At 64.1% G+C, this 56,358-nt stretch carries 56 protein-coding genes (1 of these 56 only partly in view); 39 read left to right on the top strand and 17 right to left on the bottom strand.

The features are described 5' to 3' along the window. The 5 genes from FJ957_RS28550 to gndA all read left to right on the top strand — a co-directional run. Positions 1 to 271: the 3' portion of a hypothetical protein gene (locus tag FJ957_RS28550; protein ID WP_140836190.1), read on the top strand. 77 nt of this gene lie to the left of the window's left edge; 271 of the gene's 348 nt are visible here — the last part of the coding sequence; the start codon falls outside the window, past its left edge; it ends in the stop codon at positions 269 to 271. A gap of 89 nt (positions 272 to 360) precedes the next feature. Next, positions 361 to 915: a copper chaperone PCu(A)C gene (locus FJ957_RS28545; protein ID WP_140836151.1), complete on the top strand. Its 555-nt coding sequence runs from the start codon at positions 361 to 363 to the stop codon at positions 913 to 915. Positions 916 to 945: 30 nt separating this feature from the next. Continuing rightward, a complete protein-coding gene (locus FJ957_RS28540; protein ID WP_140836150.1) occupies positions 946 to 1,461 on the top strand; it encodes a YcnI family protein in 516 nt (171 codons plus the stop codon). Positions 1,462 to 1,512: 51 nt separating this feature from the next. After that, a complete protein-coding gene (locus tag FJ957_RS28535) occupies positions 1,513 to 3,150 on the top strand; it encodes a copper resistance CopC/CopD family protein (RefSeq protein ID WP_140836149.1) in 1,638 nt (545 codons plus the stop codon). Positions 3,151 to 3,208: 58 nt separating this feature from the next. Further along, positions 3,209 to 4,699, top strand: a complete 1,491-nt coding sequence (gene gndA / locus FJ957_RS28530) for an NADP-dependent phosphogluconate dehydrogenase (protein ID WP_281407700.1) — start codon at positions 3,209 to 3,211, stop codon at positions 4,697 to 4,699. Here gndA and FJ957_RS28525 read toward each other — a convergent pair. Next, positions 4,696 to 5,739 (bottom strand): LacI family DNA-binding transcriptional regulator, encoded by a 1,044-nt coding sequence (locus tag FJ957_RS28525; RefSeq protein ID WP_140836147.1) that lies wholly within the window; start codon positions 5,737 to 5,739, stop codon positions 4,696 to 4,698. The two genes, gndA and FJ957_RS28525, sit on opposite strands and share 4 nt — an antisense overlap. A gap of 385 nt (positions 5,740 to 6,124) precedes the next feature. On the opposite strand from FJ957_RS28525, the gene FJ957_RS28520 reads away from it, so the two are divergent. The 8 genes from FJ957_RS28520 to FJ957_RS28485 all read left to right on the top strand — a co-directional run bounded on the left by FJ957_RS28520 (position 6,125) and on the right by FJ957_RS28485 (position 14,007). Continuing rightward, a complete protein-coding gene (locus tag FJ957_RS28520; protein WP_140836146.1) occupies positions 6,125 to 7,363 on the top strand; it encodes an ABC transporter substrate-binding protein in 1,239 nt (412 codons plus the stop codon). A 79-nt stretch (positions 7,364 to 7,442) separates the two neighbouring features. Beyond that, a complete protein-coding gene (locus FJ957_RS28515; protein ID WP_140644603.1) occupies positions 7,443 to 8,336 on the top strand; it encodes a sugar ABC transporter permease in 894 nt (297 codons plus the stop codon). Next, complete coding sequence (locus FJ957_RS28510) at positions 8,329 to 9,261, top strand: carbohydrate ABC transporter permease (RefSeq protein ID WP_140836145.1); 933 nt, start codon at positions 8,329 to 8,331, stop codon at positions 9,259 to 9,261. Before FJ957_RS28515 ends, FJ957_RS28510 begins: the two co-directional genes overlap by 8 nt. Before the next feature lie 2 nt (positions 9,262 to 9,263). After that, a complete protein-coding gene (gene ugpC / locus FJ957_RS28505; protein WP_140836189.1) occupies positions 9,264 to 10,364 on the top strand; it encodes a sn-glycerol-3-phosphate ABC transporter ATP-binding protein UgpC in 1,101 nt (366 codons plus the stop codon). A 31-nt stretch (positions 10,365 to 10,395) separates the two neighbouring features. Further along, a complete protein-coding gene (locus FJ957_RS28500) occupies positions 10,396 to 11,148 on the top strand; it encodes a sugar phosphate isomerase/epimerase (protein ID WP_140836144.1) in 753 nt (250 codons plus the stop codon). Between the two features lie 5 nt (positions 11,149 to 11,153). Next, entirely contained in the window at positions 11,154 to 12,296 is a 1,143-nt protein-coding gene (locus tag FJ957_RS28495) for a Gfo/Idh/MocA family oxidoreductase (RefSeq protein ID WP_140836143.1), read from the top strand. Positions 12,297 to 12,407: 111 nt separating this feature from the next. Next, positions 12,408 to 13,454 carry an L-glyceraldehyde 3-phosphate reductase gene (gene mgrA, locus FJ957_RS28490; protein ID WP_140836142.1) on the top strand — a complete coding sequence of 349 codons (1,047 nt, stop codon included), beginning with the start codon at positions 12,408 to 12,410 and terminating at the stop codon, positions 13,452 to 13,454. Between the two features lie 148 nt (positions 13,455 to 13,602). Beyond that, entirely contained in the window at positions 13,603 to 14,007 is a 405-nt protein-coding gene (locus tag FJ957_RS28485) for a Fur family transcriptional regulator (protein ID WP_041003614.1), read from the top strand. Positions 14,008 to 14,164: 157 nt separating this feature from the next. Here FJ957_RS28485 and polA read toward each other — a convergent pair whose 3' ends face one another. Next, positions 14,165 to 17,119: a DNA polymerase I gene (gene polA, locus FJ957_RS28480; RefSeq protein WP_181180750.1), complete on the bottom strand. Its 2,955-nt coding sequence runs from the start codon at positions 17,117 to 17,119 to the stop codon at positions 14,165 to 14,167. Between the two features lie 424 nt (positions 17,120 to 17,543). Here polA and FJ957_RS28475 point away from each other — a divergent pair, with 424 nt between their 5' ends. The 8 genes from FJ957_RS28475 (at position 17,544) to FJ957_RS28440 (ending at position 26,268) form a co-directional block, all read left to right on the top strand. Beyond that, positions 17,544 to 18,929, top strand: coding sequence for a M20/M25/M40 family metallo-hydrolase (locus tag FJ957_RS28475; RefSeq protein ID WP_140836140.1), 1,386 nt, complete (start codon positions 17,544 to 17,546; stop codon positions 18,927 to 18,929). Positions 18,930 to 19,021: 92 nt separating this feature from the next. Beyond that, positions 19,022 to 19,645 (top strand): ribonuclease D, encoded by a 624-nt coding sequence (locus FJ957_RS28470; RefSeq protein ID WP_140836139.1) that lies wholly within the window; start codon positions 19,022 to 19,024, stop codon positions 19,643 to 19,645. Between the two features lie 82 nt (positions 19,646 to 19,727). Continuing rightward, a complete protein-coding gene (locus FJ957_RS28465) occupies positions 19,728 to 19,928 on the top strand; it encodes a hypothetical protein (RefSeq protein ID WP_140836138.1) in 201 nt (66 codons plus the stop codon). 48 nt (positions 19,929 to 19,976) lie between these two features. Continuing rightward, positions 19,977 to 20,123 (top strand): hypothetical protein, encoded by a 147-nt coding sequence (locus FJ957_RS28460; RefSeq protein WP_140836137.1) that lies wholly within the window; start codon positions 19,977 to 19,979, stop codon positions 20,121 to 20,123. Between the two features lie 50 nt (positions 20,124 to 20,173). After that, the gene (locus FJ957_RS28455) at positions 20,174 to 22,141 is read left to right on the top strand and encodes an acyltransferase family protein (RefSeq protein ID WP_181180749.1); all 1,968 of its coding nucleotides are present in this window, start codon (positions 20,174 to 20,176) and stop codon (positions 22,139 to 22,141) included. A gap of 244 nt (positions 22,142 to 22,385) precedes the next feature. Next, entirely contained in the window at positions 22,386 to 24,647 is a 2,262-nt protein-coding gene (locus tag FJ957_RS28450; RefSeq protein ID WP_140836135.1) for a transglycosylase domain-containing protein, read from the top strand. A gap of 65 nt (positions 24,648 to 24,712) precedes the next feature. Beyond that, on the top strand, positions 24,713 to 25,462 hold the full coding sequence (locus tag FJ957_RS28445; protein WP_140644591.1) for an SDR family oxidoreductase: 750 nt from the start codon (positions 24,713 to 24,715) through the stop codon (positions 25,460 to 25,462). After that, positions 25,459 to 26,268 (top strand): hypothetical protein, encoded by an 810-nt coding sequence (locus tag FJ957_RS28440; protein WP_140836134.1) that lies wholly within the window; start codon positions 25,459 to 25,461, stop codon positions 26,266 to 26,268. Before FJ957_RS28445 ends, FJ957_RS28440 begins: the two co-directional genes overlap by 4 nt. Positions 26,269 to 26,280: 12 nt before the next feature. Here the strand turns inward: FJ957_RS28440 and FJ957_RS28435 are convergent, their stop codons facing one another. After that, on the bottom strand, positions 26,281 to 27,201 hold the full coding sequence (locus tag FJ957_RS28435) for a zinc-binding dehydrogenase (protein WP_140836133.1): 921 nt from the start codon (positions 27,199 to 27,201) through the stop codon (positions 26,281 to 26,283). A 124-nt stretch (positions 27,202 to 27,325) separates the two neighbouring features. Here FJ957_RS28435 and FJ957_RS28430 point away from each other — a divergent pair, with 124 nt between their 5' ends. Further along, a complete protein-coding gene (locus FJ957_RS28430; RefSeq protein ID WP_140836132.1) occupies positions 27,326 to 28,132 on the top strand; it encodes a helix-turn-helix transcriptional regulator in 807 nt (268 codons plus the stop codon). Positions 28,133 to 28,138: 6 nt separating this feature from the next. Here FJ957_RS28430 and ybaL read toward each other — a convergent pair whose 3' ends face one another. Next, positions 28,139 to 29,938, bottom strand: coding sequence for a YbaL family putative K(+) efflux transporter (ybaL, locus tag FJ957_RS28425; protein ID WP_181180748.1), 1,800 nt, complete (start codon positions 29,936 to 29,938; stop codon positions 28,139 to 28,141). Between the two features lie 203 nt (positions 29,939 to 30,141). Continuing rightward, positions 30,142 to 30,582 (bottom strand): host attachment family protein, encoded by a 441-nt coding sequence (locus FJ957_RS28420; protein ID WP_140836131.1) that lies wholly within the window; start codon positions 30,580 to 30,582, stop codon positions 30,142 to 30,144. Positions 30,583 to 30,998: 416 nt separating this feature from the next. On the opposite strand from FJ957_RS28420, the gene cysG reads away from it, so the two are divergent. The 6 genes from cysG to FJ957_RS28390 all read left to right on the top strand — a co-directional run bounded on the left by cysG (position 30,999) and on the right by FJ957_RS28390 (position 36,666). Continuing rightward, positions 30,999 to 32,447 carry a siroheme synthase CysG gene (gene cysG, locus FJ957_RS28415; RefSeq protein ID WP_140836130.1) on the top strand — a complete coding sequence of 483 codons (1,449 nt, stop codon included), beginning with the start codon at positions 30,999 to 31,001 and terminating at the stop codon, positions 32,445 to 32,447. Next, complete coding sequence (locus FJ957_RS28410) at positions 32,444 to 32,746, top strand: DUF2849 domain-containing protein (protein WP_140836129.1); 303 nt, start codon at positions 32,444 to 32,446, stop codon at positions 32,744 to 32,746. Before cysG ends, FJ957_RS28410 begins: the two co-directional genes overlap by 4 nt. Before the next feature lie 43 nt (positions 32,747 to 32,789). Further along, positions 32,790 to 34,460, top strand: a complete 1,671-nt coding sequence (locus FJ957_RS28405; RefSeq protein ID WP_140836128.1) for a nitrite/sulfite reductase — start codon at positions 32,790 to 32,792, stop codon at positions 34,458 to 34,460. Continuing rightward, complete coding sequence (locus FJ957_RS28400) at positions 34,435 to 35,199, top strand: phosphoadenylyl-sulfate reductase (RefSeq protein WP_140836127.1); 765 nt, start codon at positions 34,435 to 34,437, stop codon at positions 35,197 to 35,199. Before FJ957_RS28405 ends, FJ957_RS28400 begins: the two co-directional genes overlap by 26 nt. Before the next feature lie 100 nt (positions 35,200 to 35,299). Further along, positions 35,300 to 35,833: a DUF934 domain-containing protein gene (locus tag FJ957_RS28395; protein WP_140836126.1), complete on the top strand. Its 534-nt coding sequence runs from the start codon at positions 35,300 to 35,302 to the stop codon at positions 35,831 to 35,833. A 212-nt stretch (positions 35,834 to 36,045) separates the two neighbouring features. Further along, positions 36,046 to 36,666 carry a DJ-1/PfpI family protein gene (locus tag FJ957_RS28390; RefSeq protein WP_140644581.1) on the top strand — a complete coding sequence of 207 codons (621 nt, stop codon included), beginning with the start codon at positions 36,046 to 36,048 and terminating at the stop codon, positions 36,664 to 36,666. Positions 36,667 to 36,687: 21 nt separating this feature from the next. Here FJ957_RS28390 and FJ957_RS28385 read toward each other — a convergent pair whose 3' ends face one another. Next, a complete protein-coding gene (locus tag FJ957_RS28385; RefSeq protein ID WP_140836125.1) occupies positions 36,688 to 36,888 on the bottom strand; it encodes a hypothetical protein in 201 nt (66 codons plus the stop codon). A 217-nt stretch (positions 36,889 to 37,105) separates the two neighbouring features. Here FJ957_RS28385 and grpE point away from each other — a divergent pair, with 217 nt between their 5' ends. Continuing rightward, on the top strand, positions 37,106 to 37,738 hold the full coding sequence (gene grpE, locus FJ957_RS28380; protein ID WP_140836124.1) for a nucleotide exchange factor GrpE: 633 nt from the start codon (positions 37,106 to 37,108) through the stop codon (positions 37,736 to 37,738). A 99-nt stretch (positions 37,739 to 37,837) separates the two neighbouring features. Next, positions 37,838 to 38,470 carry a trimeric intracellular cation channel family protein gene (locus FJ957_RS28375; protein WP_140836188.1) on the top strand — a complete coding sequence of 211 codons (633 nt, stop codon included), beginning with the start codon at positions 37,838 to 37,840 and terminating at the stop codon, positions 38,468 to 38,470. A gap of 99 nt (positions 38,471 to 38,569) precedes the next feature. Here the strand turns inward: FJ957_RS28375 and FJ957_RS28370 are convergent, their stop codons facing one another. From FJ957_RS28370 to FJ957_RS28340, 7 genes are all read right to left on the bottom strand, one after another. Beyond that, positions 38,570 to 39,457, bottom strand: a complete 888-nt coding sequence (locus tag FJ957_RS28370; protein ID WP_140644577.1) for a GNAT family N-acetyltransferase — start codon at positions 39,455 to 39,457, stop codon at positions 38,570 to 38,572. A 183-nt stretch (positions 39,458 to 39,640) separates the two neighbouring features. Next, on the bottom strand, positions 39,641 to 41,920 hold the full coding sequence (locus FJ957_RS28365) for a PAS domain-containing hybrid sensor histidine kinase/response regulator (protein WP_140836123.1): 2,280 nt from the start codon (positions 41,918 to 41,920) through the stop codon (positions 39,641 to 39,643). Between the two features lie 110 nt (positions 41,921 to 42,030). After that, positions 42,031 to 43,020: an MDR family oxidoreductase gene (locus FJ957_RS28360; protein WP_140836122.1), complete on the bottom strand. Its 990-nt coding sequence runs from the start codon at positions 43,018 to 43,020 to the stop codon at positions 42,031 to 42,033. Positions 43,021 to 43,074: 54 nt separating this feature from the next. Then, a complete protein-coding gene (lspA, locus tag FJ957_RS28355) occupies positions 43,075 to 43,563 on the bottom strand; it encodes a signal peptidase II (protein ID WP_140836121.1) in 489 nt (162 codons plus the stop codon). Positions 43,564 to 43,573: 10 nt separating this feature from the next. Beyond that, positions 43,574 to 44,434: an RNA methyltransferase gene (locus FJ957_RS28350; protein ID WP_140836120.1), complete on the bottom strand. Its 861-nt coding sequence runs from the start codon at positions 44,432 to 44,434 to the stop codon at positions 43,574 to 43,576. Continuing rightward, positions 44,435 to 45,517 carry a class I SAM-dependent rRNA methyltransferase gene (locus FJ957_RS28345; protein ID WP_140836119.1) on the bottom strand — a complete coding sequence of 361 codons (1,083 nt, stop codon included), beginning with the start codon at positions 45,515 to 45,517 and terminating at the stop codon, positions 44,435 to 44,437. It lies immediately after the preceding gene. 88 nt (positions 45,518 to 45,605) lie between these two features. After that, a complete protein-coding gene (locus FJ957_RS28340) occupies positions 45,606 to 46,091 on the bottom strand; it encodes a DUF1772 domain-containing protein (RefSeq protein ID WP_140836118.1) in 486 nt (161 codons plus the stop codon). Between the two features lie 101 nt (positions 46,092 to 46,192). Between FJ957_RS28340 and FJ957_RS28335 the strand changes: the two genes are divergently transcribed. The 3 genes from FJ957_RS28335 (at position 46,193) to FJ957_RS28325 (ending at position 47,776) form a co-directional block, all read left to right on the top strand. Next, on the top strand, positions 46,193 to 46,903 hold the full coding sequence (locus FJ957_RS28335; RefSeq protein WP_140658047.1) for a YafY family protein: 711 nt from the start codon (positions 46,193 to 46,195) through the stop codon (positions 46,901 to 46,903). A gap of 70 nt (positions 46,904 to 46,973) precedes the next feature. Further along, entirely contained in the window at positions 46,974 to 47,354 is a 381-nt protein-coding gene (locus FJ957_RS28330) for a VOC family protein (RefSeq protein WP_140836117.1), read from the top strand. Further along, complete coding sequence (locus FJ957_RS28325; protein WP_140836116.1) at positions 47,351 to 47,776, top strand: EVE domain-containing protein; 426 nt, start codon at positions 47,351 to 47,353, stop codon at positions 47,774 to 47,776. The genes FJ957_RS28330 and FJ957_RS28325 overlap by 4 nt, the downstream gene beginning before the upstream one ends. 70 nt (positions 47,777 to 47,846) lie before the next feature. Here FJ957_RS28325 and FJ957_RS28320 read toward each other — a convergent pair whose 3' ends face one another. The 4 genes from FJ957_RS28320 to sppA form a co-directional block, all read right to left on the bottom strand. Continuing rightward, positions 47,847 to 48,809: an ornithine cyclodeaminase family protein gene (locus FJ957_RS28320; protein ID WP_140836115.1), complete on the bottom strand. Its 963-nt coding sequence runs from the start codon at positions 48,807 to 48,809 to the stop codon at positions 47,847 to 47,849. A gap of 77 nt (positions 48,810 to 48,886) precedes the next feature. Then, positions 48,887 to 49,219 carry a LapA family protein gene (locus tag FJ957_RS28315; protein WP_140836114.1) on the bottom strand — a complete coding sequence of 111 codons (333 nt, stop codon included), beginning with the start codon at positions 49,217 to 49,219 and terminating at the stop codon, positions 48,887 to 48,889. A gap of 61 nt (positions 49,220 to 49,280) precedes the next feature. After that, positions 49,281 to 49,565, bottom strand: coding sequence for an integration host factor subunit beta (locus FJ957_RS28310; RefSeq protein ID WP_027165368.1), 285 nt, complete (start codon positions 49,563 to 49,565; stop codon positions 49,281 to 49,283). 76 nt (positions 49,566 to 49,641) lie between these two features. Beyond that, a complete protein-coding gene (gene sppA, locus FJ957_RS28305) occupies positions 49,642 to 50,598 on the bottom strand; it encodes a signal peptide peptidase SppA (RefSeq protein ID WP_140836113.1) in 957 nt (318 codons plus the stop codon). 389 nt (positions 50,599 to 50,987) lie between these two features. Here sppA and lptC point away from each other — a divergent pair, with 389 nt between their 5' ends. The 6 genes from lptC (at position 50,988) to ptsN (ending at position 56,212) form a co-directional block, all read left to right on the top strand. Further along, positions 50,988 to 51,701, top strand: a complete 714-nt coding sequence (gene lptC, locus FJ957_RS28300) for an LPS export ABC transporter periplasmic protein LptC (protein ID WP_140644564.1) — start codon at positions 50,988 to 50,990, stop codon at positions 51,699 to 51,701. Then, on the top strand, positions 51,688 to 52,281 hold the full coding sequence (locus FJ957_RS28295; RefSeq protein WP_140836112.1) for an LptA/OstA family protein: 594 nt from the start codon (positions 51,688 to 51,690) through the stop codon (positions 52,279 to 52,281). Before lptC ends, FJ957_RS28295 begins: the two co-directional genes overlap by 14 nt. Continuing rightward, a complete protein-coding gene (lptB, locus tag FJ957_RS28290; RefSeq protein ID WP_140644562.1) occupies positions 52,281 to 53,099 on the top strand; it encodes an LPS export ABC transporter ATP-binding protein in 819 nt (272 codons plus the stop codon). Before FJ957_RS28295 ends, lptB begins: the two co-directional genes overlap by 1 nt. Positions 53,100 to 53,290: 191 nt before the next feature. Continuing rightward, positions 53,291 to 54,820: an RNA polymerase factor sigma-54 gene (rpoN, locus tag FJ957_RS28285; protein ID WP_140836111.1), complete on the top strand. Its 1,530-nt coding sequence runs from the start codon at positions 53,291 to 53,293 to the stop codon at positions 54,818 to 54,820. A 278-nt stretch (positions 54,821 to 55,098) separates the two neighbouring features. Further along, on the top strand, positions 55,099 to 55,686 hold the full coding sequence (gene raiA / locus FJ957_RS28280; protein ID WP_040997480.1) for a ribosome-associated translation inhibitor RaiA: 588 nt from the start codon (positions 55,099 to 55,101) through the stop codon (positions 55,684 to 55,686). Between the two features lie 61 nt (positions 55,687 to 55,747). Next, complete coding sequence (gene ptsN, locus FJ957_RS28275) at positions 55,748 to 56,212, top strand: PTS IIA-like nitrogen regulatory protein PtsN (protein ID WP_140836110.1); 465 nt, start codon at positions 55,748 to 55,750, stop codon at positions 56,210 to 56,212. Positions 56,213 to 56,358 lie beyond the last annotated feature (146 nt).

Raw genomic sequence — 56,358 nt, 5'->3', positions numbered from 1 at the left:
GCAGCTCGATGCCTTCGGCAACGTCATCTGCACCCATGAAGGCACGGTAAAGCTCCCCGGCGGCGATCCCCACCAGCAGAATATGCCGTCCTGCTGCTCGCTCGGCTGCAGCATGGTTTCGCCGGCGCATCTGCCGCCGCCGGAAACCGCCACGCTGGCCGGGACCCGGCTTTTCGAGGCGGTCTCCTTCCAGCTTCCGGCCTTCCGGCACCAGGACTTCGCCCGCGACCGCTCTCCGGCCAATCCGCGCGCGCCGCCGGCAATGGTCTGATCCGCGGAACGTTCCGCGGGCCTATTCATCCAAAGATCAGACTGTTCGCAGCCGCAAAGCGGCGCGATCCTCATATCCATGGAGCAATCATGTCCAATCTTCTTCCCAGGGCTCGGACCTATGCCCTTCGCGGCGCGCCGCCGTTCCACCTCCAGCAGCGCGTTGGCCTTGCCGTGCTCAGCCTTCTTCTTCTCTTGGCCTGCACTCCCGCCACCCTCGCGCATGAATTCAAGGTCGGAGACCTTGAGATCGAGCACCCCTGGTCGCGAGCGACGCCGCCTGGCGCCAAGGTGGCCGGCGGCTACTTCACCGTGGTCAACAAGGGCAGCGCGCCGGACCGGCTGTTGTCGATTTCCTCCGACATCTCCGACAAGGCCGAACTGCATGAGATGGGCGTCAAGGACGGCGTCATGACCATGCGGCCGGTCGAGGGCGGGCTGGAGATCCCGGCCGGCGGCAAGGTCGCGTTGAAGCCGGGCGCCTATCACCTGATGTTCACCGGGCTGAAGCGGCAGCCAAAGCAGGGCGAGAAATTCCCAGCGACGCTGACCTTCGAGAAGGCCGGCAGCGTGAAAGTCGAGTTTGCCGTCGAAGGCATGGGCGAGACGGGCAGTGGCGATATGGACATGGACCACGCTGAGTAATCCGCCAATTCGAAATCAGAGGGACAATTCATGAAGACATATCTTTTTGCCGGCGCGCTGTTCGCGCTCGGGACCAATGCCGCGCTCGCCCACATCACGCTCGAAACGCAGGAAGCGGCTGTCGGCTCCACCTACAAGGCGGTCTTGCGGGTGCCGCATGGCTGCGAGGGCAAGGCGACGACCGCCGTGCGCGTGCAGATCCCCGAAGGCGTCATTGCGGTGAAGCCGATGCCCAAGCCCGGCTGGACGCTGCAGACCAAGAAGGGCAAGTACGAGAAATCCTACCAGCTCTATGGCGAGACGCTGACCACCGGCGTCAAGGAAGTGGACTGGAGCGGCGGCAATTTGCCAGACGAGTTCTATGACGAGTTCGTTTTCCGCGCCGCGCTGGCGGCCGACCTGCCGGCCGGCCAGATGCTCTATTTCCCGGTGGTGCAGGAATGCGGCGACGCCACCGACCGCTGGATCGAGATCCCCGCGGCGGGCCAGGATGAGGACGCCTTGGAAACTCCGGCGCCCGGCATCAAATTGCTGCCCAAGAAATAATCTCCTGGTGGCGCGCCCGATCGGGCGTGCCACCATTTCCTGTAAGACGGCATGAACGCAGCACAGCCTTCCTCGACGAACCGGACCGCGGGCCGACATATCGGCCCGCTTGCCTGGTTGTTCGTTTCGCTCGTGGCTATATCGGTGTTGGCGCTGCCCAGTCGTGCCTTCGCGCATGCGGCGCTGGTCGCAACCGATCCGGCCGACGGCGTGGTGCTGTCGCAAAGCCCCGCGCGATTTTCGCTGACCTTCAGCGAGCCCGTCTCGCCGCTGGTTCTGACGCTTGTGCGGCCGGACGGCTCGCAGCTTGCGCTCACATCCTTCCGTCTCAACGACCAGACGATCGAGATCGACAATCCCGAAACGCTCAAACCCGGCACGCATGTGCTGAGTTGGCGGGTGGTGTCGGTCGACGGTCATCCTGTCGGTGGCTCGGCGCTGTTTTCCATCGGCGCGCCAAGCGCCGCGCCTGTGGCGGGCGAAGCCATCGACTGGACGCTGCGCGCGGCGATCTGGGCGGCCAGGCTGTTTGTCTATGCCGGCCTCTTCCTCGGCGTCGGCGGCGCGTTCGCGCTCGCCTGGCTGGCCGAGGACCGGCGCTGCGGCCAGCGCTTTGTCGCCGCGGCACTGCTTTTCGGCCTCGCCGGCGCGCCGTTATCGCTCGGCCTGCAGGGATTGGATGGGCTTGGCGTCCCACTCGCCCGGTTTGCGACACCGGCCGTCTGGAAGACCGCGCTGGAAACGAGCTTCGTCTGGACGGTGCTGATCGGCTTGATCGCGCTTGGTCTCGCTTTGCTTTCGCTTTCCGGACCTTCGGCTCTTCGCAAGCTGTCGGCAAGCGCGGCTCTGCTCTGCGTCGGCGGCGCCCTTGCCGCGAGCGGCCACGCCAGTGCGGCCGAACCGCAATGGCTGACGCGGCCGCTGGTGTTCCTGCATGGCGCGGCAATCGCCTTCTGGGCCGGTTCGCTGGCGCCGCTCGGCCTGGCATTGCGGCGGCAGCCGGCGGAAGCGAAAGCCTTTCTGCGCCGCTTCTCCCGCGCGATCCTGCCGGTCGTCATCCTGCTTGCCGCAAGCGGTATCGTGCTGGCGATCATCCAGGTGCGGCAGCCGACAGCATTGATCGACACGTCCTACGGCCGGCTGCTGCTCTTGAAGCTGGCTCTGCTGCTCTTCCTGTTCACGCTTGCAGCGGTCAACCGCTGGACGCTGACGGTGCCTGCCGAGGCCGGCGATACCGAGGTGCAGCGGCGGCTGGCGCGCTCCATCCGCATCGAGGTGGTCATCGTGCTTGCCATCTTCGGCGTCGCCGCCGGCTGGCGCTTCACCCCGCCGCCGCGCGCGCTGGCGATCGCCGCCGCGCAGCCGGTGTCGATCCACATCCACACGCTGAAGGCGATGGCCGATCTCAGCATCACGCCCGGCCATGCCGGCGAGGTCGCCGCTTCGGTGGTGATCATGACCGGCGATTTCGGGCCACTCGATGCCAAGGCGGTGACGCTGGTGCTGTCGAAGCCGGATTCCGGTATCGAGCCGATCAAGCGGCCAGCGACCAAGCCGGGCGACGGCACCTGGCGTATCGACAATCTCGTCATCCCGCTGCCCGGCCGCTGGAATGCGCGGCTCGACATCCTCGTCTCGGACTTCGAGGTGGTGAAGATCGAGGCTCCCATAGAGATCAGGGCGCAATAGCCAACCCACCGACACAATTCGGCGAGACGGTTGACGCCGCCGCCAAGGCCCGTCATTCATCTGGGAAAGGCGTTCTCCAGGACGCAGCCTTCAACAAGCATCCGAACGCAGGGAAGAAACGATGGAAAAAGCCGAAATCGGCCTGATCGGCCTTGGCACGATGGGCTCCAACCTGGCGCTCAACATCGCCGAGCACGGGCACCGTATCGCCGTCTTCAACCGCACGCCGTCGCGCACCGACGCCTTTATCGAGAGCGCCGGTTCGCTGAAGGACATGGTCGTTCCCTGCTACAGCCTGGAGGAACTCGCCGCGGCGATCCGGCCGCCGCGGCCGATCATCATCATGGTGCTGGCCGGCAAGCCGGTCGACGAGCAGATCGCGGCGCTGCGCGGCGTGCTGTCGGCCAACGACATCGTTATCGATGCCGGCAACGCCAATTTCCGCGACACGATGCGCCGCTTCTCGGAATTGTCCGGCTCGGGCCTGACCTTCATCGGCATGGGCGTTTCGGGCGGCGAGGAGGGCGCGCGCCACGGGCCGTCGATCATGGTCGGCGGCACCGAGGAGTCCTGGAAGCGCGTCGAGAAGGTGCTGACCGCGATCTCCGCCAAGTTCAAGGACGAGCCCTGCGCCGCCTGGCTCGGCACCGACGGCGCCGGCCATTTCGTGAAAACCATCCACAACGGCATCGAATATGCCGACATGCAGATGATCGCCGAGATCTACGGCATCCTGCGCGACGGGCTCGGCATGGCGCCCAAGGAGATCGGCAAGGTCTTCGACGGCTGGAACCAGGGTCGGCTCAACTCCTACCTGATCGAGATCACCGCCAAGGTGCTGGCCGCCGACGACCCGAAGACCGGCAAGCCGGTGGTCGACATCATCCTCGATCGCGCCGGACAGAAGGGCACCGGCAAATGGTCGGTGATCGAGGCGCAGCAGCTCGGCATCCCGGCGACGGCGATCGAGGCGGCGGTCGCGGCGCGCGTGCTGTCCTCGATCAAGGACGAGCGGCAGGCGGCGGAAAAGGCCTATGGCGATATCGGCGTCGAAAAGATCTCCGGCGACAAGACCGCGCTGCTCAAGGATCTTGAGCTGGCATTGTTCGCCGGCAAGATCGCGGCTTACGCGCAGGGTTTCGCGGTGATGAGCGGCGCCTCGAAGGAATTCAACTGGAACCTGCCGATGCCGACCATCGCCAAGATCTGGCGCGCCGGCTGCATCATCCGTTCGCAGATGCTGGACACGATGGCCGAGGCGTTCGGTTCAGGCAGCGCTTCCACCAACCTGCTGATGGCGCCGGCCTTCATCGCCTTGATGAAGGAGGCGCATCCGTCGCTCAGGCGCATCGTGGCGCGTGCCTCCGAGGCCGGGTCGCCGGTGCCGGCGCTGTCGTCGGCGCTTGCCTATTTCGACAGCTACCGGCAGGGACGCGGCACGTCGAACCTGATCCAGGCGCAGCGCGATTTCTTCGGCGCGCACGGCTTCGAGCGTATCGGCGAACAGGGGGCATTTCACGGCCCATGGGGCAGCGGCGCGGGGCATTAGCCCCGATAAGGCAGAACCTCGCTCGGGGTACTGAGTGACTGCAACGAGCCGGGGTCGGCGCCGCCGATCCAGCCGAGCACCGCGCGGGCGAGCTCGGAGCCGGCCAGCCGGAAGTTCTCGTTGACGACCAGCAGTTCGCGCCGGAACAGATGCAGCAGCTCCGACGATTGTTTCGACACCACGTCGACGTCGCGGCCGAGTTTCAGCCCGGCGTCCTCGATGCCGGCCACGATGGCGAGCGTCGCCGCGGCGGCGCTGCTGACGAAGCCGTCGGGCCGGTCCTTGCGCCGCATCAACTGCGCGGTCCGCATCCTGATCTGCTCGATCGACTGGTCGATGGAGACAGTGTTGAACGGCACTTCGCCAACGCCCACCTCGCTCAGCGCATCGGCAAAGCCGTTCACCGTATGGCCGTAATAGGTGAGACCGACCGGCGGCGCCACAAGGGCAAGCCGGTTGCGGCCCCGACCGGCGAGGTAGCGGACGGCTTCGCCGGCAAAGGCGTAATTGTCGAAGTCGTGATAGGGATGCACCAGGCCCATGTCGGTGCGGCCATGTGTGGCGAAGGGAATGCCGCGCTCCAGCATGTAGCGCGCCCGCGGATCGTTGGGCTGGGTGCGCGAGATGATGACGCCGTCGGCCGAGCCCGTCTCGACCAGATAGCGCACCGGATCCAGCGGATCTTGCGAGCGCGAATAGGGCGTGACGATCAGGTGGTAGGGCGTGTCGGCGATCACCTCGGTGACGCCGTAGATGATGTCGGAGACGAAGCTCATCAGCTCGTGCTCGGTGTTCAGCACAAGCGAGACGACGTTGGTCTTGCCTGTTCTCAGCCTGACGCCGGCGCGGTTCGGGCGGTAGCCGATCTGCTTGGCGACGAGCTGGACGCGGCGCCTGGTCTCGGCGCCGATCTCGGGTGCATCCTTCAGCGCGCGCGAGACCGTCGTGACGCCAAGCCCGGTCATGAAGGCGAGCGTCTTCAGCGTCGGCCGCTCCTTGCCCGACGTGTCGTCGCCCTTCTTCGTTATCCGTCTATCCATTTGTCCCGCCCGTCAGGCGCATAGCAGCCGCAGGGCCGACCGGCAATCGTGCGGCGGTGACATTTGCGCGACCTTCGACTTGTGGCTCGGTTCAATATACTGAAACGTTACAGATTGCCAATCTTCGTGATCGACCGGCAAGGTCGCGCGCCCTTTGCATCGCGGTGCGGCGATGAACCAAAGTCGCTGGAATCACAAAGAAATATCAGTCTAGGCCTACTTTTTGCACCAATCGGCTGTGCCAGCGCCGGCATTACCGCGTCGGAAGAAGGATTTTGTTCGGGCCTCGAAAAAATCTTGATTGGCTTCAAGGCGAGGGTTGCCTAGGAGGATCATTTGCCGTATCGAAAATCTGTAACGTTTCAGATTCTGGGAGGAAGCCGAAATGCGATACAAATTCCTGACTGCTGCCTTCGCCGCGACGGTTGCGCTCAACTTCGCCGGTCCGGCGGCCGCGACCGACCTGGAAGTCACCCATTGGTGGACTTCCGGCGGCGAGGCGGCGGCGGTGGCCGAGCTTGCCAAGGCATTCGACGCGACAGGCAATCACTGGGTCGACGGCGCCATTGCAGGCTCCGGCGGCACGGCGCGGCCGATCATGATCAGCCGTATCACCGGCGGCGACCCGATGGGCGCCACCCAGTTCAACCACGGCCGGCAGGCGGAAGAGCTGGTGCAGGCCGGGCTGATGCGCGACCTCACCGATATCGCCACCAAGGACAAGTGGACGGAAATCGTGCGGCCGAAGAGCCTGCTCGACTCGTGCACCATCGACGGCAAGATCTATTGCGTGCCGGTCAACATCCATTCCTGGCAGTGGCTGTGGCTGTCCAACGAGGCCTTCCAGAAGGCCGGCCTGCCGGTGCCGAAGGACTGGAATGAATTCGTGGCGGATGCGCCGGCGCTGGAAAAGGCCGGCATCATTCCGCTCGCGGTCGGCGGACAGGCCTGGCAAGCCTCGGGCGCCTTCGACGTGCTGATGGCCGCGACCGGGGGCACCGATACGTTCCTCAAGGTCTACAAGGACAAGGACGCCACCTTCGCGGCCGGCCCGGAGATCGCCAAGGTGTTCAAGGCGGCGGACGATGCCCGCAAGATGGCCAAGAACACCAACGTGCAGGACTGGAACCAGGCGACCAATCTGGTCATCACCGGCAAGGCCGCCGGCCAGATCATGGGCGACTGGGCGCAGGGCGAGTTCCAGGTCGCCGGCAAGACCGCCGGCAAGGACTATACCTGCCTGCCTGGCCTCGGCCTGAACGAAGTCATCGCCACCGGCGGCGACGCCTTCTACTTCCCGCTGCTCAAGGACGAGGCGAAGGCGAAGGCGCAGGTCGTGCTCGCGGAGACCTTGCTCGATCCGAAGACCCAGGTCGCCTTCAACCTCAAGAAGGGTTCGCTGCCGGTGCGCGGCGATGTCGACCTCAATACGGCGAACGACTGCATGAAGAAGGGCCTCGCCATCCTCGCCAAGGGCGCCGTCATGCCGTGGACGGACCAACTGCTTTCGCAGGACACCCAGAAGCAGAAGGAGGACCTGTTCTCCGAGTTCTTCGCCAAGCCCGACATGACGATCGAAGAGGCACAGAAGCGCTTCGCCGAGATCATCGGTTCGGCGGACTGACGACCGGCGCCCCCGCCGGCTTCCGACCCCAGCCTATCGGGGTCGGGAGCTCGATGTCCTCATTGCCCGGCCGGCCGATATGAGCAGCAGCGAACGCCCGAGTAAGCTTTTCCGCAACCTGAACGCCAAGGTCGCATCGATCCCGATGGTGCTTACCGCGTTGGTGGTGTTCGTCGGCGGCACGGCGTGGACGGTGCTCTACTCCTTCACCAATTCGAAGCTGTTGCCGCGGCTCAACTTCGTCGGGCTCGACCAGTATCACCGGCTGTGGTCGACATCGCGCTGGCTGGTGTCGATCGAGAACCTTTTGATCTACGGCGTGATCTCGCTGGTGTTCTCGCTGGTCATCGGCTTCCTGCTTGCCGCCCTTCTCGACCAGAAGATCCGTTTCGAGGACACGTTCCGCACCATCTTCCTCTATCCCTTCGCGCTGTCCTTCATCGTCACCGGGCTGGTATGGCAGTGGCTGCTCAATCCGGATTTCGGCGTCCAACGCGTCGTGCGCGACCTCGGCTGGACGAGCTTCAGCTTCGATCCGCTCTACAATTCCAGCATCGTCATCTACGGCATTTCGATCGCGGCGCTCTGGCAAGGCACGGGCTTGATCATGTGCCTGATGCTCGCCGGACTGCGCGGCATCGACGAGGACATCTGGAAGGCGGCGAGGGTGGACGGCATTCCGGCCTGGAAGACCTATCTCTTCATCGTCATCCCGATGATGCGGCCGGTCTTCATCACGACGCTGGTGATCATCGCCGCCGGCATCGTCAAGGTCTATGACCTGGTCGTGGCGCAGACCAGCGGCGGCCCCGGCATCGCGTCGGAAGTGCCGGCGAAATATGTCTACGACTACATGTTCTTCGCCCAGAATCTCGGCCAGGGTTTCGCCGCCTCGACCATGATGCTGTTGTCGGTGGTGATCGTCATCGTGCCATGGGCCTATCTCGAATTCGGAGGCAAGAAGCGTGGCTGACGTCGCCTCCCTGTCCACCGGTGCCGAAGCGCTCAGGCGCGATGCCACCGGCCCGAGCGGGCCCAAGCCGCGGCACGTGCTGTCGCGCCGCAATATCTTCCTCTACGGCACGCTGATCGTCGTGGCGCTCTATTATCTTTTGCCGCTCTACGTGATGATCGTCACGTCGCTGAAGGGCATGCCGGAAATCCGCCTCGGCAACATCTTCTCGCCGCCGGTGGAAATCACCTTCGAACCCTGGGTGAAAGCCTGGGCGACAGCGTGCACCGGGCTCAACTGCGACGGGCTCTCGCGCGGTTTCTGGAATTCGGTGCGCATCACCGTGCCGTCGGTGATCCTGTCGATCGCGATCGCCTCGGTGAACGGCTATGCCTTGGCCAACTGGCGCTTCAAGGGAGCCGACACCTTCTTCATCATCCTGATCGTCGGCGCCTTCATCCCCTACCAGGTGATGATCTATCCGATCGTCATCATCCTGCGCGAGATCGGCATCTACGGCACGCTGACCGGCTTGGTGATCGTGCATTCGATCTTCGGCATGCCGATCCTGACGCTGCTCTTCCGCAACTATTTCACCTCGATGCCGGAGGAGCTGTTCCGCGCCGCGCGCGTCGACGGCGCCGGTTTCTGGGGCATCTATCTGCGCATCATGCTGCCGATGTCGCTGCCGATCTTCGTCGTCGCCATCATCCTGCAGGTGACCGGCATCTGGAACGACTTCCTGTTCGGCGTCGTCTACACGCGCCCCGACACCTATCCGATGACGGTGCAGCTCAACAACATCGTCAACTCGGTCCAGGGCGTGAAGGAATACAACGTCAACATGGCAGCGACCATCCTGACCGGTCTGGTTCCGCTCATCGTCTACTTCATTTCCGGCAAGCTCTTCGTGCGCGGCATCGCCGCCGGCGCGGTGAAAGGATGATGATGGCCGCTGAAATCGCCAATCCCAGCGTTTCGATCCAGGACCTGTCGCTCAATTTCGGCGCCGTCTCGGTGCTGCAGACGCTCAACCTGGATGTCGCCGACGGCGAATTCATCGTGCTGCTCGGGCCGTCCGGCTGCGGCAAGTCGACCTTGCTCAACTGCATCGCCGGGCTGCTCGACATCTCGGACGGGCGCATCTTCATCAAGGGCAAGAACGTCACCTGGGAGGAGCCGAAGGACCGCGGCATCGGCATGGTGTTCCAGTCCTACGCGCTCTATCCGCAGATGACGGTGGAGAGGAACCTTTCCTTCGGCCTGCGCGTCGCCGGCTTGGCGAAGGACGAGATCGCCAAGCGCATCGCGCGCGCCGCCGAGATCCTGCAGATCGAGCCGCTGCTGCAGCGCAAGCCTTCGGCGCTGTCCGGCGGCCAGCGCCAGCGCGTGGCGATAGGGCGCGCGCTGGTGCGCGACGTCGACGTCTTCCTGTTCGACGAGCCACTCTCCAATCTCGATGCCAAGCTGCGTTCGGAGTTGCGCGTCGAGATCAAGCTTTTGCACCGCCGCTTGCAGAACACGATGATCTACGTCACCCACGACCAGATCGAGGCGATGACGCTGGCCGACCGGATCGCGGTGATGAAGGGCGGCGTGATCCAGCAGCTCGACGCGCCGCAGACGATCTACAACCGCCCCGTCAACCGCTTCGTTGCCGGCTTCCTCGGCTCGCCGGCGATGAATTTCATCGACGGCAGGCTGGAGAAGGACGGCGGCGACTGGCACTTTGCCGTCGAGGATGTTCGCATCCCGCTTGCGACCTATTCCTTCGAGAAGGAGCCGGCGCCGGGCCCTGCTGTGTTCGGCATCCGGCCAGAGCATGTCGCCTTCAACAGCGGCACGGGGTGGCCCTTCACCGCGACAGCCAATGTCGAGGTCGTCGAGCCGATGGGCTCCGATACACTGGTGTGGCTGAAACTAGGCCGGCAGAACTTCACCGTGCGCGTCACCTCCGAACGCACGCCGAAGAACGGGGATGCGGTCGGCATCGGCTTCGATCCGCTGCGCGCCTCGCTCTTCGACGCTCAAACCGGCAACCGAATTTAACTCCCCAGGACCAACAGAACGGACAGGACAGATGAACTGGTCATTCCAACTCTACAGCGCCCGCAATTTCCAGCCATGGAACGGCGTGGTGAAAATGCTCGGCGAACTCGGCTACAGCCAAGTCGAGGGCTTCGGCGGCGTCTATGACGACCCGAAAGCGTTCCGCGCCGAGCTCGACAGGAACGGGCTTGCGATGCCGACCGGGCATTTCTCGATCGACGCGCTGGAGAATGATTTCGACGGCGTGCGCAAAACCGCGGACGCGCTCGGCATCACGCTCCTGATCTGCCCCTATCTTATGCCCGATCAGCGCCCGTCCGATGCCGCCGGCTGGCGCGGCTTCGGCGAGCGTCTCGCCAAGGTCGGCGAGGTGGCAAAGAAGGCCGGCTACGGCTTTGCCTGGCACAACCATGATTTCGAGTTCAAGCCGCTTGCCGACGGCTCGCTGCCGCAGGACCATATCCTGTCCGCGGCACCGGATATCGGCTGGGAGATGGACGTCGCCTGGGTGATCCGCGGCGGCGCCGATCCGCTGCCCTGGATCGAAAAGCACGGCAAGCGCATCGTCGCCGTGCACGTCAAGGACATGGCAAAGCCGGGCGAGGGGCTGGACGAGGACGGCTGGTCCGACGTCGGCCACGGCACGATCGACTGGGCGAGCCTGTTCAAGACATTGCGCGCCAAGAGCGCGGCGCAGTATTTCATCATGGAGCAGGACAACCCCAACGACATCGAGCGCTATGCCCGCCGCTCGATCGCGGCAGCCAAGAGTTGGCAGGAGTAATCAAAATGGCGGAGAAACTTGGCGTCGGCGTCATCGGCTGCGGCAACATCTCGAAGGCGTATTTCTCGCTGTCGCCGCTGTTCCGCGGCATCAAGATGCGCGCCTGCGCCGATATCAACATGGATGCCGCGAAAGCGCGGGCAAAGGAGTTCAAGCTCCGCGCCGAGACGGTCGACGACCTGCTCAGGGATGACGAGATCGACATCATCGTCAACCTCACGGTTCCGGCGGTACACTACGAGGTCTCCAAGGCGGTGCTCGACGCCGGCAAGCATGTCTATTCGGAAAAGCCGTTCGTGCTGTCGATCGGGGAAGGGCTCGATCTCAAGAAACGGGCCGAGAAAAGGGGCCTGCGCATCGGTTCGGCGCCAGACACGTTCCTCGGCGGCGCGCACCAACTGGTTCGCGATCTGATCGACAGCGGCAAGCTCGGCGCGATCACCAGCGGCACCTGCCATGTGATGGGCCACGGCATGGAGCACTGGCATCCCAACCCGGATTTCTTCTTCCAGCCGGGCGCCGGTCCGGTGCTGGATATCGGGCCGTATTATGTCACCAACCTGATCCAGCTGATCGGACCCGTGAAGCAGGTGGCCGCCTTCGCGACGACGCCGGCGAAGGAGCGCACCATCAGCTCCCAGCCTCGTGCGGGCGAAAAGATCCCGGTGAACACGCCGACCACCATCCATGCGCTGCTTGAATTCGCCAATGGCGCGGTGATCACGCTCAACACCAGTTGGGACGTCTGGAGCCATGGCCACGCGCCGATGGAGCTCTACGGTGAATTGGGCACCGTCTTCGTGCCGGACCCGAATTTCTTCGGTGGCGAGGTGCGCTTCACCGAGTCGGCCAAGCCGGTGAAGAAACTGCCGAAATGGAACCATCCGTTCGGCGTGCCGAACGAGATGCATGGCCATGGCATGATGGCGAACTACCGCACCGCCGGCCTTGCCGACATGGCGGTCGCGATTGCCGAAGGGCGGCCGCATCGCTGCTCGATGGAGCTGGCGCTGCACGCGGTCGATGTCATGACCGGCATCCTGCGTTCCGGCGAAAGCGGCAAATATGTCGCCATGCAGACGACCTGCGAGCGGCCGGCCGCGCTCGGCGTCAAGGACGCCAAGGCGTTGCTGGCGAAGAAAAAGTAGGTGGCAACCCCTCTCCCCGTTGCGGCGGGGAGAGGGTAAGGGTTAGGGGCACGCATCGATTCAATTCAGGTTGGCGGCGATCGCCGCGCCGTTTCGATCCCGAGGATTGCCATGCCCTATGTCGCCGCCCAAGACCGCTACGAGAAGATGGTCTATAACCGCTGCGGGCGGTCCGGCCTGAAGCTGCCGGCGATCTCGCTGGGGCTGTGGCACAATTTCGGCAACGACACGCCGCACAGGACCAAGCAGGCGATCGCGCGCAAGGCCTTCGACCTCGGCATCACGCATTTCGACCTCGCCAACAATTACGGCCCGCCGCCCGGCTCTGCGGAAACCGCGTTCGGCGAGATCCTGCGCACCGATTTCGCCGCTTACCGCGACGAGATGATCATCTCGACCAAGGCCGGCTACGAGATGTGGGCCGGTCCGTACGGCGAATGGGGCAGCCGCAAATATGTGCTGGCCAGCCTCGACCAGAGCCTCAAGCGCATGGGGCTCGACTATGTCGACATCTTCTATTCGCACCGTTTCGATCCCGAGACCCCGCTCGAGGAAACGATGGGCGCGCTCGACCATGCGGTGCGCTCGGGCAAGGCGCTCTATGCCGGCATCTCCTCCTACAATTCGCAGCGCACGCGCGAGGCGGCCGACCTATTGCGGCAGCTCGGCACGCCATGCCTGATCCACCAGCCGAGCTATTCGATGCTCAACCGCTGGGTCGAGGAGGATGGGCTGCTCGACACGCTGGAGGGGCTCGGCATCGGCTCGATCGTGTTCTCGCCGCTGGCGCAAGGCATGCTGACCGACAAATATCTCGGCGGCATCCCCGAGGGCAGCCGCGCGTCGCAAGGCAAATCGCTCAAGCCCGCCTTCATCAACGACAGGTCGATCGCCAACATCCAGGCGCTCAACGCCATCGCCGCCCGCCGCAGCCAGACGCTGGCGCAGATGGCGCTGGCCTGGGTGCTGCGCAAAGGTCGCGTGACCACAGCGCTGATCGGCGCCAGCCGGCCGGAACAGGTCGAGGATTGCGTCGGCGCGCTCAAGGCGCTCGAGTTCTCCGATGCCGAGCTCGCCGAGATCGACACTTACGCGCGCGAGTCCGACATCAATCTTTGGGCGGCTTCGGCCGAACGCAAAGGGCCGCCGCGCAAGTAGCGGTTAGCCGGCGAACCATCTCCGCCGGCGCGTGCCTGGAGGGACGCGCTGCGGAAACAGTGGCAAAATCATTCGTTCGTCGCTATCTCAGGGGAATTGAAGCCGTTCGCGTGCGAGATTTCGAGCGGACGTCGATTGGGCGAACAAGATGACGGCAAGAGATGCGCTGACCAAGAACCAGCTCTGCGTGCTCGAGAAGCTCGAGGCGTCCAGCGGGCCGCTCAGCGCCTATACGCTGCTCGACCAGCTGCGCGAGCGCGGTTTCCGGGCGCCGTTGCAGGTCTATCGGGCGCTCGACACGCTGGTGAAGTCCGGCTTCGTGCATAGGCTCGAAAGCCTCAACTCCTTCGTCGCCTGTGCCGAGCCGCACGACCACAGCCATTCGATGACGGCCTTCGCCATCTGCGACAATTGCGGCCAGGTGACCGAAATGTCCGACCACGATGTCGATCACCGGCTTGACGAATGGGTGCGCTCGACGGGATTTGCAGCCAAGAAGGCGGTTATCGAGTTTCGCGGGGTGTGTGCCAAATGCAGGGCTGAAGCGGCGTAAGAACGCCGATATTCAGGTGAGGTCGGCCTGCAAATGGCGGCTCCCTGCGCTTCCGGTGCTTACGTACTTTAAGTACGCTCCGCTCCGGTTCTCGGGACCCACCATTTTCGACTCGACCTGACCTGAATCTCGACGCTCTTACAGCGTGGGGTAGCGCCTAATGCGCCTCGTCCCAGTTGTTCGCCGCTCGCGCGTCGACATGCAGCGGCACCGACATCGACACCGCCGGCATCGGCGCGTTCTCCATCACGCGGCGCACCACGGGGATGGTCGCCTCGACCTCCGCTTCCACCGTCTCGAAGATCAGTTCGTCATGCACCTGCAACAGCATGCGGGCGGAGAGTTTCGCCTTGTCCAGTGCCTCTTCCATATGCACCATGGCGCGGCGGATGATGTCGGCCGCGGTGCCCTGGAGCCTGGCGTTGATCGAGGCGCGCTCGTTGAAGGCGCGCACCGACGGGTTGGACGACCTTATTTCCGGATAGTGGATGCGGCGGCCGAAGATGGTCTCGACGAAACCGTTTTCCCGCGCATAGGCCTTGGTTTCCTCGATATAGTCGCGGATGCCCGGGAAGCGCTCGAAATAGCGCTTGATATAGGCGCTCGCCTCGTCGCGCGGGATCGACAGCTGGTTGGCCAGGCCGAAGGCCGAGATGCCGTAGATGATGCCGAAATTGATCGCCTTGGCGCGCCGGCGCACCTCCGAAGGCATGCCTTCGACCGGCACGTTGAACATTTCCGATGCGGTGATGGCATGGATGTCGGCGCCGTCGGCGAAAGCCTGCTTGAGCTGCGGGATCTCCGCGACATGGGCAAGCACGCGCAGCTCGATTTGGCTGTAGTCGGCCGAGACCAGCTTGTGGCCCTTTTCGGCGATGAAGGCGGTCCTGATCTTGCGGCCCTCGGCGGTGCGCACCGGGATGTTCTGCAGATTGGGATCGGAGGACGACAGACGCCCCGTCGTCGTCGCGGCGAGCGCATAGGAGGTGTGGACGCGGTTGGTGCCGGGGTTGATGAAGCCCGGCAGCGCGTCGGTATAGGTCGATTTCAGCTTGGTGAGCTGGCGCCAGTCGACGATCTTGCGCGGCAGCTCGTGGCCTTCGGTGGCAAGGTCTTCCAGAAGCTGCGCCGAGGTCGACCACTGGCCGGTCTTGGTCTTGGAACCGCCCGGCAGGCCCATCTTGCCGAACAGGATATCGCCGAGCTGCTTTGGCGAGCCGATGTTGATGCGTTCGCCGACGATTCCGTAGATTTCCTCCTCGACGCGGGCGGCGCCCTGCGCCAATTCGCCCGACAGTCGCGACAGGATCTGGCGGTCGACCGAAATGCCGCGCTGTTCCATCCGGGCAAGCACCGGCACCAGCGGCCGCTCCAGTCGCTCGTAGACGGAAACGAGGCCCTTGGCGGCCAACCTCGGCTTCAGCACCAGCCAGAGCTGCAACGCAATGTCGGCCTGCTCGGCAGCGTATGTCGTCGCGCGCTCGATATCGACCTGGTCGAAGCCGATGGCGCTTTTGCCCGAGCCGGCGAGTTCCTTCTTCGAAGCCGGCGCGTGGCCGAGCCACTTCTCCGACAGCGAGACGAGGTCGTGACCGCCGGAGGTGCCTGCGTCGAGCACGTAGGAGATCAACATCGTGTCGTCGAACGGCCCGACCTCGATGCCGTGCCGGCCCATCACGACGATGTCGTATTTCGTGTCCTGGACGATCTTGAGAACCGACCGGTCCTCGAGCAACGGCTTGAGCAGCGCCAGCGCCTCGCGGACGGGGATCTGGTTCTCCAGCATGCCGCCGCCGAGCAGGTCGCCATTGCCGCTCTTGTGGGCGAGCGGCACATAGACGGCGCGGCCCGGCGCGATCGCCATGGAAATGCCGATGAGATCCGCCTGCATCGGATCGGACGAGCTGGTCTCGGCGTCGAGCGCAAGGACGCCGGCGTCGCGGGCTTCGGCTATCCAGGCCTTGAGCGCCGCCGCATCGCGGATGGCGGTATAGGCCGAGGGGTCGATCTTGCGGGCCGCCGCCTGTTCGAGCCGCAGCGCCGAGAGCAGCGAAGGGGTGTCGCCCTGCGGCGGCGCATCCTCGCCCCTTGTGGCAGGTTTCGCGGTGCCCTTCGATTCAGGTGCCGGCTGTCTCGATGGCGCGCCGGCGCCGACATCGGGGCCATGCGCGGTATCGGCGCGCTCGACGGTGACGGCGGAAGCCTGGACATCGCCGATCTCGGTGGCGGTCGCCTCGGCGACGCGCCGCGTCAGCGTGGTGAATTCCATCGTCTTCAGGAAGCCGATCAGCTTCGGCCCGTCCGGCTCATGCAGGACCAAATCGTCCAGTCCCTCCTTCAGGGGCACGTCGTTCCTCAGTGTCACCAGCTCGCGCGAGATGCGCGCCTTGTCGGTATTGGCGATGATGGTTTCGCGGCGCTTGTCCTGCTTGATCTCGGAAGCACGCGCCAGCAGCCCGTCGAGGTCGCCGAACTGTTCCAGCAGCTGCGCCGCGGTCTTCGGGCCGATGCCGGGCACGCCCGGCACGTTGTCGACGGAGTCGCCGGTCAGCGCCTGCAAATCGATCATCTTTTCCGGCGGCACGCCCCATTTCTCGATCACCTCGGGAATGCCGATCTGGCGGTCCTTCATCGGGTCGTACATGCCGACGGTCGGGCCGACCAGCTGCATCAAATCCTTGTCGGAAGAGATGATGGTGGTATCGGCGCCGGCCTCGCAGGCCATCCGGCTATAGGTGGCGATGATGTCGTCGGCCTCGAACCCCTCCATCTCGATGCAGGGCAGGTTGAAGGCCACGGTCGCCTGGCGGATCAGCCCGAATTGCGGGATCAGGTCCTCCGGCGGCGCGGAGCGGTTCGCCTTGTATTCGGGATAGAAATCGCTGCGGAAGGTTTTCGAGGAATAGTCGAAGATGACGGCGAAATGCGTCGGCACGATGCCTACACTGGTGTTGCGGGCGTCCTGCATCAGCTTCCACACCATGTTGCAGAAGCCGAGCACGGCGCCGGTCGGCAGGCCGTCGGATTTGCGGTTCAGCGGCGGCAGCGCATGATAGGCGCGGAAAATGTAGCCGGAGCCGTCGACGAGGAAGAGGTGATCGCCTTTTTTCATGCCGGCAGGGATAGCGCGGCCAGCCTTCGCGGTCCATGCCAAAGGCTGTGCAAACCTGCCAGTTCGGGCAACACCCCTGACAGATACTGTCCGGGCGGAATCCACTGCTCACGGGCATGTTACAAAAGTGTAATTTTCGTGCCCTTGAATCGCCACGTTCACAGACCCAAATACACGTCATCGGCAGTTTTCGCCGAAGTCCGGAGTAAGGCCCGTCCCCCGCCTATCCCGGGCAAACTGCGGCAGCCTATCCCCCCTCTCCGGGCTGCCGCATCGTTTCGAGTAAAGACCGCCGTGGTTCCCCCTCCACCACGGCGGTTCTTTTTTGCCTCCAGGCAAGCCTTTCCCGCTTGGTCCAACGATCACGGCTTTTCGTTTTCCGCATCGCCCTTTAGGGTCTGCCACAAAAATCGAAAGGCCCCCAATGTCCAGACTCTCCCCCGTCCTCGACCGTCTCGATCAGAACCTCGACCAGAGCCTTGAACGGCTGTTCGGCCTGCTCGGCATCAAGTCGATCTCCACCGATCCGGCCTTTGCCGCCGATTGCCGCAAGGGGGCCGAATGGCTGGTGGCCGAGCTCAAGCTGATCGGCTTCGACGCAAGCGTGCGCGACACGCCCGGACACCCGATGGTGGTGGCGCATCACGAAGGACCGGCAGGCTCTCCGCATGTGCTGTTCTACGGCCATTACGACGTGCAGCCGGTCGATCCGATCGAATTGTGGGAAACCGATCCGTTCGCGCCGTCGATCAAGGAGATCGAGCCCGACCGCAAGGTGATCACCGGGCGCGGCTCGGCCGACGACAAGGGGCAGCTGATGACCTTCGTCGAGGCCTGTCGCGCCTGGAAGCAGGTGCATGGCAATCTGCCGTGCCGCGTCACCATCCTGTTCGAGGGCGAGGAAGAATCCGGCTCGCCGTCGCTGAAGCCGTTCCTGGAAGCCAACGCCGCCGAGCTGAAGGCGGATTTCGCGCTGGTCTGCGACACCAGCATGTGGAACCGCGAGACGCCGTCGATCTGCGTGTCGCTGCGCGGCATGGTCGGCGAGGAGATCACCGTCAAGGCGGCCAACCGCGACCTGCATTCAGGCCTCTATGGCGGGCCGGCCGCCAATCCGATCCGCATCCTGGCGAAGATACTAGCCGACATCCACGACAAGGACGGCCATGTCACCATTCCGGGCTTCTATGACGGTGTCGAGGAGACGCCCTCGCAAGTGCTGAAATCCTGGGAAGGGCTCGGCGAAACGGCCGAGACCTTCCTCGGACCGGTCGGTCTCTCCATACCGGCCGGCGAAAAAGGGCGCTCGGTGCTCGAGCTCACCTGGGCGCGGCCGACCGCGGAATTCAACGGCATCATCGGCGGCTATACCGGCAAGGGCTTCAAGACGGTGATCGCGGCGGAAGCGTCGGCGAAAGTGTCGTTCCGGCTCGTTCACAAGCAGGATCCGAAGAAGATCCGCGCCGCCTTCCAGGCCTTCGCGCGCGAGCGCATCCCCGGCGACTGCTCGGTAGAATTCCACCCGCATGGCGGCTCGCCGGCGATCCAGCTTTCCTATGACTCGCCGTTCCTGACCAAGGCCAAGGATGCGCTGTCGGACGAGTGGGAGCGGCAGGCCGTGACCACCGGCGGCGGCGGCTCGATCCCGGTGGTGGGCGACTTCCAGACCTATCTCGGCATGGAATCGCTGCTGGTCGGCTTCGGCCTCGACGACGACCGCATCCACTCGCCGAACGAGAAATACGAGCTGACCTCCTTCCACAAGGGGCAGCGGTCATGGGCGCGCATCCTCGACGCGCTGACGCGCTAAGGCGCGGTTTCACGAAAGACGTGACATTCAACTTTTTGTTGATTTTTCTCCGGATCGCGGCGAGGACGGGTTAAGCCGACCCGGAGAAGAGAATGACCGTCGACATCCGTTTCCATAAAAACGATCTGCCGGACCTTACCCGCTACAACGTCGGGGCAGTGGCCATCGACACGGAAACGCTGGGGCTCAACCCGCATCGCGACCGGCTCTGCGTGGTGCAGATATCGCCTGGCGACGGCAGCGCCGACGTCATCCAGATCGCTCCAGGCCAGAAAGAGGCGCCGAACCTCGCCAGCCTGTTGAGAAACAACACAATCACCAAGCTGTTTCACTACGGCCGGTTCGACATCGCCGTGCTCTACCACACCTTTGGTGTGATGGCCGAGCCGGTGTTCTGCACCAAGATCGCCTCGCGGCTCACCCGCACCTATACCGATCGTCACGGGCTGAAGGATCTCTGCAACGAACTGCTCGGCATCGGCCTTTCCAAGGCGCAGCAATCCTCCGACTGGGCGGCCGAAACGCTCTCGCCCGAACAGCTCGAATATGCCGCCTCGGACGTGCTCTACCTGCACAGGCTGCATGAGGTGCTGGGCGCGCGCCTGGCGCGCGAAAACCGCACAAAGGAGGCGGACGCCTGCTTCCGTTTCCTGCCGACGCGCGCCAAGCTCGACCTGATGGGTTGGGCCGAGGAAGACATCTTCGCGCACAGCTGACGGAACCCGGCGCGTCCAGGGACGTTCATGCCGGTCTATGGAGGGCCGGTTCGCGGCGGGGCCGGTTCATGGAGGGAGTGACATGGCAGAGCGCAAACCGATAGAAAGCGCGCCGAAGGACGGCTCGAAGGTCACCATCCTGTGGAAGGACGGCGACGGCGTCGTCAACGAATCCATAGGTCAGTATCGCGACGGAGGGTGGTGGGTCTACACCGACAGCGACACGCAAAAGAAGGTCGATCCGACGAGCTGGCGTCCAGCATCAAATGACGACGACCAGTAGGCTGCGTGCAGGCTTCAAGGCGGGCCTCGACCGAAACAAGGGGACGCAATGAGGCAGAACACGCTCTATCTTATCATCGGGGCGCTGGTCGCGGTGGTCATCGCGCTCGGCATCTATGTCTATCGCGAGCAGACCAAGCCGAAAGGCGTCGAGCTCAAGATCGACGACAAGGGCATTTCGATCCAGCAGAATTGACCACGGTGGCCAGCCGGAAGTGGCTGGCGCCGTGAGGGGCTAGACTGGCTTTGCGAGACGACATTGCGCCGGGGGGATTTCGGCCGGAGATACAGGGGCTGCGCGGGCTCGCCGTAGCCTTTGTGGTGATCTTCCATATCTGGCCGGCAGCACTTCCCGGCGGCTATGTCGGGGTCGACATCTTCTTCGTCATCTCCGGCTTCCTGATCACCGGCCTGCTTACGCGCATGGCTCTGAGCGATAGCGGCATCTCGCTTGCCGGCTTCTATACGCGCCGGGTCAGGCGATTGCTGCCGGCGGCGATCGTCGCGCTCTTCGTCACGCTCGCGGGAACGCTGCTGTTCGTGTCGGACGCATGGTGGGAAGAAACCGCCAGGCAGGTGATCGCAAGCGCGCTCTACGTGCAGAACTGGCGGCTTGCCGAGCAGGCCGTGGATTATCTCGGCGCCGAGGACGCGCCGAGCCCCGTCCAGCATTTCTGGTCGCTGTCGATCGAGGAGCAGTTCTACATCGTCTGGCCGGTGCTGATGATCGCGGCGCTGTGGTGGGCCAGGCGCCGCGGATATTCACCCGTGCAAATGCTCACCTTCGTGCTCGGCGTGGTCCTGGCGGGCTCGCTCGCGGCTTCCGTCGCCCTCACCCGATCCGATCCGGCATGGGCCTATTTCGTCACCCACACCCGGGTCTGGGAGCTGGCCCTTGGGGGATTGCTGGCACTGACCCTCGATCGGTTCCGTCCGAGCGCGCATATGAGGAAGGTGATGGCTGTCGCCGGCCTGCTGGCGGCGCTGGCATCGGCGGTGCTGTTTTCAAGGTCGACCGATTTTCCAGGCTTCAAGGCGCTGCTGCCGACGCTCGGCGCCGCGCTGGTCATTGCGGCCGGCAGCGTGCGCATGGGCCGCTTCCGCGGCTTGGATACCGCCGCGCTGCGCTATATCGGCGATCGCTCCTATTCGATCTATCTGTGGCATTGGCCGCTGATCATATTCTATGTGGCGCAGCGCGGCCCGATCGGCCTGGTCGATGGCGTTCTCATCATCATCGCCACCCTGGCTGTTTCCGGTCTCTCCTACCGCTTCGTCGAACAGCCCTATCGCCATTCGCGCTCGTCGCTGGCATGGCGGCCGCTGATCGACGGCACGCTGGCGGTGGGGTTGTGCGTGGCGGTGGCCGGCGGACTCGTCTATGTCATCGACCGGCAGCCCATCGACACCAGCGTGATCGGGACGCCGAATTATCCGGGACCCGCGGCCTTGCTGGCGAATGCCGTCGTCCCCCAGGGCGTCAAGCCGCTGCCCCCCTTGAGTAAGATCGGCAGCGACGTGCCAGTCATCTACAGGTTGAAATGTCATCAGGAGCAGAAGGGCATCGACGCGACGGGTTGCCAGCTCGGGGACCCGACGGGGACGAGGACCATCGTCGTAATGGGCGATTCCCACGCCGCGCAATGGGTGCCGGCAGTCGACAAAATAGCCAAGGACAGAAAATGGAAGCTCGTCACCTTCACCAAGGCGGCCTGCCCGGTGACCCGGGTCACCATCCTCGACGACGGCAAGCCGTATGAACAATGCGCGCTGTGGCGGGAGAAAGTTCTCGCCGAAATTGCGAAACTGAAGCCCGATCTCGTGTTCACCAGCCAGAGCAACTACACCAGCGTTGCGCAGGACGCGATGATCGAGGGGCTGCGCAGCGTCTGGAGCGAGCTCACAAGCCAGGGCGTGCGCGTCGTCGCCATCCGCAACACGCCTTTCAGCCTGTTCGATCCGCGCGATTGCCTCAGAACCGATCCCGGCAAATGCGTCAATCCGCGCAACGAGGTCGAACGGGAAAACATCTACGCGCTTGCCGCCCAGTCCGTGCGGGGGGTAACCGTGGTCGACATGAACGATGCGCTATGCGGCAAGGACAATTGCCCGGCGGTGGTCGGCAACATCGTCGTTTTGCGCGACAACCATCATCTCACGGCCACCTATGCGCTGGCGCTGGCGCCCTATCTGGCCAAGGCAGCGGGACTTTAGGCGAGTGTCTGCCAGCAAACGGCGTCCTGCCGGCCTAAAGGCTTGTTTTCATGCATGTCATTATCGCAAAACCGCTGCACACTTTTGCGCGACATGCATTAGAACGATACTGAGACAGCCGGATTCCGAAAATCCTAAGGGTTTTCAAAAGGCTGCATAAACCCTGCTTTAACCCGCCTTTAAACCGCCGCATCTAGTCTTCAACCCGAACGCCATCGGCACCGGGGCAGGCAAGCAAGAGCGCATGGCGAACCGCAGAGACAGTCGCATCGAACCGAGCTTCGAGGGATCGCCGCGCGCGAAATCCTCCGAAGGCTTTTCGGTGAGCGAGGAGGATCGCGTCGTGCCGGGCAGTCGTAAATCCGCTTCGAAAGGCAGGTCCGCCAAGGCGAAATCGCGCGGCCGCGGACGTGGTCGCGATCGCAATCGGCGCGGGCTGCTCGGTATCGCCACGCGGCTTGTCTACTGGTGCTTCGTGCTCTGCATATGGGGCGGTATCGCGACGGCAGGCATCGTCGTCTATTACGGCGCCAAGATGCCGGCGGCGACGACGTGGTCGGTCCCGGACCGTGCGCCGAACATCAAGATCGTCTCGGTCGATGGCGCGCTGATCGCCAATCGCGGTGCGTCTGGCGGCGAGGCCGTCGGCCTGCACGAAATGTCGCCCTATATCCCCGAGGCCGTGGTCGCCATCGAGGACCGGCGCTTCTATTCGCATTTCGGCATCGACCCGATCGGCCTGTCGCGCGCCATGGTCGCCAATCTGCTTGGCGGCCATTTCTCGCAGGGCGGCTCGACGCTGACGCAGCAACTGGCGAAGAACCTGTTCCTGACGCCGGACCGCACGCTGGAGCGCAAGGTCCAGGAAGTGCTGCTCGCGCTGTGGCTCGAGCACAAGCACAGCAAGGATCAGATCCTCGAAATGTACCTCAACCGGGTCTATTTCGGCTCGGGCGCCTATGGCGTGGAGGCGGCCTCGCGGCGCTATTTCGGCAAGAGCGCGCGCGACGTGACGCTTTCGGAAGCCGCGTTGCTGGCGGGCCTGCTGAAGGCGCCGTCCAAGCTTTCGCCGGCGCGCGACCCGAAGGCGGCCGAGGAGCGGGCGCAGCTCGTGCTCGCGGCCATGCGCGAGACCGGCAAGATCAGCGACAAGGAATACAAGACGGCGCTGAGCGCGCCGGCGACGCGCGCGCCGTCCTACTGGACCGGCTCGGAAAACTATGTCGCCGATACGGTGATGGACGAACTCCCGGACCTCATCGGCGACGTGCGCAGCGACATCGTCATCAACACCACGGTCGACCTCAACCTGCAGAAGCTTGCCGAACAGTCGATCCGCCGGCTGATCGACGAGAGCGGCAAGAAGCTCAACGTCACGCAAGGCGCGCTGGTGTCGATCGACGATTCCGGCGCGGTGCGCGCGATGGTCGGCGGCTATGATTATTCGACCAGCCAGTTCGACCGCGCCTCGGAAGCGCGCCGGCAGCCGGGCTCGGCCTTCAAGCCCTTCGTCTATATGGCGGCGCTGGAAGCCGGCCGCACGCCTGACAGCATCCGCAACGACGCGCCGATCAAGATCGGCAAATGGACGCCGGACAATTACGGCGGCAAATATTACGGCAAGGTGACGCTGGCGACAGCTTTGGCCAAGTCGCTCAACTCGGTGGCGGCCCAGCTCACCATGGAAGTCGGCCCCGACGCCGTGGTGGAAGCTGCGCATCGCATGGGCATCCAGTCGGACCTGCAGGCCAACACCTCGATCGCGCTCGGCACCTCGGAGGTGACGCCGCTGGAACTGACCTCGGCCTATGTGCCTTTCGCCAATGGCGGCTACAAGCCGGACATCCACTTCATCCAGCGCATCACCACCGCCAACGGCAAGGTGCTCTACGAGAACAGCGGCGGCGGCGCGCCGCGCGTCATCAAGGCCGATATCGTCGGCATGATGAACTCGATGATGACGGGCACCGTCGAGGTCGGCACCGCCAGGAAGGCGGCCTTCAACTGGCCGTCGGCCGGCAAGACCGGCACCAGCCAGAATTCGCGCGATGCCTGGTTCGTCGGCTACACCGCCAATCTCACCACGGGCGTGTGGTTCGGCAATGACGACGGCAGCCCCATGAAGAAGGTCACCGGCGGCGCCCTGCCGGCGCAGGCCTGGCACGAATTCATGGTGGCCGCGCATGAAGGCGTGCCGGTCAGGCCGCTGCCCGGCACCTGGAAGTCGACGCCGTCCGATACGATCGTGCCGGACGAGATCCCGTCGGCGGACGCCTCGCAGCCGCCAGCGCCGCCCGCGGCCATCGGCCAGTCACAGCCGGTCGCTCCGGCGCCAGCGCCGGTACGTCAGGCGCGCCCGGCCCAGACCGTCGATGCGAACGGCTTCGACATGCCAAGCGACAGCGGATCGACCGCCTCGATCAAGCATCCGGTGCCGCCCGGCAATGTCGGCGGACCGACCAAGAAGCGGCAGACTTCGATCCTCGATATCCTGGGCGGCGGTTGAAGCGGCAACTCGCCCTCTCGTAATGGCAAGCGCCTTCGGCTACATGTCCGGCCGGAGATCAAGCCATGGCCGAGACCGACAGCAGAAAAACCATCGTGCTCACCGGCGCCAGCCGGGGGATCGGCCATGCGACCGTGAAGCGCTTTTCGCGCGAGGGCTGGCGCGTCATCACCTGCTCGCGCCAGGCTTTCGCCGAGGATTGCCCGTGGCCGGCCGGCCCCGAGGACCACATCAAGGTCGACCTCGCCGACCAGGAGGATGTCGGCATCGCCGTCTCGGAAATCCGCCACCGGCTGGAGGCGCATGGCGGACAGTTGCACGCGCTGGTCAACAATGCCGGCATCTCGCCGAAGCTGAAAGACGGCAGGCGCATGGATTCAATCGAGACGCCGATGCATGTCTGGCGCGACGTGTTCCAAGTCAATTTCTTTGCGCCGATCATGCTGGCCAGAGGCCTGTTCAAGGAGCTCGCCGCCGCCAAAGGCTCGATCGTCAACGTCACCTCGATCGCAGGCACCCGCGTGCATCCTTTCGCCGGCACGGCCTATGCCACATCGAAAGCGGCGCTCGGCTCGCTAACGCGCGAGATGGCGCATGATTTCGGTCCGCACGGCATCCGCGTCAACGCGATCGCGCCGGGCGAGATCGACACCGCGATCCTGTCGCCCGGCACCGACAAGATCGTCGAGACGATCCCGCTGAGAAGGCTTGGTGCCACCTCGGAAGTCGCCGACATCATCTTCTTCCTGTGCTCAGGCCAGGCGTCCTACGTCACCGGCTCGGAAATACACATCAATGGCGGCCAGCACGTGTGAGTCAGGGTTTCGAGCGTTACACAGAAACCAACATCGTTGGGTCGCTCGTCATCTATGAGTGGGCCGCAGAGCTCGATATACGCCGAGCGCGCGACATACTGGATAAGATCGCCGGAATTATCGGCTTAGCACCAGATATCGCAACCGTCGTCGGCGCGAAAACCAGCAAGGACTATCTCTTTCGCAACTTCGTAAAGCGCGATGTGCTCCGAAAGCAGGAATGGCAAGCGCTGAGTTACCTCTGGAAGAGGGGTGTCGATACACTCTCGGATTTTGCAATAGAAATTGCCTGCTCTCCCGAGAGTTTCCGATGCTTCGAAATCCATATCGACAAGGCGGCGGTCACGGATTTCAACGGTACATTCCAGAGGATCACCAGATTGGTTTGCGAGGAGTTGCAACCTGTTTACGGGATCGGTTTGTCGATGCCGTACTTTTGGGGGCCGAGGGCATTTGCGCGAGGGTCGGCATCTTCCCGTTTCGCTACCGTGGACAAGACGGTTTATGGCCCTCCACCTGAAATGAAAGAGCAGTCTTTCGCCTTCGGCCCAATTTTCCGAGCTGAAAGCGCTCGGCGGCAGTTGGACCAAAAAATTCGCGATCTGTTTCCCTTCAATCTGCTGTCAGAAGGCCACCTGAACCGCCAGATCGATGGCAAATACTTGGAAAACTGGATTGAAGAAAATTCATTTGGCGTCTTACGGAAGGTTTCGGCTGTAACATGGCAATGGAACGTTCCGTCGCCCGACGTTCAAAGTATCAGGAAGCGGCTGATAGAAGCCGATCTTACTGTTGTGAAGCGATAGACCGCAGTCGGCTCATCTGGCCATGGTGAGAACGGCCTTGCCGCTGAAGCTGCGCTGCCGCAGCGCGTCCAGGGCCTTGCCGATGTCCGTCCATGGCACGGTCATCGCCACGCGGGTCTCCAGCCGGCCGGCGGCGACCAAGCCAAGCAGCGCGGCGATGTCGGCGCCGATGGCTGAACCGGATGTGTAATAGGCGAAAGTCTGGAGCCTTGCGCCCTCGTGGCCTGGAACGAACTGGCGGAATCCGATCGGCGTGAGCTCGCCGCTGCTCGAGCCGAACATGACGATGGTCCCGCCGGGCGCGATATGCTCGATCGCGTCGGCGAGGCTTTTGCCGCCGACCGACTCGGTGATCAATGAAAATAGTCCCCCGGCCAGTTCGATCGACTCGACGACCTGCCCGGCGCCCAGATCGCGAAGATCATCGTGGTGCCGGGCCGAAGCGACCGCCGTCACCGAAGCGCCTTGCTCGCGGGCGATCTGGATCTGGAAGCGGCCGACCGCGCCGCTCGCGCCGGTGATCAGGACACGCTGGCCGGCGAGATCGCCGCCATGGCGCAAAGTTCTCAGCGCCGTCGTGCCCGCCACCGGGAGCGTGGCTGCGTCGGCGAAGTTGACCACGTCCGGCAGGACGGCAAGGCGGTCGGTCGGAACGGCGACGCGCCCGGCCCAGCCGGCCTCGTCGACCAAGGCGGCAACGCGCGTGCCCGCGGCCGAGCCTGAACCATCGGCCGCCGCGCGCTCGACAATGCCGACGATGTCCTGGCCAGGTATCCAGCCTTCCGGACGTATGCCGAGCAGGCGCAGCTCACCACGATTCAATGATGTTGCATGAACAACCACCAATGCTTCATTCGTATTGCAGCTTGGCTCATCAATTTCAACGAGCTTCAGCCTGTTCGGACTGTCTGAAGAGATAGCGAGAGCAAGCATGGGGCCACCTTGAATAACGCTCGAGCGCCGCGATCGATTGCGACGGAAACAACTCGAAACCTATCGACTTTCGCGGCTGTTGAATTTAGAGATAAAGCTAAATGATCGCTAAAAGACGTCAGATATGAGACAACCGCTCCACTGGCCTTGGCTGGATTTCGACGTCGATGACGTGGCCGCGCCGGCGATCGCCATTGGCGTCGATGTCACGGGGACCAAGGCCGAGGTGCCGGCGCATTGGCATCGCAAAGGGCAGCTCGTCTTCGCGCTCGGCGGCGGCGTCACCTGCCGCGTTCCGAGCGGGCTTTGGATGGTGCCACCGCATTGCGGGGTGTGGGTGCCGAGCCGCATGGAACACAGCAACATCGCGACGGCGAATGCGCGGATTTTCTTCGTTTATATCGAGCCGGGCGCCGCCGACCTGCCGGATCGGTGCTGCACGCTTTCGATCTCGCCGCTACTGCGCGAGCTGATCATCGAGCTATCGGAGTGCGCGCCGGACGAGCCGAGATGCGATTTCCTGGGAAAGGTCCTGCTTGCCGAGCTGCCGCTTATGCCGGTTCAGCAGTTGCACCTGCCGATCTCGGCCGAGCCCCGGTTGCGACGGATCGCCGAAGCGTTGGCGGACGCCCCCGCCGATCGCAGCACCTTGGCCGATTGGGCAGACCGCGTCGCGCTCAGCGAAAGCAGCCTGGCGCGTCTCGTGGTGAAGGAGACGGGCTTAAGTTTCGGGCGCTGGCGCCAGCAACTGCACCTGATCGTGGCGCTCAGGGAACTGTCCGCCGGCGCCAGCGTGCAGCAGGTGTCGGGCGATCTCGGCTACGAATCCGTCACCGCCTTCATCACCATGTTCAAGAAGGCGCTGGGCAAGCCGCCGGCCAAATATCTCAGCGATATCGCGCAAAACGGCGGCTCTGCGTTCGTGGCGTGATGCCAATCAAGCGGGCTGCGGGTTGATCTCCATGGCAGGCCCGGCCCGATCGACGGTCTTGCCGGTCACCACCTCGACGATGCCGCGGGCGATCTCGCGTTCGCCCATGATGACGGTGTCGGCGCCGAGGCCTTTCAGATGCTCGACCTCGGCGTCGGAATGAGCGCGGGCAATGACGTTGATCGCCGGATTGGCGGCCCGCGCCCGAAGCACGACCTGCCCCGCCTCGAAGGCGTTGGGGATGGCGAGGATCAGCCGCTTTGCGCCTTCCGGATTGGCGGCCGAGAAGACGTCCGCATTGGCAGCGTTGCCGGCGACGGTTTCGACGCCGTCGTCCCGCAGCTTCGCCAGCGTCTTGTCGGCATCCTCGATGACCAGGAAGGGCAGGGCGGCTTCCTTCAGCGCCGCGCCCACCAGGCTGCCGACGCGGCCATAGCCGATCAGGATGGAATGGCCGGCAAGCGCCGTTTTCGGCGGCGGGCCGTCTTCCTTGCCCGGGGCCGACACCGAAGCGACCTGGCCGGGCTCGGTCGCCGGGCCGATTGGTCGCTGCTCCACGGCCGGCGCGGAATCCTTGCCGGCACGCTTTTCCAGCCAGGGTTTCATCCAGTCCACGATCAGGAACATCAGCGGATTGAGCAGGATCGACAGGATGGCGCCGGCCAGGATCAGGTCGCGGCCCTGCTCTGGCAACAGTTTCAGGCCGACGCCAAGCTCGGCCAGAATGAAGGAGAATTCGCCGATCTGGGCAAGGCTCGCCGAAATCATCAGCGCGGTGGCGATCGGGTAGCGGAAGACAATGACGATGACGAACGCAGCGATCGACTTGCCGATGACGATGATGGCCAAGGTGGCGAGGATAGGCAGGCCGTTGCTGATCAGGCTGAACGGGTCGAACAGCATGCCGACCGAGACGAAGAACAGCACCGAGAAGGCGTCGCGCAGCGGCAGCGATTCTTCCGCCGCGCGGTGGCTGAGCTCGGATTCGCTCATGATCATGCCGGCGAAGAAGGCACCGAGCGCCAGTGAGACGCCGAACAGCTTCGCCGCGCCGAAGGCGACGCCGAGCGCTATGGCCAGCACGGCGAGCCGGAACAGTTCGCGCGAGCCGGTATGGGCGACGTAGTGCAGGATCCAGGGAATGACCCTGCGGCCGACCACCAGCATGACGACGACGAAGGCGGCGACCTTGGCGAGCGTGATGCCGACCACGCCCCATATGCCATAGCTGGCGGGCAGCGAGAGCAGGCTCGCATGGTCATCGGCCTGCGGCTGGCCGCCAAGCACGCCGGCGAGTGCCGGCAAAAGCACCAGCGCCAGCACCATGGCGAGATCCTCGACGATCAGCCAGCCGACGGCGATGCGGCCGCGTTCGGTCTCGATCAGCCGCCGCTCCTGAAGTGCGCGCAAAAGCACCACTGTCGAGGCGACCGAAAGCGCGAGGCCGAAGACCAGGCCGGCGCCCAGCGACCAACCGAGCAGCCAGGCAAGCCCGGCGCCAAGCAAGGTGGCAAAACCGATCTGCACGATGGCGCCCGGCACCGCAATGGCGCGGACGGACAGAAGGTCCTTCAGCGAAAAATGCAAGCCGACGCCGAACATCAGAAGGATGACGCCGATTTCGGCCAACTCGTTGGCCAAGCTAGCATCGGCCACGAAGCCGGGCGTGTTCGGACCGACCAGGACGCCGGCAACAAGATAGCCGACAAGCGGCGGGATGCGGAACCGGTTGGCTAAAGCACCGAAGACAAAAGCAAGCCCCAGACCGGCGACGATGGTGGCGATAAGAGGCGTGTCATGCGGCATTGTCTATGGAGCGCCTTTCGAAAAATCGCGATGTCGGATGGGCGCCGAGGCCGTCGCCTTCGGCAATATGGTGGACAGAGCGGCGATGATGCAACCACCGCCACGCAGAATCGTAACGGCGCGCGCCGGAAAATCGGCACCGCGCCGCCAAAGAGACGGCTCTTAGACCAATCAGGCTTCGAAACTGCGTTCGTTCCGCCGCTTCATGCCGCCTGAAGCAGGTTCTCGATGTCGGAAATGGTGTGGTTGGTGAGCGTCTTCGGGATTTCCGCCTGTACCTTCTCACCGACCTCCTTGTGCAGTTTCTGGCGCATCTCGCCAAGCACCTGCGGCGGTGCGATCAGCACGACCGCGTCGAACGCGCCACGATGCGCGAGCTTGTAGAGCCGGTCGGCAATCTCGACGGCGAAGCGCTCCTTGCCGAGACGGTGCCAGTCGGTTTCTTCGACGGCGCTGCGGGGACCCTCGTTGCTCTGGCGGCCCGGCTTGTCGCTGCCTTGCTCGCGCGTGGCCGGATTCTCCTGCTCCATCTCCTGCATCACTTCCAAATTCGGGAACTTGCTGTCGCCCTGGTTGCGCAGGAAGAGTGCCTTCTCGCCATCGGCCACGACGACCCATAATCCGTGCTTCAGCTTGATGCTCATCGCGTTCCTCCTTGCTTGCACGATTGCCGATCGATGGAGCTTCGGATCGACAAATGGACTGCTAAGCAAACGAGCCGCGAAGCATGATTGTTCCGATCTGGCGATGGCGCTTCGATCACTCTCAGCCGATGAGGCTGGCGCCGAACAGCCAAGGTAGGCTTTAATCTACTAACTTAGTAGAATTTAGAAAAAACTGTTTTGCGGCTTTCCAGCCAAGGCGCTAAAAATTGCGTCGGATCAAGGCAGTTTCTCATGCCGTTCTGATTGCTTCATTCTCAAAGTAGAATTTTTTTCTCTTGCCCTTCGCGGTTGCGAAAAAGCGATTGCCTGCCGTTCGGCGCCGCGCGAGTGCTTGCCTTCTGGTTTTTGGCGTGGCCGCGTAAAACTGCCAAACTGTTCCAGTATTGTTCATCGCCATGTCGCCAACCAACGCCAAGCTCAATGCCTTTCCCGTTTTCATGCGGGTCAACGGCGAAGCCGTAGCCATTGTCGGCAATGGCGAGGAGGCGCTTGCCAAGGCGCGGCTGCTTTCGCAATCGAGCGCGGTGCTGCGCATCGTTGCCGACAATGCCAGCGACGGCCTGTTGGATTTCATCGCGTCGGCCGGCGCCGTTCATATCAAAACGGCCTATGAGGCCGTGCATCTCCAAGGTGCTGTCCTGGTGTTCGCGGCCAGCGGCCATGAAGCGGTCGACCGCCGCGTCGTCGAGGATGCGCGCCGGCTGGGCATCGCGGTCAACGCCGTCGATCGTCCGGAGCTTTGCGATTTCTTCACACCGGCGCTGGTCAACCGGGCGCCGGTCGCCATCGCCATCGGCACCGAAGGCGCTGGGCCGGTCCTGGCGCAGATGTTGCGCGGGCGTATCGACCGCATGCTGTCGCCGTCGCTCGGCCGGCTGGCGGCGCTTGCCGCGTCGTTCCGCGCCGCCGCCGAGACGCTGCCGAAGGGCAATCGCCGCCGCCGTTTCTGGAGCGATTTCTTCGCCGGCGCGCCGGCCAAGGCCATCGAAGCCGGCGAATTCGCTCAGGCGCATGGCGCGACGCTCGAGCTTTTGGCCCAGGATGCTCCGGTAGAGGGACATATCGCGCTGGTCGGCGCAGGTCCGGGCGCGGAGGACCTTTTGACCTTGCGTGCGCATCGCCTGCTGATGGAAGCCGATGCCATCGTCTACGACGCGCTGGTGCCGGAGGCGATCGTGGCCATGGGCCGCCGCGACGCCGAGCGCCTGCCGGTCGGCAAGCGCAAGGGCTGCCATTCCAAGAGCCAGGCTGAAATCAATGCGCTGCTCATCGAGCTTGGCCGCGCCGGCAAGCACGTGGTGCGGCTGAAGTCCGGCGATCCGCTGGTGTTCGGACGCGCAGGCGAGGAAATGGCAGCACTTCGCGAGGCCGGTATCGCCTATGAAGTGGTTCCGGGCGTCACCGCCGCCTTCGCCGCCGCCGCCGATTTCGAGCTGCCGCTGACGCTGCGCGGCGTTTCGTCATCGATGGTGTTCACCACCGGCCACGATCTCAAGGGCAACTCGCTGCCCGACTGGGCCAAGCTCGCCATCTCGGGTGCGACCGTCGCCGTCTATATGGGGCGTTCGGTCGCGGCCGAGGTTGCCGGCCGACTGATCGAAGCGGGGCTGTCGCCGGACACCGCCGTCGCCGTCGTCGAGAACGCCAGCCTTGGCGAGCGCCGCCGTTTCCACGGCACGCTGGCCGATCTGCCGTCGCTGGAGGAGCGCGTCGACCTTACCGGCCCGGTGATGACCATCATCGGCGACGCGGTCGCCGGCGCCAATTTTGAACAATCCGAGCCGCTCGCGGCACATAAGCGTGAGGGCGCGGCTTTCGCCGTCGCCGAAGGAGTTAAGCAATGAAGGTTCTGACTGCGAACAGGCTCTCCGACGGCATCGCCGTCTGGTACGCCGATGGCGGCTGGGCGGAGACTGTCGGTCATGCCGATGTCGCACATGACAAGGCGGCGGAGGATCGGCTCGAAGCGATCGGCGCCGCTGCCGCCGCCAACAATGAGGTGGTCGACGTCAACCTGATCGACGTCACCGTGGTCGATGGTCTGGTCGAGCCGGTGCGGCTGCGCGAAAAGATCCGCGCCGCGGGCCCGACCATCCGCACCGATCTTGGCAAGCAGGCGGCCCCGGAAGCAATCAGGGCGTAGAGTTTTAGGAAACAGCGGGCGGACGCGCCCGGAAAGACGAAGCATGTACCGTTACGATGAGTTCGACCAAGATTTCGTTCACGCCCGCGTCGCCGAGTTCAGCGATCAGGTGCAGCGCCGGCTTGCCGGCGAGATCACCGAGGATCAGTTCCGGCCGCTCAGGCTGATGAACGGCGTCTATCTGCAGCTGCACGCCTATATGTTGCGCATCGCCGTGCCCTACGGCACGCTGAACAGCCGGCAGTTGCGCATGCTCGGCCACATTGCGCGCAAATACGACAAGGGCTACGGCCATTTCACCACGCGCCAGAACATCCAGTTCAACTGGCCGGCGCTGTCGGACATCCCGGCGATCCTGGCCGATCTGGCGAGCGTCGAGATGCATGCCATCCAGACCAGCGGCAACTGCATCCGCAACGTCACCGCCGATCATTTCGCCGGTGCCGCCGCCGACGAGGTCGCCGATCCGCGTCCCTATGCGGAAATCCTGCGCCAATGGTCTTCTGTGCATCCGGAGTTCTCATTCCTGCCGCGCAAGTTCAAGATCGCCGTGACTGGCGCCGAGCGCGACCGCGCCGCCATCCAGACGCATGACATCGGCTTGCATTTGAAGAAGAACGCGGCCGGCGAACTTGGCTTTGCCGTCTATGTCGGCGGCGGCCAGGGCCGCACGCCGATGGTGGCGAGAAAAATCCGCGACTTCCTGCCGGAAGCCGACCTCCTCTCCTACTGCACGGCGATCCTGCGCGTTTACAACCTCTATGGCCGCCGCGACAACAAGTACAAGGCGCGCATCAAGATCCTTGTGCACGAGACCGGCGTGGAGGAGATCACCCGCCAGATCGAGGCCGAATGGCAGGAGCTGAAGGACGCCGAGCTCAAGCTGCCGGAGGCCGACATTCAGGCCATCAACGCCTATTTCGCGCCGCCCGCACTGACGGATCGGCCCGAAGGCGATGCGCTGGTGAAACAGGCCAGGCTCGATTCCAGGAGCTTTTCGGAATGGCTCGACCAGAATGTCGTGACGCATCGCCATCCCGACTATGCGGCGGTGACGATTTCGCTCAAGGGCATCGGCGAGGTGCCCGGCGACGCCACCGACAGCCAGATGGAAGCGGTGGCCGACATTGCCGAGAAATATGCTTTCGACGAATTGCGCGTCAGCCACGAGCAGAACCTGATCCTGCCGCATGTGGCGCGCGCCGATCTCAAGGCTGTCTATGACGCGCTGGTCGAGATCGACCTGGCGACCGCCAATTCCAACCTGATCAGCGACATCATCTCCTGCCCCGGCCTCGACTATTGCGCACTGGCCACGGCGCGTTCCATTCCCGTGGCACAGGAAATCTCGCGCCGCTTCGCCTCGCTGGAGCGGCAGCGCGAGATCGGCGAGTTGAAGCTGAAGATCTCCGGCTGCATCAACGCCTGCGGTCACCACCATGTCGGCCATATCGGCATCCTGGGGGTGGAGAAGAAGGGCTCCGAGCTCTACCAGGTGACACTCGGCGGCTCGGCCGACGAGAACACCTCGGTCGGCGAGATCATCGGCCGCGGCTTCTCCTCGGAAGAGATCACCGATGCCATCGAGCAGATCGTCGATACCTATCTCGGCCTTCGGCTCAACCCCGACGAACGTTTTATCGACGCCTACCGCCGTGTCGGTCCCGCGCCGTTCAAGGAGGCGCTCTATGCTGGCGAAACCAAGGCCGCTTGACAGGGTAGGCGGCGTCGAGGCCGGGGTTGCCGCGGAAGCGGCCGGGCTGGACGCGCTGCTCGGCCATCTGAAGCCGATCGAGATCATCGAGCGCTCGGTGCGCGAAGCTTTCCGCGGCGAGGTCGCCGCGGTGTCGTCCTTCGGTGCGGATTCCGCCGTGCTTCTGCACATGATCTCGGAGATCGACCGAACCTTGCCGGTGATCTTCCTCGATACCGGAAAGCATTTCGAGGAGACGCTCGGCTATCGCGACGCGCTGGTCGCCGATTTCGGCCTGACCGATATCAGGGTGATCAAGCCGCAGGAGGCCGCGCTCGAACAGGTCGATCCGACCGGCAGGCTGCATGAGACCAACACCGACGCCTGCTGCAATGTGCGCAAGGTCGAGCCGCTGGCGCGGGGCGTCGAGCCGTTCCGCGCCTGGTTCACCGGGCGCAAGCGCTTCCAGGCTTCGACGCGCGCGGCACTGCCCGTCTTCGAGGCGGTCGGCTCGCGCATCCGCATCAATCCGCTGGCGCATTGGACGACCGCCGACCAGGCCGACTACATGCGCGCGCATGCGCTGCGCGAAAATCCGCTGGTCGCCTATGGCTATCTCTCGATCGGCTGCTTCCCCTGCACGCAGCCGGTGCAACCGGGCGAGGATACGCGCAGCGGCCGCTGGGCAGGCCACGCCAAGACCGAGTGCGGCATCCACCTCTCCGGTTTGGAGAAGTCGCTGACCGACGCCTCACTTTAGGGTATATCGCTATTCACGTGACGCCGGTTCGCAAGCGACGGCTTCCGGTTGCTGGCGGTCTGCCGGTTCGCTGGGACAATCTGGAACTTTAGGATTTTTGATGACTGGATCGACGAAAGCGGGGATCCGCCTCTGGACCCCGGACGGTTTTCGCGAGGACGAGTGGACCCACGCCGAAGGCGCCGAGGCGCTTGCCGGCAATGGCCGCTTCATCCTGCCGCTGCAGGCCTTTCTCGGGCTCGACGACGAGGTCCGCAAGTCGGCGCGCGAGCGCATCGGCGTCCTGCTGCAGCCGGGCGACGAGCTCGACAAGATCACCGGCCTGCTGGACCAGTTGTCGCTGGTGGCGCTTGCCTTCCCGGCCTTCAATGACGGCCGCTCCTTTTCCAAGGGCGAATTGCTGCGGGCCCGGCATAACTTCAAGGGCGCGGTGCGCGCCACTGGGCAAGTTCTGGTCGACCAGTTGCCGCACATGCTGCGGCTCGGCTTCGACGAGTTCGAGGTCTCCAATCCGGTGCTGTTGAAGCGTCTTGAGGAAGGCCGGACCGGTGGCCTGCCGGTGTACTATCAGCCGGCCGTGGAACAGGAGCCCAAAGGGCCGAAATATTCTTGGCGGCGCAAGCGGCCCAGCTGATCGAGACTTGTGCAGCAAGCTGGATCATCCTGGTCCGACCACCGTTGCGTATTTTGTCGGCCAAATCTGCTCAAGACAGGCCTGGAACGCAACCTGTATTATTCTGGTCAGACCACATTGGCGATTCAGGCTTCCTCTTTGGCTGGCCTGCCCTTAGGATAGGTTCATTATTTCGAGCCGCGAAATAATAGTCAGCTAAGGGAGGAAGCAACATGGCAGGCAAGAAAATATTGATGCTCGTTGGCGAGTTCAGCGAGGAGTACGAGATTTTCGTCTTCGAACAGGCCATGCACGCGGTCGGCCATACCGTCCATGTCGTGTGCCCGGACAAGAAGGCCGGCGACGTGCTCAAGACCTCATTGCACGATTTCGAGGGCCACCAGACCTATACCGAAAAACTCGGCCACGACTACATCCTCAACAAGACCTTCGCCGAGGTGAACCCCGCCGACTACGACGCGGTCTACGCGGCAGGCGGGCGGGGGCCGGAATATATCCGTATCGACAAGCGCGTGCAGGCGCTGGTCAGGCATTTCCATGAGACCGGCAAGCCGATCTTCACCATCTGCCATGGCGCGCAGATCCTGATCGCGGTCGACGGCGTGGTGCGCGGCAAGGAAGTGGCGGCGCTGCATTATTGCGAGCCGGAAGTGACGCTTGCCGGCGGCATCTATATCGATGTCGCGCCGACCGGCGCGCATGTCGACGGCAATCTGGTTTCAGCCAAGGGGTGGCCTGGCCTTGCCGCTTTCATGCGCGAATGCCTGAAAGTGCTCGGCACCGAGATCCGCCATGGCGAAGCGCTGATGCGTGACGACCGGAAGGCGGCTTGAATCGTCAGTCGCGGCGCGCGGCTACTGACGCCGCCCGCCGCCTACATTCCTGGCCTCTGCGCCGCCGAGGCGGTCAAGTAGGTCGCTCAGTTGCCGGGGCATTTCCTTTTCCAGGCGAAATACGGGCAAGGTGCGCAGAAAGCGCTTGGTCGCTTCGCTGCCCGCCTGCCGCCTGATATCGTTGGCCAATTCGGCGCGCCTGTTGCCTTTGTTGCGGTTCATAGCCCCAAAATCCTGTGTTGGCTTCGAAACTCCTCCAGCCCGCTTATGGTTCCCGCAACGGCATTTGAGGGCAAGCAAAGCCGCGTGATACGGTAAAATTTGAATTAATTTGGAATGACGGCCCGACATCGGCCGCCAGCGCTTACCCCTTGATTTTTCGCTTCCAAACCTCGATATCGGGCGCAAATCCTGACCAATCCGAATGACGGGAAACGCGATGAGCGACCAGGCAAAAGACGAACGCACGCCCGAAGATATGGAAGCCACCCAGGCTTCCGGCGAGCGCGCGGAAGGTGGCGTCGACGGCGACTACGAAGCGCTGGTGCGGCTGCTGAAGGAAAACGAGGAACTGAAGGACCGCGCGCTGCGCACGGCGGCCGAAATGGAGAATTTGCGGCGGCGCACCGCGCGCGACGTGCAGGACGCCCGCACCTATGCCGTCGCCAATTTCGCGCGCGACATGCTGTCGGTATCCGACAATCTGCGCCGCGCGCTGGATGCGATCCCCGCCGAGGCGAAGGCTGGCGGCGACGCCGGCTTCAAGTCACTGATCGAAGGCGTCGACCTTACCGAGCGCGCCATGCTTTCGGCACTGGAACGCCATGGCGTGAAGAAACTCGCGCCCGAAGGCGAGAAGTTCGATCCGAACTTCCATCAGGCGATGTTCGAGGTGCCCAATCCGGAGGTTCCGGCCGGCACCGTCGTCCAGGTGGTTCAGCCGGGCTATTCGATCGGCGAGCGCGTGCTGCGGCCGGCGATGGTCGGTGTCGCCAAGGGCGGCCCGAAGACCGCCGCCGAGGCCAAGGTCGAGCCGGGTCCGGTGAACGAGCAGGCCGAGAAGGATGCTTGAATAGTGAGTAGTGAGTAGTGAGTAGCAGCGATCTTTGAGCGTCACGCCGGCCAAGTGGCGCAGTTGCCATTCACTACTTACTACTTCACTACTCACTCTATGAACCCCATCGCGTTGCTCGACTATGCCGGCGTCGCCGTCTTCGCGGCGACGGGCGCGCTTGCGGCGTCGCGCAAAGAGCTCGACATCATCGGCTTCCTGTTCCTGGCCAGCGTCACCGGAATCGGCGGTGGGACGCTGCGCGACGTCATCCTCAACCTGCCGGTGTTCTGGGTCGCCAACAGCGGATATGTGCTGATCTGCGCCGTGGTCGCGGTGCTGGTCTTCTTCAGCGCCCACCGGTTCGAATCCCGCTACAAATTGCTGCTCTGGCTCGATGCCATCGGACTTGCCGCTTTTTCGGTGATGGGCGCGGCCAAGGGGCTGGCGATCACCGGCTCGCCCGTCGTGTCGGTCATCACGGGCGTGCTGACAGCGACCTTCGGCGGCATTTTGCGCGACCTGCTGGCCGGCGAGCCGTCGGTTCTGCTCAGGCCCGAGATCTATGTCACGGCCGCCCTTGCCGGCGCCACCATCTTCACCCTTGGCGATCTTGCCGGCCTGCCTGCGCTGGCGTCCAGCCTGCTCGGCTTCGCGGGCGCATTCATGGTGCGCGGCGGGGCGCTTAAATTCGGCTGGTCGTTTCCGGCCTATAAGAGCCGGCCGGGGCGAAGGCCGGAGGATATTCCGTGAGGGAGTAGGGGTTAGTGAGTAGTCAGTAGTCAGTAGTCAGTAGTCAGTAGTGACAAAGCTCGAGCGATGGTGTCCATGACTACCCACTACTCACTAGAATCACGCCGCGAAGCGCTGGCCTTCGCCGCCATAGTAGTTGACGTAGCGGGCGCCGATCTCCTTGACCGGCATGACGACGAAGACGTCGACGGTCGAGAATTCGTGGTCGATGACGCAGCCGTCGCCGATGCGGGCGCCGACGCGCAGGTAGCCCTTGACCAGCGGCGGCATGGCGGCGATCGCCGCCTTGGTGTTCACCGCCTCGATCGGCATCAGGTCCATGGAGCAGTAGCGTCCCGGAACCGCGCGGACATCCCAGGCGGAGTCGGTGCGGCAATGATGAGCGAGATAGGTCAGCGCCTCGGCATGCGCCGCCGGCACGATGCCATGGAAGGAGGCGCAGCCGGTCATCACGCCGATGCCGTAATGGTTGATATAGGCCCAGATGCCTTGCCAGAGCGCCTCGATGGTGCGCTTTGAGCGGTATTCCGGCAGAACGCAGGAACGACCGAGCTCGAGGAAGCGCTGGCCGGGATGCCGCGCGATCAGCTTGGTGAGCTCAAATTCGCCTTCGGAATAGAAGCCGCCGGCGGCCGTGGCGATCTCCTGCCGCAGCAAGCGGTAGGTGCCGACGATGCGGCGATGCTCGGGACCGGGCAGGGAGGTATCGGACACAAGAAGGTGATCGCAGAGCGGGTCGAAACGGTCGGCGTCGCGCCGGTCCTGCGCCTGGAACAGGTCCTTCCTCGCGCCGAGCTCGTCGTAGAATACCCGATAGCGCACTTCCTGGGCGGCGGCGATTTCGGCCTCGTTGCGGGCGAGCCGCACTTCGAGATTGCCGATGCGGCCCAGCGGAGCACCGCTTGCGACGGCGTCGGCGGTACGGGCGGCGAGCAGGGCGCCGCCGGCATTCGGCCGAGTGTCACATTCAGGCACGACTGTATGCACGAGTGATTCTCCTTCGAGCCATCCCTCTTGGCACGGGGATACGGTGTAGGTGCAACAGGATTGTGACAGTACCGTGATACGACGTGGCGGGCAATACTTTGTCGGCTGGGCAATACCCTCAACCGGCTATCTTGTGATCGCGAAAGCCAGGCAAGCCAAGGCGTTCAAGGGTTAAAAATTTCCTCAGGCGGCAACCTGGCCCTCGACTGCCTGGACGAGCGCGTCCGGGTCGAGCGGCTTGGTCACGAACCCGCTGGCGCCATGGGCGAGCACGGCATGCCGGGTCTTTTCCTGGCTGTCGGCCGAAAGCACCATGATCGGGATCGGCGGCATTGCCAGGGACTCTTCATGACGGCGGATGGCGGCGATCGCGTCCAGCCCGTCCATGACAGGCATATGCAGGTCCATCAGCACCACATCGAAGCGGAACTTGAGGCCGGCATCGGTAACGGCATCGACCGCGGCCTTGCCGTTGCCGACGATCTTGACGCGATGCCCGGCCTTCAGCAACGTGGCACGGGCGAGCATGGCGTTGATGTCATTGTCTTCCGCGATCAGCACCGACAGGCCCTGGTCGCGCTTGCGCACCGAGGGCGCCCCGCGCGGCTCCGGCCGCGGCTGGGCGAGCGTGGAGCCATGGCTGGTCAACAGCACGCGCAGCAGGGTCTCGCCGCGCACCGGCCTGGCGAGGAAGGTGGCGTAGCCGCTGGCGCGGAATTCGCCGAGCATGCCGCGATCGGTCGGCGCGATCAGCGTGACGGCCTCGCAGTCGGCGAAGCCCGAGTCGCGCAACCGCTTGAGCAACCTGCCGTCGCTGTTTTCGAGCGCGGCGTCGATCAGGAGCACGTTGCAGCCGGCAGCGAAGGGGGCGGCCTGGCTTGGTGTCGCCGCGATCTCGACGATGCCGCCATGGGCCATGATCGTGCGGGCGATGGCATCGGCCTCGATGGCGTTTTTCGACAATATCACCGCCCGCCGGTCGGCAAGGATGTTGTGGCGATGCGGCGGCGGCTCGGTCGCGGCGACTGCCGGAAGCTCAAGGACGAATTCGGACCCTTCGCCGAGCCGGCTCGAAACCGAGATCGCGCCGCCCATCGCCGTCGCCAGGCGCTTCGAGATGGCAAGACCGAGACCCGCGCCGCCATGCACCCTGGTCGAGGTGCCGTCGGACTGCTCGAATTCCTCGAAGATGCGCTCCATGTCCTCTTCGCGCAGGCCCGGGCCGCTGTCGGCGACGGTGAAGCAGATGCGGTCCGTGGTTTCGGTGCGGGCGCGCGCCACGGTGAGCAGCACGCCGCCTGTGTCGGTGAACTTCACCGCATTGCCGATGAGGTTGAGCAGCACCTGGCGCACGCGGCCGGGATCGGCGGTGATCATCTGCGGCACGTCGGGCTCGACATGGCAGCCGAGGCCGATGTTCTTGGCGAAGGCCTTCGCGGCCAGAAGCTCGATGATGTTGTCGGCGATCTCGCGCAGCGAGGTCGGCTGCGGCTCGGGCTCGAAGCGGCCCGCCTCGATCTTGGAATAGTCGAGCAGGTCCTCGATGAGCGCGAGCAGCGCGCTGGCCGAGGTGGAAACGGCGCCGACATAGGTGCGCTGCTCGGGCGAGAGGTCGGTGTCGGCAAGCAACTTCGCCATGCCCATGATGCCGTTCATCGGCGTGCGAATTTCATGGCTGACGGTGGCCAGGAAGCGCGATTTGGCCAGGCTGGCGTATTCGGCCCGTTCGCGCGCGGTGATCAGTGAGGATTCGGCGCGCTTGCGGGCTGTGATGTCGCGGGCGATCGCGCGGTGCGAGACCGCGCCCGTGTCCTTGTCGCGCACCGACAATTCGATCCAGGAGAACCAGCGCGGTCCGTTCGGTGTGCGGATCGCGACATCGGTGGAACTCAGGCATTCATGATCGGAGAAGGCGGCATCGGGGACGATGCCGACATCGATGCCAAGCTCGGACAAGGTCTTGCCGGCGAGATCGCGCGGGTCGGTCTCGACAAGCGAGGCAAAGACGCTGTTGGCATAGACGATATGGCCGTCGCGATCGCGGTGGACGACGAGGTCGCCAAGCGCGTCGATCAGGCCGCGGAAGCGTTCCTCGCTCTCCTGCATCTCCCACATGCGATCGGCGAGAGTCTCGATCTCGGCGCGGCTGCGGGCGGCGGTCTCGTCGAGAAGCGCTGCGGTGCGCCGCTCGTCGCGACGGCTGCGCAGATGCATGGCAAGGCCGGCAAGCGCGGCGGCGGCAAGGCCGATTGTGACGATGAGCGGCGCGCCGGTAAGATGCGCCAGCCCCGCCATGACGGCGATGGCGACGATCGTCAGGAACGGCAAGCCTTCGTGGCTGGCCGCAGGCAATTCAGGGGCCAGCGGCGGCGCGACGAGCATCTGCCGCTTCGGCGCATCGGGTATGAGCCTGTCAGCGTCCGCGGCTTTGCTGTTCTGTCTGATGTCGGAGTCCGCGACCATGCGCAGACCATGCCAGACAGAAATTATGGAAGACTGGGACGGATCGTTCGAATTTTACCGATTGCGCGGATTCTAACCACCGCATGCGCGGGCGAAACCGCCATTTCCAACTACATATCGACGACGACGCGGCCCCTTATCTTGCCTTCGACGATGTCGCGCGCGGCGGCGACAATGCCGTCGAAACCGATCGTGCGCGACAATGTCGACAGCTTCTTCAAGTCGAGATCGGTGCCGATGCGGCGCCATGCCTCCAGGCGGACCGCTTTCGGCGCCATCACCGAATCGATGCCCAGCAGCGAGACGCCACGCAGGATGAAGGGCGCGACGCTTCCCGGCAGGTCCATGCCGCCGGCCAGACCGCAAGCGGCGATCGCGCCGCCATAGGAGGTCATCGACAGCGCATTGGCCAAGGTATGGCTGCCGACCGAGTCGACGCCGCCCGCCCAGCGCTCCTTGGCAAGCGGCTTCGCCGGCTGGCTGAGCTCCTCGCGCGAGATCACCTCGGCTGCGCCGAGGTCGATCAGATAGGGGCTTTCGGCGTTGCGGCCGGTCGAGGCGATGACATGGTAGCCGAGGCTCGACAGGATCGAGATGGCGACCGAGCCGACGCCGCCGGCGGCGCCCGTCACCACCACCGGGCCGCGGTCCGGCACGATGCCGTGCCGTTCCAGCGCCATGACGGAGAGCATTGTCGTGTAGCCCGCCGTGCCGACGGCCATCGCATCATGCGCGCTCATGCCCTCGGGCAGCGGCACCAGCCAGTCGCCCTTGACGCGCGCGCGGCCGGCATAGGCGCCGTAATGCGTCTCGCCGACACCCCAGCCGTTAAGGATCACCTTGTCACCCTTGCGCCAGTCGACATGCGAGGAGGAGATCACGGTGCCGGCGAAATCAATGCCTGGAACCAGCGGCCAGCGTCGCACGACCGGCGCCTTGCCGGTGATGGCGAGGCCGTCCTTATAGTTCACCGTCGTCGCCTCGACGGCGACGGTGACATCGCCTTCCATCAGGTCGGCCTCGGTGAGGTCGACGACATCGACGGACTGCTTCTTTTCCGCATCGCGCGAAACGCGGATGGCTTTGAAGGTATCCGACATTTTTTTCTCCTCGGTTCTGGCTGTTGAGAAGTCTGCGGTTTCACCCGCGTGAGGTCAATTGCCCGGATCCTGCGGCTTGGCCTCGCGGCCCCAGCCGATCAGCTCGTCGAAGACGACAAGCGCGGCGCCGACCGAGATGAAGGCATCGGCGAGATTGAACACCGCGAAGGACCAGACGGGCGTGTGGAACAGGATGTAGTCGATGACGTGGCCGTAGACGGCGCGGTCGATGAGGTTGCCGAGCGCGCCGCCGATGATGAGCGCAAAGCCGATACGGGCGACGACATGACCGGCCGGCGTGCGCGTGGCGAGGTAGAGCACGAAGGCGACGACGAGCACGGCGATGACCACCAGGCCGGTATCGCCGAAGGACTGGAACATCGAGAAGGCGATGCCGGTGTTGTAGGTGCGGAACAGCGCCAGGAACGGCAGGAGATCGACCTTCTCCTGAAAGGCGAGACCGTTCTCGACCAGTTGCTTGATCCACTGGTCGAGCGCAATGGCGATGACGACCAGCACGACGTAAGGGGACCAGGATTTCACTTAGCAGTCCTCATCGGCTGTCGTTGGCAGGCTCGAGCTTCAACGCGCCGCGCCGGATCTCGAACAACATCACGCCTGTGGCGACGGCCAGATTGAGCGAATCGGCCCGGCCTGCCTGGGGGATTCTGAGCAACCGGTCGCAGCTTTCGGCGAGGCTGTCCGGCAGGCCCTGCTGCTCGTTGCCCATCAGCAGCAAGACCGGCCCCCTGGAGAAATCGACGGAGCGATAGTCGACCGCGCCCTTGAGGTGCGTTCCGGCGACCAGGCCGGAAAAATCGCGCCGCCAGGCAAGGAAGGCCTGCTCGGTCGCCCTGGCGACCGGCACGGCGAAGATCGAGCCCATGGTGGCGCGCACCGTCTCCAGCGAGAACGGGTCGGTGGTGTCGCCGACCAGGATGACGCCCTTGGCGCCGACGGCGTCGACGGTGCGGATCACGGTGCCGAGATTGCCGGGGTCGCGCACCCGGTCGAGTGCCACCCAGACATCGCCGTCCCTGGCGCGGACGTCCTTCAGCGGCACGGTCTGCTGCGCAAAGACACCGACAACCATTTGCGGGTTTTCACGGCGGGTGATGGCCGCGAGCACCTTTTCCGATACTTCGAGCACCGTGCCGCCGGCGGCAACGGTCCGCGCGGCGGTCTTTTCGATGGCCGCGTTGCCGCGTCCGGCCTTGGCGAAGACCAAGGTCCTGATCGACCAGCCGAGGTCCAGCGCGTCGATGACCAGCTTCAGGCCCTCGGCCATGAAGGCGCTCTGCTGGTCGCGGAATTTCCTGAGCGCGAGCGCCTTGATGTCCTTGACCAGGGGATTGGCAAGGCTGGTGACTTCCTTGACTTGCCCGACAGGGCGCGCGCCGTCATGTGCCGTCATTCAAGCCACCCAGCGCGAGAACAGCGAGGTCGACAGCGCGCGGCCGGCCGATTTCTCGCGAATGACCAGTTCGCCGGATTCGATCGTGCCGCCCATGCCGGCGAAGGTATCGCGCATCAGCGCATGGATGGCGAAGAAGGAGGCGCGGATCGAATAGGCGGTGAGAACGACGGCGAGCGGCTTCGGCGTCAGGATCGAGCGGCAGAGGTCGGTGAGGCCCGGCAGGTCCTCGAACAATTGCCAGACCTCGCCCTTGGGACCGCGGCCATAGGCCGGCGGGTCGAACAGCACGATGTCGTAGCGGCTGCCGCGGCGCTCCTCGCGCTCCGCGAATTTCACCGCGTCCTCCACGATCCAACGGATCGGCTTATCGGCAAGGCCGGCCATTTCCTGGTTCTCGCGCGCCCAACCGATCGCCTTCTTCGAGGCATCGACATGGGTGACCTCGGCGCCGGCGCGGGCCGCCACCAGCGAGGCGAGACCGGTATAGCCGAACAGGTTCAGCACCTTGACCGGTCGCTTCGCCGCCGCGATCAGCCCCGCCATATGGTCCCAATGCGAAGCCTGTTCCGGAAAGACGCCGACGTGACGAAACGAGGTGAAACGGCCGAGATAGTCGATGCCGTCATGCTTCATCGGCCAGGTTTCGCCAAGCGGCGCTTTCGGAAAGCGCCAGCGGCCGATGCCTTCCTCGTCGGTGTCGCCGGTGAAGACGGCGTCGGCGCGCTGCCATTCCTTCGCCGGAAGGGCCCGCTGCCAGATCGCCTGGCCTTCGGGACGCACGATGCGGTAGGGGCCGTATTGCTCGAGCTTCTCGCCGGCGCCGCTGTCCAGCAGCGCGTAATCGGCGTTGGGCGCGACTTCGAGGATCAGCGGCAGGCGTTCGGCGGGCAGCACGCCCTCGCGGCGCGCGAGCACGCGCGGCGCCGGTTTGGCGTCCTGCCGGTCCGCCGGTCTCGTTTCACGTCGCTCGGCGGGTGCGGCCTGCTGACGTCCGGTCGGGAACGCATCACGCGGGCCGGGCTGTTCCGCCCTTGCGGGATGCGGGCGGCCATCGCGGCGTTTGTCGCGAAAAGATTTCAAGAAGGATCCTCTCCGGCGGTTCGGCCCGCTTCTGCCACAGCTCAGCCCACCGGCGCAACAAAGCGCGGCTCATTCAATGGTGGGATCATCAGCCTTGCCGGACACCGAGCAGGCCGAAACAAAGCGAAACGAAGCCAAGCGCCTTCGCCACGGTCACCGCCATGTGGCCGGTCTCCCAACGGAGCCGGACGATCTCGAAATCGTCCGGGATCGGTCCGGGCGCCCAGGTCGCCAGAATGTCGTTGGCCGGTTTGACCAGGCCGAACCAGAGCGCCAGCGAGACCGCATAGAGCAACGTAGCGATGAGCACGAACCAGAAGGCCGCCGCTTGACCGCGCAGCATCCAGGCAAGCAACACCGGACAGAGGATCGCCACGACGTCCAACGGCGCTCCGATCACGGCAAAGAGCTGGAACTGCGCATTGAAGACCGTCGCCTCACGCCAGAGCGCCGGCGACCATCTGGTCAACCTGGGCAGCGATTCCAGCACATGGGCGAAGGAGGGCCCAAGGCTGAGCGCCGCGACGAAAGCGGTCAGCACCGACCAGAACAGCAGGAATCCGCGCATCTCCATTGCGGACACAACGGGAGCGGGACGCGGGCGTTCCGCGGCATCGGTCTGCTTGCCGTTATGTGCGGGCCAGCCCTATTGTCCAACACACCGGTTAGCCAATCATGTCCCGTTCAGCCCGCCTGCTCGACCTCGTCCAGATCCTGCGCCGCCACCGCCGGCCGGTGAGTGGCCGCATGCTTGCGGACGAGATGGGCGTCTCGATCCGCACGCTCTATCGCGATATCGCGACGCTGCAGGGGCAGGGCGCGCCGATCGAAGGCGAGGCCGGGCTTGGCTATGTGCTGAAGCCCGGCTTCATGCTGCCGCCTTTGATGTTCAGCGACGAGGAGATCGAGGCGATCGTGCTCGGGTCGCGCTGGGTGGCGAAGCAGCCGGATAAAAGGTTGGCCGCCGCCGCGGCCGATGCGCTGGCAAAGATCGCGGCGGTGCTGCCGGACGATTTGCGCGAGGACCTCGACGCAACAACGCTGCTTGTCGGACCGCGATCGGAAAGCGTCGAAACGATCGACCTCGGTGTCGTGCGGCAGGCGATCCGCGAGGAGCGCAAGCTCGGCTTCCTTTATCGCGATGCCGGCGGTTCGACGTCGAAGCGCGTGGTCTGGCCATTCGCGCTCGCCTTCTTCGACAAGGTGCGGGTGATGGCGGCGTGGTGCGAAACGCGCCAGGATTTCCGGCATTTCCGCGCCGACCGGATATCCGACCTGACAGCGACCGACATCCGCTATCCGCGCCGCCGCCAGGCGATGCTGAAAGAATGGCGGGCGACGCTCGATGCGCCAGGACAGAATGGAGCGAAAGACGCCTCCGGCTGATCGCTGCTGCCAGAATCTGACAGCAGGCCCGCGTATGGTTCCCAAGGTTCAGGCACTGTGGAGATCAGACATGACCACGCCGAATTTCGTCATCCTCTATGTGGACAGCCCGGAAAGGAGCGGTGCGTTCTACGCCTCGTTGCTTGGACGCGAGCCGGTCGAATCCTCGCCGACCTTCGCGATGTTCGTGCTCGACAAGGGTTTCAAGCTCGGCCTCTGGTCACGCCACACGGTGGAGCCGGCTGCGACGGCCACAGGCGGTGGTGGCGAGCTTGTGCTTGCCGTCGAGAACGCGGCGGCGGTCGATGCCACCCACGCGGATTGGACTGGCAGAGGCCTCGACGTGCTGCAGGCCCCAACCGATCTCGATTTCGGCCGTACCTTCGTCGCGCTCGATCCGGACAATCATCGTCTGCGCGTCTACTGGCCATTCGAGAGAGCGCAAGGATGAGCGCCTTCTGGGTCGCGGTCGCATCGGCCGAGCATGTGCGGATCGGCCGCAAAGATGGCTTCATGCAGGTCAATCACGGCAAGGCGGCCCCGTTGCGCCGCATCAAGCCCGGCGACGGCATCGTTTACTACTCGCCGAGCACCGTGCTCGGCGAGAAAGACCGGCTGCAATCCTTCACGGCGATAGGCACGGTGCGGCAAGGGGAAGTCTATGAGGGCGTCATGGGCGGCGGTTTCACGCCCGCGCGGCGCGACGTCGACTGGCGCGAGGCCAAGGAAGCGCCGATCAAGCCGTTGCTCGACAAGCTGGATTTTACCGCCGGCAAGCCGAACTGGGGCTACCAGTTGCGCTTCGGCCTGTTCGAGATCAGCGAGCGTGATTTCCGGCTGATCGGCGAAGCGATGGGAGCCAACCTGACCTAAATTAGGTCGTTGCTTGATGCATGTCGTTGTCGCAAAACCGAGGTCACTTTTGCGCGACATGCATTAGCGGTTACTTGAGCGCCTTGTAGACGGCGATGCCGGCGGCGAGATCCTCGAGCGCCGCGCCGACCGACTTGAACAGCGTGATCTCGCTGTCGTCTTGCCGGCCTTGTTTCTCGCCGCGCGCGAGCTCGTGCAGATCGGCGACGATCGCTTCCGGCTTCAGCACGCCCGAGGCCAGCGGCTGGACAATGTCGCCGGCCTCCTTGGTGGCGCCGGCGCGGGTGTCGACATAGACGCGGGCACGGGAAATGGCGTCGTCATCGGCCTCGCGCATGTCGGGCGTGAAGCCGCCGACGAGATCGACATGGGCGCCCGGTTTCAGCAGCGCGCCCTTGACCAGCGGCGTGTTCGAGATCGTCGCCGAGGCGACGATGTCGGCCTCGGCAAGCTCGGCGTCGAGATCGCCGGCGGCACTCGCCGGAAGGCCTTCGGCGCGCAAGGCGGCCGCCACCTTTTCGGCATTGGCCGGCGTGCGGTTCCAGACGCGGATGGATGTGATCGGCCTGACCGCCGAATGCGCCTTGGCAAGGAATGGCGACAGCGCGCCGGCGCCGATCACCAGAAGCCGCGAGGCGTCCTTGCGGGCGAGATAGGAAGCGGCGAGCGCCGAGGCGCAGGTCGTGCGCCACTGGGTCAGCCGCTGGCCGTCGATCAACGCCTGCGGCTCGCCGGTGACGCCGTCGAGCAAAAGGTAGAGGCCCATCACCGCCGGCTTGCCTTTTGTGTTGTTGTCCGGCGACACGGTGACGATCTTGACGCCGATGTGGCCTCCCGCGGAGGTGCCCGCGGCGTTGAAGTCGGTCCAGGCAGGCATCAAAAGCAGGATCGAGGCGGCGCCATCCGGGCGCTCCACGCCATGATGATGGCGAACCGGCTGCACGGCGCCTTCACGGAAGGCGGTGCGCAATGTCTCGACAAGGCCCGGAAAGGTCAGCGCGCGGTCGACCTCGGCGGCCGAAATGGTCAGCATCGGAGACTCCGTGAGGCGTTACTTGGACTGAGCATGATGTCGCCCGAAAGCCGCTTGGCAGTTTTCGGCATCATGCTCTAGTTCGTCGGCTTGGGCAGCGCCGGTCCGTTGGGCGCCACGGGCGCGCGGCTGACTGCCTGGCGCAGGTTCTCCGCCTCGAGACCGCGCTGGCGCGCAAGCTTGCGATAGCGACCCTGTTTCACCCAGGTGGCCAGGCTGCCGACGACCATGCCGATGGCCAAAGCCAGAAACAGGAAGATGAAAAGCGGCAGGCTCAGCGTCAGCGCCGGGTTGCCGGGGTGGAATGGGTCGACCGTGAAGGCAACCGGGCCGCGGTTGGCGACGGCAAGCGCGATCAGGATGATGGCCAGCGGCACGAAGACCACGACGAGGATGAAGCGATTGAACATCAGATCTCCATGGTGAAGCGGCTTTGCGCCAAGATCCCGTTTCAACCCGCCGGCGCGGCGCCTATTTGCCGCCGTTCAGCCTTTCGCGCAACTCCTTGCCGGTCTTGAAGAACGGCACCCACTTTTCCTCGACTTCGACGGATTCGCCAGTGCGCGGGTTGCGGCCGGTACGGGCGGGACGGTTTTTCACCGAAAAGGCGCCGAAACCGCGCAACTCGACCCGGTTGCCCTCGGCAAGCGCATCGGTGATCTCGTCAAAGATCGCGCCGACGATGTTTTCGACATCGCGCAGAAAAAGGTGCGGGTTGCGTGCAGCAATGATCTGCACAAGCTCGGATTTGATCATACAACGTTCCCCGTAAAACCAAGCGATCGATTATCAGGATGATTTTATTGCTTTTTTGGCTGGTACCAACGGCGCCTCAAGGGTGCCAGACCGAAACGAGACCGTCAAGAAACAAGCGGTCGGCACCGAGCTCGTGAATGACATCGCCGCCGGCATCGGGCAGGCCGAGCGCCTTGGCCGCCATTTTTGCGATCGACTGGGAAAACAGGAAACCCCCGCGCCTGTCCTTGTCCTTCCACTCGACGACCTTGAGCTTGCCGTCCACGCCCTTCGTCGCCAGCCAATCGATCGCCTCCTGCTCGCCGCCGACGGCGTCGACCAGATGGTTGGCCAAAGCCTGGCGGCCGGTGAAGATCGAACCGTCGGCCAGCGCCAGCGCCTGATCATGCGTCATCTTGCGGCGGTCGGCGACGATGCCGACGAACCAGTCGTAACTGTCGAGGATCAGCTTGCGCACCATGGCGCGCTCGTCGTCATTGGTCGGCTTGAAGGGCGAGGGCGAAGCCTTGAGCGGCGACGATTTCACTTCCTCAAGCTTGATGCCGAGCTTATCCATGAGGCCGCTGACGTCCGGATACTGGATCAGCACCCCGATAGAGCCGACGATGGAGGTCTTGCGGGCGACGATGTGGTCGGTAGCGCTGGCGATCATATAGCCGGCGGATGCCGCCAGCGTGCCGACTTCGGCCACCACCGGCTTGTCGCCGGCAAGCTTGCGCACCTGCTCGAAGATCGACTCTCCGCCGACCGTGGTGCCTCCGGGCGAATCGATCGAGAGAATGACGCCCTTCACCTCCGGCGACGTGCGGATAGCTTCCAGCCTTTTGAGTAGTTCCTCGTCCTCGGTAATGGTGCCTTCAATCTTGACCTTGGCGATATGAGGCACTGCCTGGCCGGTAAAATTGTCGTCATAGACCCAGGCCGAGAAGGCGATAATTGCTGCCGCCAGAACCAGAAACGCGGCGACGCGCCAGAACGTCAGCTTGCGGCGCAAGCGGCGGCGGTCGATCAGGTCGTCGGCTCTCATTGCCATCGTCAGCCTCATGGATGGGTGGAAGCACGCTTTTAAAGCAAGCCTCGGCGCACGGCTACCGTTTCCTGGAGCGGTCACCGCTTCACGGAACGGTCACACGCTCTATTTCTTGTCCTGATGCAATTCCCGTCGGAAACCGTCCGCACTTGTCCTGGAATCGCCTTGAAAGGCCGGTTTCGGACTTCGGCGTTGACGCCGGCCTCACGAAAAATTAACGCAAGCAGTCCGTATCCTGCTATGAAGTACAAGCCGTCTCGCCGGATTCCTCTCGATTTTGCGGGCGGCAGTTGTCACATTTTTGCAGTTTTCCTCCGCTTGTGCTTGCTTGTAGGTGCCGGCATACCACCTATAGGCGGTGTTTGGCCGGGCAAAGGTCCATTAGAAAAGTCATGTTGGCGCGATCTGACGAAACGAGCGATGCCGGTGAGGCATCGGCTCCCGCGAGCCAAGACGGCACGCGTGGCGATGCCTTCAACCGCGCGCAACGGCACTCGCGCCGCGTCCGCGTGCTGAAATTCGCCGTGCCGCTGCTCGCGGTCGCGATCGCCGTCGCCTTTCCGGTCTACTCCTACCTCAAGGCGCCCCTGTCCGTCTCGGTGCAGGCCGATGGCACGGCGTTCTCCGACGGCAAGCTGGTGATGGCCAATCCGAAGCTCAACGGCTTCACCAAGCAGAAGCTGCCCTATTCGCTGACGGCGACCAGGGCGACGCAGGATGTCGGGCAGCAAGCCGTCATCGACCTCGACGGCATCAATGCCAAACTGCCCGTCGCCACCGACAACATCGTGTCAGTCGACGCCGCGCACGGTATCTACAATCGCGACGCCAATACGATGGACCTGACCAGCGAGGTCAGCGTGACGACGACGGACGGCCTGGTGGCGAAGTTCAAATCGATCTTCCTAGACATGGGCAAAGGCTCTATGAAGACGAGCAATCCGGTCGACGTCAGCCGTGGCGGGTCGCGCATCACCGCGGACTCGATGTCGGTCGAGGACAATGGCAGGCTCGTGGTCTTCGAGAACCGGGTTCGCGTCAACATAGATCCAACTGCGCTGAAGGCAGCGGGGGTAAACGGTGGAGAACAGAATGCGTCGCAGTAAATCCGCATGGCTTCCGGGCGCTGCTTCCGCATTGCTGCTTTTGGCAACCGCGCATTCGTTCGCGCAATCGAGCGCGACCAGCCAGATCCCTGGGTTGAAACTGTCAGGCGACCAGCCGATCCAGATCGAAAGCGATAAGCTTGAGGTCCGCCAGGCCGACAGCATGGCCATATTCAGCGGCAATGTCACCGTCAATCAGGGGCCGACCCTGCTCAAGGCCGGCAAGATGACGGTCTACTACGTCAAGGACCCAAAAGCTGACAAAAGCGCGGCGGCCGGCGCATCGGCGATGACAGGCGCCGCCAATATCGACCACCTCGAGGTCGAGAACAAAGTCTACATCAAATCGAACGACCAGATCGCCACCGGCGACACCGGCAAATTCGACATGAAGACGCAGGTGCTGGTGCTTTCCGGCAAGGAAGTGGTGCTGTCGCAGGGCGACAATGTGCTCAAGGGCTGCAAGCTCACCGTGCAGATGAAGAGCGGCCTCGGCAACGTCGAGGGCTGTCCGCGCGTCATCATGATGTTCAAGCCGCAGAAACAGGACGCGCAGCAGCAGGGAGCGTCGAGCAAGTAATGGCCGGCGTGACTTCGCTGCTGGCCCGTCTTCCGGGACGGGCGGCCGCACAACCCGCTGCGCCGGCGACGGTCGGCACCGACAAGGCGAAGTTCAAGGGCACCCTGATCGCCAAGGGGCTGACCAAGAGCTACAAGGGCCGCAAGGTGGTGAGCGGGGTGACGCTTGGCGTGCGCGCCGGCGAGGCCGTAGGCCTGCTCGGCCCCAACGGCGCAGGCAAGACCACCTGTTTCTACATGGTCACCGGCCTTGTTCCCGTCGACGAAGGTTCGATCGAGATCGACGGCTTCGATGTCACCTCGATGCCGATGTACCGGCGTGCCCGCCTCGGCATCGGCTACCTGCCGCAGGAAGCGTCGATCTTTCGCGGCCTGAATGTCGAGCAGAACATTCGCGCCGTGCTGGAGGTGGTGGAAAAGAGCCGCAAGGAACGCGAGCGCACGCTTGACGAGCTGCTCGAGGAGTTTCACATCAGCCATCTGCGCAAGGCGCCGTCCATGTCGCTGTCGGGCGGCGAACGGCGTCGCCTTGAAATCGCGCGGGCGCTGGCGACGCGGCCGGCCTATATGCTGCTCGACGAGCCCTTCGCCGGCATCGACCCGATCGCCGTCGCCGATATCCAGCAGCTCGTTCGCCATCTCACGGCGCGCGGCATTGGCGTCTTGATCACCGACCACAATGTGCGCGAGACGCTCGGCCTGATCGACCGCGCCTACATCATCCATGCCGGCCAGGTGCTGACGCATGGCCGCGCCGACGAGATCGTCGCCAACGCCGATGTGCGGCGTCTCTATCTCGGCGAGGGCTTCACGCTCTGACCCGCGGGGTCCGACGCGGTTTCGGTGGCCGCGTCACGGCTTTCGGTTATTTTAGCGCTCGATAACGCTCCGGTAAGCCGCAACTGCTAGCGTTTTCCTTGACAAGCAAAAGCCGGGCCAGTTTCTATGCCTGGCCGGGAAAATCTGCTTCGGCACAGTCCGATGCGTAGACGAGGCGTTTGATTCACACCATGGCGCTGGCAGCCAAACTGCAGCTCAGACAGTCCCAGTCGCTGGTGATGACGCCGCAGCTGATGCAGTCGATCCGGCTGCTGCAGCTCACCCATGTCGAGCTCGAGCGCTTCATCGACGAGGAGATCGAGCGCAACCCGCTGCTGGAACGGGCCGAACCGCAGGACGATGCCGCCGGCGATCTGTCCCAGAAAAGCGAGGCGTCGCCGGAAAAGGATACCGAAGGCGATTGGTTCGAGGGCGAGACGGAGTGGAGCGCGGAAGCGATCTCGCAAAAGCTCGATTCTTCCCTGGAGAACCTGTTTCCCGACGATCCAGGCACCAGCGAGAGGCTGGGGCCGGATCTCACGGCGCAATGGAAGTCGGCCGCGGGGGGCGGCGCGGGCGCAGCGTCGTCCGAGGGGTTCGACGTCGGCGACATGGCGGCGGCCGCCATTACGCTGCGCGAGCATGTCGGCGAGCAGATCGCGCTTGCTTCGCTTAGCCCCGGCGGGCGGCTGATCGCGGGTGAGCTGGCCGACGGGCTCGACGAGGCCGGTTATTTGCGCTCCGAACTCGATGAGATCGCGGTCCGGCTCGGCGTGGATGAGGCGGCGGTGGCGCGTGTGCTTGGCGTCTGCCAGACCTTCGAGCCGGTGGGACTTTTCGCGCGCCACCTTGCCGAGTGCCTGTCGCTGCAGCTTGCTGCGCGCGACCGGCTCGATCCGGCGATGAAGGCGCTGGTCGCCAACCTGGAGCTTCTGGCGCGGCGGGATTTCCAGACGCTGAAACGCATCTGCGGCGTCGACGAGGAGGATCTGCTCGACATGCTGGCCGAGATCCGCGCGCTCGATCCGCGCCCCGGCCTGGCGTTTTCGGGCGGCGCGAGCGATGCGATCGTCGCCGATGTCGAGGTCCGCGCCGCCAATGACGGCAGCTGGGCGGTGGAGCTCAACGCCGATACGCTGCCGCGCGTGCTGGTGGACAATGTCTACTTCGCCCGCATTTCGAGCCACGCCAAGGACAAGGCGGAAAAGGACTTTCTCGCCGAATGCCTGCAGAACGCCAACTGGCTGACGCGCAGTCTCGACCAACGAGCCAAGACCATCCTCAAGGTGGCCTCCGAAATCGTGCGGCAGCAGGATGCCTTCCTCGTCCACGGCGTGCGCCACCTCAAGCCGCTCAACCTGCGCACGGTGGCCGACGCCATCGGCATGCATGAATCGACCGTCAGCCGCGTCACCGCCAACAAATACATGCTGACGCCGCGCGGCGTCTTCGAGCTGCGCTATTTCTTCACCGCGTCGATCGCCTCGGCCGAAGGCGGCGAAGCGCATTCGTCCGAGGCCGTGCGCGACCGCATCAAGCAGATGATCGACGAGGAAAAGCCCGCCGACGTGCTTTCCGACGACGCCATCGTCGACATGCTCAAGGAAAGCGGCGTCGATATCGCGCGCCGTACCGTCGCGAAATACCGCGAAGGCATGAACATTCCATCGTCGGTGCAGCGGCGGCGGGAGAAGCGAGCGCTGGCGAACGCCGGCCGCTAGGCCACCCCCGAATCCCGACAGTTCCCCACAATTCCCAAGCTTGATTGACAAGCTGCAATGAAGTGGCTAGAAGCCCGCCCGCATGAGCAGGGCGGTAATGCCAGCTTGCGAATGGGTCCGTCAGACAAGGCCACGGACGGCCAAGAAGGCGACTTGTGATCAACCGGAAAGTTCGGGTCTAAAATCGGCGCGCAGGCCGCTGCAAAGCTTGTGCGCGCGCACCACGGGTATAAACTCGGGAACAGTTTGAAGCCTGAGCAAGGAAGGTCAGTTTTCAGATGAATCTACGCATTTCGGGAAAACACATGGACATCGGCGATGCGTTCCGTACGCGCATCAACGACCGGGTCGGCGAGGCGATCGAGAAATATTTCGATCGGGGTTTTTCAGGACATGTCACGGTCATCAAATCGGGGTCACGTTTCTCCGCCGACTGCATGGTCCGGCTCGATTCCGGCGCTTCGCTGCAGGCGACCGGCGACGCCCAGGATCCGACGCTGGCCTTCGAGGCCGCCGCCGACCGCCTGGAAACACGGCTGCGGCGCTACAAGCGCCGGCTGAAGTCGCGCAATACGGGCAACGGCAATGGCGAAGAGCCGACCGACATCGCCTATACCGTGATGGCTCCTCTCACCGACGATGAGGAAGATATTCCGGAGGACTTCGCTCCGGTCATCGTCGCCGAATCAAGCATGACGCTGCGGACCATGTCGGTGGCGTCGGCCGTCATTGAGCTCGATACCAGCGACAGCCCGGTTTTCGTCTTTCGCAATGCCGGAAACGACCATCTCAACATCGTCTACCGCCGGCCGGATGGCAATATCGGCTGGATCGATCCGTCGACGACCAAAGTCGCGCAGGGATAAAAAGCCAGCCGCGCAAGGGGGCGACGACTGGCGCGGCAGGCGAGCAAGGGATTTTTCAAGCATGGATCTCAGTGATCTCATCAGCGTTCCGGCGATCATGCCGACGTTGAAAGCGAATTCCAAAAAGCAGCTTCTGCAATTGCTGTCGGAGAGGGCGTCGGCGATTTCGGGGATTCCGGAACGGGAGGTGTTCGACACCATTCTGCAGCGCGAGCGGCTAGGCTCGACCGGCGTCGGCAACGGCATCGCCATTCCGCACGGCAAGCTCGCTGGCGTGAAGAGGATCGCCGGCGTCTTCGCCCGACTGGAAACGCCGGTCGATTTCGAGGCGCTCGACGACCAGCCGGTCGACCTGGTGTTCCTGCTGCTTGCTCCGGAAGGCGCCGGCGCCGACCATCTCAAGGCGCTGTCGCGCATCGCGCGCGTGCTGCGCGACGCCGACACCGTGGCCAAGATCAGGGGGACGCGCGACGCCGTGGCGATCCACGCCTTGCTGTCGGACACACAGGCCTCGCACGCGGCCTGAAATCTTAGGATTAAAATCTTCGGAGGGTCGCCGTGAGCGGCCCTTTTCATTTCGAAGGTGGAGTCGCGTTAGATGTTTGATCCCAGGCTTTGATGGGGCATCCTTATCTTCCGAATCAAAGGATGCGCTATGGGCCAGGTTCTGCA

It is taken from the genome of Mesorhizobium sp. B2-4-6, assembly GCF_006442775.1.
GTDB lineage: Bacteria > Pseudomonadota > Alphaproteobacteria > Rhizobiales > Rhizobiaceae > Mesorhizobium.
This window is presented reverse-complemented; position numbering and strand designations above follow the sequence as displayed.

Coding starts and splice junctions, on each gene's coding strand:
- FJ957_RS28450 (WP_140836135.1), top strand. CDS start 22,386: ATGGCGAACCGCAGAGACAGTCGCATCGAACCGAGCTTCGAGGGATCG.
- FJ957_RS28410 (WP_140836129.1), top strand. CDS start 32,444: ATGAAGGTTCTGACTGCGAACAGGCTCTCCGACGGCATCGCCGTCTGG.
- lptB (WP_140644562.1), top strand. CDS start 52,281: ATGGCCGGCGTGACTTCGCTGCTGGCCCGTCTTCCGGGACGGGCGGCC.
- FJ957_RS28405 (WP_140836128.1), top strand. CDS start 32,790: ATGTACCGTTACGATGAGTTCGACCAAGATTTCGTTCACGCCCGCGTC.
- raiA (WP_040997480.1), top strand. CDS start 55,099: ATGAATCTACGCATTTCGGGAAAACACATGGACATCGGCGATGCGTTC.
- FJ957_RS28330 (WP_140836117.1), top strand. CDS start 46,974: ATGACCACGCCGAATTTCGTCATCCTCTATGTGGACAGCCCGGAAAGG.
- FJ957_RS28340 (WP_140836118.1), bottom strand. CDS start 46,091: ATGGAGATGCGCGGATTCCTGCTGTTCTGGTCGGTGCTGACCGCTTTC.
- rpoN (WP_140836111.1), top strand. CDS start 53,291: ATGGCGCTGGCAGCCAAACTGCAGCTCAGACAGTCCCAGTCGCTGGTG.
- FJ957_RS28315 (WP_140836114.1), bottom strand. CDS start 49,219: ATGTTCAATCGCTTCATCCTCGTCGTGGTCTTCGTGCCGCTGGCCATC.
- FJ957_RS28535 (WP_140836149.1), top strand. CDS start 1,513: ATGAACGCAGCACAGCCTTCCTCGACGAACCGGACCGCGGGCCGACAT.
- FJ957_RS28470 (WP_140836139.1), top strand. CDS start 19,022: ATGACCGTCGACATCCGTTTCCATAAAAACGATCTGCCGGACCTTACC.
- FJ957_RS28395 (WP_140836126.1), top strand. CDS start 35,300: ATGACTGGATCGACGAAAGCGGGGATCCGCCTCTGGACCCCGGACGGT.
- FJ957_RS28385 (WP_140836125.1), bottom strand. CDS start 36,888: ATGAACCGCAACAAAGGCAACAGGCGCGCCGAATTGGCCAACGATATC.
- ugpC (WP_140836189.1), top strand. CDS start 9,264: ATGGCCGCTGAAATCGCCAATCCCAGCGTTTCGATCCAGGACCTGTCG.
- FJ957_RS28495 (WP_140836143.1), top strand. CDS start 11,154: ATGGCGGAGAAACTTGGCGTCGGCGTCATCGGCTGCGGCAACATCTCG.
- FJ957_RS28460 (WP_140836137.1), top strand. CDS start 19,977: ATGAGGCAGAACACGCTCTATCTTATCATCGGGGCGCTGGTCGCGGTG.
- FJ957_RS28430 (WP_140836132.1), top strand. CDS start 27,326: ATGAGACAACCGCTCCACTGGCCTTGGCTGGATTTCGACGTCGATGAC.
- grpE (WP_140836124.1), top strand. CDS start 37,106: ATGAGCGACCAGGCAAAAGACGAACGCACGCCCGAAGATATGGAAGCC.
- FJ957_RS28475 (WP_140836140.1), top strand. CDS start 17,544: ATGTCCAGACTCTCCCCCGTCCTCGACCGTCTCGATCAGAACCTCGAC.
- FJ957_RS28485 (WP_041003614.1), top strand. CDS start 13,603: ATGACGGCAAGAGATGCGCTGACCAAGAACCAGCTCTGCGTGCTCGAG.
- FJ957_RS28360 (WP_140836122.1), bottom strand. CDS start 43,020: ATGTCGGATACCTTCAAAGCCATCCGCGTTTCGCGCGATGCGGAAAAG.
- FJ957_RS28390 (WP_140644581.1), top strand. CDS start 36,046: ATGGCAGGCAAGAAAATATTGATGCTCGTTGGCGAGTTCAGCGAGGAG.
- FJ957_RS28520 (WP_140836146.1), top strand. CDS start 6,125: ATGCGATACAAATTCCTGACTGCTGCCTTCGCCGCGACGGTTGCGCTC.
- polA (WP_181180750.1), bottom strand. CDS start 17,119: ATGAAAAAAGGCGATCACCTCTTCCTCGTCGACGGCTCCGGCTACATT.
- FJ957_RS28515 (WP_140644603.1), top strand. CDS start 7,443: ATGAGCAGCAGCGAACGCCCGAGTAAGCTTTTCCGCAACCTGAACGCC.
- FJ957_RS28400 (WP_140836127.1), top strand. CDS start 34,435: ATGCTGGCGAAACCAAGGCCGCTTGACAGGGTAGGCGGCGTCGAGGCC.
- FJ957_RS28310 (WP_027165368.1), bottom strand. CDS start 49,565: ATGATCAAATCCGAGCTTGTGCAGATCATTGCTGCACGCAACCCGCAC.
- FJ957_RS28375 (WP_140836188.1), top strand. CDS start 37,838: ATGAACCCCATCGCGTTGCTCGACTATGCCGGCGTCGCCGTCTTCGCG.
- ptsN (WP_140836110.1), top strand. CDS start 55,748: ATGGATCTCAGTGATCTCATCAGCGTTCCGGCGATCATGCCGACGTTG.
- cysG (WP_140836130.1), top strand. CDS start 30,999: ATGTCGCCAACCAACGCCAAGCTCAATGCCTTTCCCGTTTTCATGCGG.
- ybaL (WP_181180748.1), bottom strand. CDS start 29,938: ATGCCGCATGACACGCCTCTTATCGCCACCATCGTCGCCGGTCTGGGG.
- FJ957_RS28500 (WP_140836144.1), top strand. CDS start 10,396: ATGAACTGGTCATTCCAACTCTACAGCGCCCGCAATTTCCAGCCATGG.
- FJ957_RS28335 (WP_140658047.1), top strand. CDS start 46,193: ATGTCCCGTTCAGCCCGCCTGCTCGACCTCGTCCAGATCCTGCGCCGC.
- FJ957_RS28325 (WP_140836116.1), top strand. CDS start 47,351: ATGAGCGCCTTCTGGGTCGCGGTCGCATCGGCCGAGCATGTGCGGATC.
- mgrA (WP_140836142.1), top strand. CDS start 12,408: ATGCCCTATGTCGCCGCCCAAGACCGCTACGAGAAGATGGTCTATAAC.
- FJ957_RS28445 (WP_140644591.1), top strand. CDS start 24,713: ATGGCCGAGACCGACAGCAGAAAAACCATCGTGCTCACCGGCGCCAGC.
- FJ957_RS28350 (WP_140836120.1), bottom strand. CDS start 44,434: ATGACGGCACATGACGGCGCGCGCCCTGTCGGGCAAGTCAAGGAAGTC.
- FJ957_RS28435 (WP_140836133.1), bottom strand. CDS start 27,201: ATGCTTGCTCTCGCTATCTCTTCAGACAGTCCGAACAGGCTGAAGCTC.
- FJ957_RS28295 (WP_140836112.1), top strand. CDS start 51,688: ATGCGTCGCAGTAAATCCGCATGGCTTCCGGGCGCTGCTTCCGCATTG.
- lptC (WP_140644564.1), top strand. CDS start 50,988: ATGTTGGCGCGATCTGACGAAACGAGCGATGCCGGTGAGGCATCGGCT.
- FJ957_RS28420 (WP_140836131.1), bottom strand. CDS start 30,582: ATGAGCATCAAGCTGAAGCACGGATTATGGGTCGTCGTGGCCGATGGC.
- FJ957_RS28540 (WP_140836150.1), top strand. CDS start 946: ATGAAGACATATCTTTTTGCCGGCGCGCTGTTCGCGCTCGGGACCAAT.
- FJ957_RS28465 (WP_140836138.1), top strand. CDS start 19,728: ATGGCAGAGCGCAAACCGATAGAAAGCGCGCCGAAGGACGGCTCGAAG.
- FJ957_RS28320 (WP_140836115.1), bottom strand. CDS start 48,809: ATGCTGACCATTTCGGCCGCCGAGGTCGACCGCGCGCTGACCTTTCCG.
- sppA (WP_140836113.1), bottom strand. CDS start 50,598: ATGGCAATGAGAGCCGACGACCTGATCGACCGCCGCCGCTTGCGCCGC.
- FJ957_RS28545 (WP_140836151.1), top strand. CDS start 361: ATGTCCAATCTTCTTCCCAGGGCTCGGACCTATGCCCTTCGCGGCGCG.
- FJ957_RS28365 (WP_140836123.1), bottom strand. CDS start 41,920: ATGGTCGCGGACTCCGACATCAGACAGAACAGCAAAGCCGCGGACGCT.
- FJ957_RS28525 (WP_140836147.1), bottom strand. CDS start 5,739: ATGGATAGACGGATAACGAAGAAGGGCGACGACACGTCGGGCAAGGAG.